The following is a 50,014-nucleotide window of genomic DNA, read 5'->3' as shown; positions in this document are numbered from 1 at the left end:
CTGTAGGTGGTTGAACCTGTTGTAATGTCTGCGCTATCGGTTGAAGTTGCGGTGTAGATCACTTGAGACGAACCGCTATTCTCATTGATGGTAGTAGCCGTGGTAGTGGAGGTAATCGTAGGGGCTACTTCATCGAGGTTACTAACGCTTACTACTACCGCTTGGGTAGTTGGGGTATTGACTCCATCATCGGCTACGACGTTAAAGCTGTAGCTACTCTTTGTCTCATAGTCTGCGGATGTGTTAAGTCTTACTTCTCCTGTAGCAGTGTTGATAGAGAGGAATGATGCATCTGCTCCGCTAAGGGAGTACGTAACTCCTGCGGAGATATCGGCACTGTCGGTAGAAGTAGCGCTATAGAGTACATACGAAGCGGAGGTGTTCTCATCGACGTTTGCACTCCCCCCTGAGGTAATCGTAGGGGCTACTTCATCGAGGTTAGCTATTGCCAATGTTACGGTTTGTTCGCTTGAATTGTTTGCGCTATCGGTCGCTATGAGTGTGAAGCTATACGTAGATTTAGCCTCATAGTCAGGATTACCGATAAGGCTCACTTCGCCTGTGCTGCTATTGATACTAAAGAGGTTTGAATCTGCTGTGGTTTTTAGGCTGTAGGTGGTTGAACCTGTTGTAATGTCTGCGCTATCGGTTGAAGTTGCGGTGTAGATCACTTGAGACGAACCGCTATTCTCATTGATGGTAGTAGCCGTGGTAGTGGAGGTAATCGTAGGGGCTATAGTGTCGATTGCCTTTATGTTACCGCTACCGCTATCACCTTTACCTCCTCCAGAACCTGCAGCAGCAATAATACCACTTAATAATGCAGCGCCTCCAGCAACATAAGCTAAAGTGCTGATACCACCTATAATATCAGATATACCAAGTGCAGATTCATAATTAACATTATTATCAGTCAATTCATTTAGGTGCATTAACTTATCGTTTGATGTAGTAACATACGAATACATGTTTCCATCTTCTGCAAGTCCTATAATATCAACATTTTGTTGAGTATAATAATCTTTAATAATAACATCGAAATCTCCACTGAGATCGCCATCAATATTAATTTCTAAATCATTATTTACTTTTTTAATAATTATCTTTTTAGGTGATACATTATTTGTTAAATTTTTTAATTCATAGCTCATTCCACTTTTTGCATCTATAGTAATTACTTTACTACTAGTTGTTATGGTCTGTTGCTCTATTATATTTGATTTTGCACGGCTGATAAGAGTAATTACTTGTGACATTATTTTTCCTTTATTTTATATATTTTTTATTTCAACACGACGATCAGAAGCCAAGCAATTGATTAATACACGACCACTACATTCCACACTTACCGGATCTGATGATCCTTTACCAACTACACTCATTGGAATACTAATCCCTTGCGATTTTAAATAATCAGCTATATGTTGAGCACGTTTTTGAGAAAGCCTTTGATTAAAAGCTTTCTCTCCTAATCGATCCGTATAACCATGAATAGTAAGCATTTTAATTTCATTATTTCTATTTTTGAGTTCATTTGTAAAATGCAGAAGTTCGGCTTTACCAACTGTAGTAAGTTGAGCACTTCCAAATGGAAATAAATAAACTGAATTTAAGGTGATTGTTTGCTTAGAGACCTGTTTTTCTTCGATAATAGGTTCTACATTAATCGGTAATGGTTTTGCATTTTCAATAGCTTCAATTATAATAGGGATTGGTTTTTCTTTAATCATAGGTTCTGGTCTAGGGATGTAATATCCTTTGACACTTTGAGAACATCCATCTAACATTATTAAAGATGCTAATACTAATGTTGCCTTTGTGATTATTTTTATGTTTTCTTGATAAAGCATGATAGTAAACCTTTTAAGAGAATAGTTTTTGATATTGCTATTCTAAAGTCTATCTGTCATCGATTTGTCATCAAGTTATAATTGAATTAAACATTTACAATTTCAATAATACACACAAAGGAGAGACCATGAAAAGTCATACTATGCCTATTTCACAACCCATTACGGATAACCGTATCGCGAGCTTCTCTCTTCTCCTGCTGAACCTGCTGTAATTTTCTTTTTTTCCTTTTCTTTTTTTAATTTTTAGTTTTGCTATATCGGGCGCAGTGCGTCCGTATGTCAGCATTTTTTCATTGTTAACTATATGAGGATATCGCTATGCACACGCATACAAAATATACACTGTATCCAACGGTAAAATTGGATAAACGAGAGTGGGCGGATAAATCTGCCACAGTTGCCCCGCGTTGGGTCAGTACCGATTTACGTGATGGAAATCAAGCGTTTTTCGGACACACTCTCCTGCTCTGCTTTTAAGCACAAAAATACTACGATATTTCATACGAAAAACAATGTCAGAATGATTGAAAATACGGAAATATTAAAATAAGGTTTTTTTACATGCGTACTTGAACCTAAACGCATCAGAAATAAGGTATTTAAATATGGCACTTTTCTAAGTGTGACAGTGGTGTGACAAGATTTGCAGTTTTTGTGTATATGAGAGAGTTTTTAGCGTGAAGAAACTCCCTATTTTATGTATTTTTAGAAAATTAGAGCATATACGGTATCTTCATAATACACGCGTATAGTCATTAAAGCCCTATTTATCAATGTTTGATTATATTATAACTGTTTTTTGTGGAGAAATTCGAGTACTCACTCATAAAATAGATCACAAAAAAGAGTATTTTTAATGTCCTTTTTACACAAGCATTACTTATTTAACTTATACTACCATAGTGGCTCAAAATTAATCCTTTAAAACAGGATTCTCCCATTCTTTCTTCAATATGAAGCGATTGGATACTCCTATCGTGCCTACTCTCAAAAGAAGAGATAACTAAACTGATGGTGGAGTGATCCCATTTAGTGTTAATTATTTTGATCTAATAATTTCTGGATTTGCTTCTTCAACCATTGCATCAAGTAATACAAAAAGTTCTTTACTTGATTGCTCCATACTAGACATGTTTTTAACAATCATATTTTGATTTTTTTCTATTAGACAATCTTGATGAGTAGCACATGAGACGGTTTTTAATGCCATTTCATGTACAGTAGCATGTGGTTCTTCCATTTTTTTGTATGAAGGAGTATGAGAAAAAAGTTCTTTACCATCTCCCTCATAATACCATTTACCCATTCTGCAACCATGGTGATCAGTAAATTTACTAGCTCTTTCAGCATTTCCTTTTTATTTTAAATCTTTCAAAAATATCAATTCATTACTAGTCATCGTAGGAATAAATTCGGTGATTTCGTACTCTGCCACATGATGACGATAAAATGGATCAAGGGCAATAATCGTTTCAATCTCTTCACGAGATACCCCACGTGCCAAAATAATCCCACCAGTACGGGGAACTTTACGCCCTGAAGCGAGGAAACTACCCAGTGTATACTGTTCTTTGAGATAGGCGACGTGCTCTTCTAAGAGAGCATCAACCTCTTCGAGCGGTTTGATGTAAGTGAGTGAGATGATAAACATTGTTGCTCCTAATATTTCTCTTATATTCTACCGTTTTATACTCAACATATACCCTCCATGCTTTTTGCACTTTTACTTCGAATCTGACCATGGATACATGAACCCTATTCATAATTATCAAGTGGAACTAAATTTAAATACGATTTTATCCATTGATTCAAAAAATATACTCTCTTATATTCAGCTAAACAGTGCTGTAAACTCTTTTTCACTGTACAATACTTTATTAAGATACTATATAGAACAATATAGTCATAGGAGAGTAAGATATGAAAGTTGTTTTATCATTAATAGCACTCGTTTTTTTGACCGTTATAGTTTCAGCAAAGCCTTTGATTTTTGGTGTAGTTCCCCAACAAAGCCCTATGGAGTTAGCACAAACATGGAAACCGATCATTTCCTATCTAGAAAATGCTACGGGTGAAAAAATTAATTTAAAAATAGAACGTTCCATTCCCGATTTTGAACATGCTTTGTATAATGGGCAATACGACATAGCGTATATGAATCCTTATCATTATGTAGTGGCTCATAAACGTAAAGGGTATATGGCACTGATACGAGATCAAAAAAATATTGTCGGTATTATCGTCGTTCGGAAAGATAGTGCTCTTAATGACATAAAAATGCTCAAAGGTAAGAGAATATTATTTCCGGCACCCGATTCGTTTGCAGCAACATTATTGCCAAAATATGAATTATACAAAAAATACGGTATTGATATTGAAAAAGAGAAAAACTTTTTATATGTCAATTCGCACGATTCTGTCTACAAAGGTGTCTCACGTGGTATTGGTGATGCAGGAGGCGGTATAGAGCGGACATACAATTCAATGGATGATGCAGAAACCAAAACAGCCCTTACTATTCTTTATAAAACAGATGCCTATCCAAGTCATCCGATTGCACTACTCCCATCTGTCTCAAGCAAAGTAAGTGAAAAAATGCAATCTGCTTTGTTGCATTTACCAGAGGGGTTAATTGAACCATTAAAAATAAAAAAGCTTATTCCGACAGAAGATTCAGAATATAACAGTGTACGGGGTATCGCAGAAGCTTTACCATCCATGGAAGATTATTAAATGTTTTTTCAATCTTCTTTACGCTACAAATTTATATTTTCATTCCTCTCTATCGAAATTTTATTTATCAGCTTAATTATATTTTTCAATTTTTCTTCCCTTACCAAACTCTCACAATCACTAATAGATGAAAAAATAGCAACGTCTACGATGTTGTTTGAAGAGATGATAAAAACACCTATGGCGGTTTATGACTTGGCTACACTCGATGACAATGCCAAAAGTTTTACCAAGATGCACAACATTATTTCTGTTAAAATTTTTGATAATAATAAAAAATTAATCAGCAAAAGTACCTCATCAGCTACAGAAGATTTTCATAGCTTGATAACCAATGGGGCATTAGTAAAAAGAGACAACAACACCTATCAAATCATAAGAGTTCCTGTTGAATTCAATAAAGAGGTATTAGGTAGCGTTCAAATTGTTTATGAAATCACAGAAAGTCTTCATACCATCGAAAAGAATAAAAAATTGTCTTATATTCTTATATCAATTGAACTATTCATCAGTAGTTTCATAGCAGTTTTTTTCGGATGGAGGCTAACATACGATTTAAACTATCTTACTGAAACTGCGAAAAAAATTGCCGAGAATGAAGAAGTAAAGCTTCAAAAACACCAAAGTAATACCAAAGAGATCAATATTCTTTTTGATACTTTGCATTTAATGCAAAATAAAATTATTGAAAGAAAAAATACATTATTGCAAACGCTTGAAACCTTACAAAGTGATATTGAAGAGCGTAATGCATTAGAGTTTAAATTAACCAATGAAAAAAATTTCGTATCCACTATCATCAACAATGCCAATGCGATTATCGCTGTTATCGACGCAGAAGGGAGAATGATCCGTCTTAACCAATACGGAGAATCTTTTATAGGATATACACAAGATGAAGTCTCTTCAGTACCTTATTTTTGGTCACGCTTTTTAGACATAGATATGCAAGACAAAGTGATCAGTATTCTTACAAGAGCCAAACAAGGCGAAATCGTCAAAACATTTCAGAACAACTGGACTTCACGCAATGGTGAAACACGAATATTTGAATGGTCAAATGCTTTAGTGACGAACCCAAGTGGAGAATTAGATTATATTTTTACTATCGGAATCGATATTACAGAGTCCGAACGACAAAAGCAAGAATTTAAAACCGTTTTTGATACAACAAAAGATGGCTTGGCAATCCTCGATTTAGAGAGTAATTTTATTTCCTTCAATGATTCATATATGGCTATGACAGGGTACACACGGGAGGAACTTCTCCAAAAATCATGTATAGAGATGAGTGTACCTGAAGATGTAGAAAGAGCAAAAGAAGCTTTAAACGAAGTTTTTTTGAATGGATCAATAACAAATTTTGAAAAATCGTGCTTCCAAAAAGATGGCTCAATCATCACTATCAACATGTCAGTTGCTATGATGCCCGATAAAGAGCATGTTTTGATCAGTACCAAAGATGTAACAGAGAGTAGACAATTGCGTAATGATCTTTTGTCAGCTAAAGAACATGCAGAGCAAGCAGATAAAGCCAAAAGCGAATTTCTTGCGAATATGAGCCATGAGATCCGTACACCGTTAAATGGAGTTATCGGATTGAATACTTTGCTCCTAAAAACTCATCTTAGCGATCAGCAAAGCGACTATGTTAACAAATCACTCAAATCGTCTAAAGCACTCTTAGGTGTCATCAATGATATTCTCGATTATTCTAAGATAGAATCGGGTAAATTGGAACTCTCTTCCCATCCATTTTCACTTGAAGAGCTACTACACGGGACATCTGATCTCTTTGAATATTCTATCTTGGAAAAATCGCTGGAAATCCATATTGATTACGATATTACTATCCCGTATATGGTTGAAGGAGATTCGCTACGTCTGTCTCAAATTTTTAATAATCTCGTCGGAAATGCCATCAAATTCACTGATAAGGGAGATATTATCATCCGTGCCAATGTAGCAGAAAAAGGAGATGATACTATCATAATAGCCTTTAGTGTGAGCGATACCGGTATTGGAATGGATGAAAATGAAATTACGAAACTGTTCCACTCTTTTACACAAACGGATGCCTCAAACACCCGTAAATATGGAGGGACAGGTCTTGGGTTGGTAATTACTAAAAAGCTGATCGAGATGATGGGTGGTGAGATTAAAGTTGAAAGTACAAAAGGGAAAGGATCCACATTTCATTTTACTGTACAACTTCAACACAATGATTCCATACAGCCTAAAGTGCATGTGGAGCAGCTCGTACAAAAAAGTTTTATGGTCGTAGATGACAATGAAATCGAGCGGATCATGATCGGTCATATACTTGAATCGTGGGATATTCACCCTATTCTTTGCTCCAGTGGTGAAGAGGCACTCGCTATTGCTACGACTACACATATTGATTATCTCCTCGTTGACTGGAGAATGCCTGGGTTGGATGGACTTGATGTCATTGATAACCTCAAAGAGCACCATTCAGGATTGTTTCCAAAAATCATTATGATCAGTGCATTAATGAAAGAAGAACTTTCTCAAAAAGCGAATGCACGGAATCTTCATCCTGATGCAATCTTACATAAACCGATCACGCCATCAATACTGCTCGAAGCACTTATGGACAAAGATCAGATCCAAGCCATTACTGCAACAAATACAGATGATATACGCCTCTTTAGCGGAAAGATACTTATGGCGGAAGACCATGAGATCAATCAACTTGTAGGTAAAGAGTTATTAGAGCTCTTAGGTGTTGAAGTCGATATCGCTTCTAACGGTGCCGAAGCGATACAAATGTGTTTAACTAACACTTATGATCTTGTTTTTATGGATATACAAATGCCGGTTGTTGATGGATTTGAAGCGGCTAAATCAATCCGAAACTTTAATCAGGATATTCCAATCATTGCCCTCAGTGCAGCTGTTATGCAGAACGATAAAGAACTAAGTATACAAGCAGGGATGAATGGTCATATTGCTAAACCGATTGAAATGCAAGAGCTAAAAGATGTACTCTCACACTATTTACCATTAAAAGAATCACTCATCCCTACAATCGTTAGTATCCAATCCGATAAAATCGCTATTAAAGGGATAAATATTGCTAATCTAGAAAGTCTCTTTCTAAGCCAAGAAAAAATCGCTCATATTCTTAGACTATTTGCCGATACGCAACGGGATTTTTGTACGAGAATCGAAGCCGTTGAAATCGGAAGTGAAGAATTCAAAAAATTTAACCATTCACTCAAAGGGGTGAGCGGAAGCATCGCTGCAGAAAAACTGTACGCACTGTGTGTTGATCTTGAAAATACTCAAGAGCCTGTAGAAATAAGAAAAAAACTTAATACGCTATGCGTTGAATTAAAACGACTTATTCAGGAAATCGATCTTCACATCCAAGAAGAAGTGAATGATATAGGTGATCATCCAGTTCTATTAGATGAAATACACGAGATAATCGATACCATTTTATCAACACTTGAAAAAAATGGGATGATTGAAGAAAAAGATTTAAAAAATTTCATCAATGCCATTAAACCATATACGAATTTTGATACAATAAAAGAGCTCAAAAGCTCAATACAATCGTTTGATTTTGCATCAGCAATACACCTGGTCAAAGTACTCAAGGAAAAAATAGATGAGTAAAGCATCCATACTGATCGTTGACGACGAACCGATCAATCTGCAAAAAGCTGATGCGTGTTTAAGATTTGATTATGAGCTTCACTTTGCCCGTAACGGGTTAGATGCACTAAAATTTCTAAGTAACCATCTTGTCGATATTATTCTTCTCGATATTATCATGCCGGATATGGATGGATTTACCCTTGCAAAAGAGCTTCGAAAATCTCCTACAATCTCACAGATTCCTATCATATATTTGACAGCAGACAATGCAGAAGCGACTATAGCTAAAGCTTTTGACAATGGTGCTTACGATTATATCATCAAACCATTTCGACCAATAGAGTTATTAGCACGTGTTAATAATCGCATTGAAACACAACTCCTTAAAAAACGGAATGACCATCTTTTGACAATTATCAAAAATCATATTGCCTACCTTAAAAGTGATACCAACGGAATCATCACAGAAGTGAGTCAAAGTTTTTACGAATTGTTTCAATGTAAAGAAGAATTAATAGGTCTTAATGTCAATATTTTAAAATCTGGTTATACACCTAAAGATATTTATACACAAATATGGAAGACAATTAAAAAGGGTGAGACATTTAATTATGAGATTGAGGATCGCAATTTCGATGGAGGTACGAACTGGTATAAAGTTACTATTACATCAGATATCACGCAAGAGGGTGAGATAGCGGGATATATTGCTTTTTACCACAATATCGATGAAAAAATTCGATTTGAGCACGATTCATATACCGATTTTTTGACCGGTCTTAATAATCGTTCTAAATTTGAAGAAAAAATAAATGAAGAAATTAAACGCTCACTACGATACAACCACCCCTTATCACTTATCATGATCGACATTGACCATTTTAAAGAGGTCAATGATATCTATGGGCATGTTTGTGGTGACACTATTTTAAAAGAGTTTTCCACATTACTCTCAGAAAACATTCGCCAAACTGATCTACTTGCACGATGGGGTGGAGAGGAGTTTGTCATTTTATGCCCCCATACTGATCTTGAGGGGGCTGTAAATTTGGCGGAGTCTTTACGAGGGAAAATAGAAGAACATACATTCTGTGAGGTAGGATTAAAAACAGCAAGTTTTGGAGTTGCTCAGTTTCAATGCGATACCGATGCAATACTATTATTTCAAAGAGTTGATCATGCACTCTATCAAGCAAAAGAACAAGGGCGTAATAAAGTCATTCGCAATAACGAAAAATGTGAGTAAAAGGCTATCCAAACTATACGCCAAATTTAAAACCAATCGCCAAAAATCATCTACGAATTTTTTTCCAGTGATGTAATAATCTCTCTATATTTTTAGTGGAGAGCATTATGGAAAACCAATCCCCATTACAAACGCTTGTTTGGATTATTCCACCGTCTGTACTTCTTGATACATTTTTATATTATATTTGGAACGGTTCAATAGGATGAGCCATGTTATTTCCAACCTCTCACTAAGCAGTCGATAATGCGAGAATATGCAGTTATAGGGGGAGGTATCGGTGGATGTTGTGCGGCATCACTCCTCAATGCCAAAGGACACGACGTTATATTATTTGAAAAAGAACCAATACTGGGTGGTTGTGCTTCCACATTTAAACACGCCGGCTATCACTATAATGTCGGTGCTACAACCTTATCAGGTTACCATCAAGGTGGGATTGTACGCAATCTTTTTGAACAAATAGGTGTTAAACCAAAACTGATTGCAACCAATCCAGCTATTGTTGTACACCAAAATAGCAAGAAGATCAGACGCTTCATGAATATAGAAGAATTCGTGGCAGATCTCCAACTCAGTCATCCTCACCCAAAACATACCGAATTTTGGCATTTGGTCTATGAGATCGGACAATCATTTTATGCTCTGGATGGGCATTATTACTCCAATGAATCACTCCAAAAAAAGTTACTATCCTTATTTAGTTTTTCACCCATGCTCAAAAAAATTTGGCCCTATCTTTGGAAAAATGCCCGTAGTTTTATTCACAGTTTTTATGGTGGAATAACAGCTGAATATCTTGATTTTTTAGATGCACAAATTTTGATTGTTGCTCAAGCCAAAAGTGATAGCGTCAATTTTTTTACTGCTGCTGTCTCTTTGGGCTATACATTTAATGAAACTCATTATGTCTTAGGAGGTATGGGACAATTGTGCAATACCCTCACCTCTCGCCTCCAAGACATTCGTAAAAATACCAGTGTTTGTTCAATCCGAAGAGAAAAAGATCGTTATCTACTCTCTACCAAAAATGAGATAATTGAAGCAAAAAATATCATTATGGGAACATCCCATTATGAAAGTTCACGATGGTTTAGTGATAGTAAAATACAGAACTATTACAACCGTTATGAAAAACTTAACAATTACCAAAGCGCTTATGTTCTCTATCTCACTATTCAATCAAAAAAATCGTTTCATCACCATTATCAGATTATTTCTAAAGATATCATCCCTTATACTCTCTCCAATTCCTTATTCGTATCTTTCAGTGATGCAAGTGACACTAAGATTGTACCTCAAGGCTATTACAGTATAACAGCTTCCATACATACCGATTCACGTTGGTGGACGAGCTTAGGTGCAACATACTATAACCAATGGAAAAATGAGCTGGCAAAATTGATTCAAGCTATGATTTGTGATACACTTCATATTAGTACGGATGAGGTTGTTGAATCTTTTGCCGCAACCCCAAAAACATTTGGCGAGTACATCAACCGAACTCAATTAGGAGGAAACGCATTGAGCATGAAAAATCTCCTTCCCCGCATACCCTCCAACGATACACCTATACAAGGGATGTACCACGTAGGCGATACTTCTTATGTTGCTCAAGGCTGGCCCGGTATTGCTATGGGAGCTATGAATCTGATGAGACTACTTCATGTATAAAGGAGAACTTCATATTACACCTCACGATTGGTTTGGTGTACTCCTTATCGGCGTAGTATTTTCAGCCTTTTTATCGGTTTTAGGGTATTACATCCTCAATATTTCTATCATTCACGGTGCACTTTTCGGGATAATACTCGGCTTTTTCATCACCCTCTACTCTCTAGTTTTTATCTCTGCAATGAATCGTTATCTACTTCCTCATATCCATAAAAGATGGTGGAATGTCATCGCCGCATTATTCTCTTTTTTATCCGGATTTTTAGGGACACTTAGTACTTATGTGAGTGTTAGCATAAGCTCACTGATTGTCATTGATTTGTTACATCTTCACCCTTTTAAAACTGCTTCTATTATTGGAGTTCTCTCGTATCTAATCGGTGCAATGATCTACAGTTTTGTTAAAACGCGGAACGAAAAAGAGTATATCGATACACTATTCGTCCAAAGCCGTGTACGATCTCTCGAAACACAGCTCAATCCCCATTTTTTGTATAACGCTCTCAACTCACTTGCTGAACTTATCCATCAAGACCCAAATAAAGCCGAAGCCGCCGTTCTCAAAATATCCACCTTTTTACGTAATACGATGGGGGAAAAGCCACTCATTCCTCTCAGAGATGAACTCCGCAATGTTGCAGATTATATTGACCTCGAAAATATCCGTTTTGGAGGACGAATTTCTTTGAGTATACTAGGAGAAGAGATCGCTATGTCGATTTTAATCCCTAAATTTTCGATTCAACTTTTGTGCGAAAATGGGATCAAACATGGCTTTGACACCTCATCATCCGATTTTCAGATAAAGATTGAAATCACAAATACGGATCATCTGCATATAGATGTTAGCAATAATGGTCGCCCTATCCGCCATAGTCAGTTTGGTATCGGACTCTCAAATTTACAAGAGCGTCTATCCTATCTGTGTAATGGCACACTCACCATAGAATCACTTGATCCTGCCACATATTCCATAAAGTTGAAGGTTTGTCATGAAAATATTGATTGTTGATGATGAGCCTTTGGCTCTTTCTCGCTTGCACCGTTTATTAAATTCGCTTGGTCATACCTCTATCACTATGGCTTCTAGCGGACTTGAGGCACTTAATCTCGCTACTCACGATAACTTTGACATTGCCTTTTTGGATATTTCAATGTCGGATATGGATAAGATTGAACTGGGATATGCTCTACGATACGCGCATGAGGATATGTCAATTATCTACCAAAGTGCCCATGAGAACTATGCCCTTAAAGCCTTTGATGTTGGTGCTGTTGATTATCTATTGAAACCCTATACTATCGAATCACTTCAGCGCTCTATTGAACGTGTGAGTATCAAAAAAACTCCCAAAGAGCTACGATTGATTTCTAAATCAGGCGATACACATTGTTTACTTCGTCCTGAAGATATTGTTTATATCAAAGCCGATTTGACAGAGGTGATATTTCGTACAGCCGATGGGTTTTCGTATTATCCAAAAAAAATTTCTGATGTAGAAACACTTTTAGAATCGTATGGATTTTTACGAGTTCACCGCTCCTATTTGATCAATCTAAATCGTATCAAAGAGATGGAGACAATCGATCAAAGCAGAATCAGCTTTACATTTGAAGGGATTAAAGAGTCCATTGAGAGTTCTAAAGAGGGTGCTAAACATTTTCGGCATCTTTTTAAATAATTATTATACCAATGAAACGTATCTTGTGGTTTCGGCGTGATTTGCGTGTCGAGGACAATCCTCTCCTCTCACACGAGGGGGAAGTGTTTCCCATTTTTATTTTCGATACCAATATTCTCGACAAACTAAAAAGCAATGATCGAAGAGTCACCTTCATTTTTAAAACACTTCTCCATCTAAAGCAAAGTCTACGTCTGCATGGGCTTGATTTGGCTATTTTTTACGGCAAACCTGTTGACGTGTTTAAATGGCTACTAAACAATGAGAGTTATCAAGAGGTATCTGCTTCAGGTGACTATGATGAGTATGCCTTAAAGCGAGATCGTGATATCTCGCTTATGCTCCCCTTTAATCTTCATCATGATACGTATATTTTTAGACCAGACGAAGTACTCAAACAAGACGGCACACCCTACCTAGTTTTCACCCCGTTTTATAATCGAATCAAAACACACTTTAGTCCTGAGCATATAGGCGAATTGCTTCGAGTGAAACAAACACTAATCGATTTTGATTACTCGCTTATTCACTGCATTGATGGAGACAAACATACTATTGATCCCATCACACTTGAAACTATCGGATTTATCCCACAACCGTTGAGTAAACATCAAATTCTCTTGCCAGAGGAAAAACTCGCACTATTTGAACATAAACTGGAAAATTATTCAAAAAATCGCGATTTTATGGCGTTAGATGTGACATCATCTTTGGGTGTTGATCTCCGTTTTGGAACAATATCCATTCGTGCCTTATTGCGTTGGCTTGTAGTACAAAAACAAAAAGGATGTGATACCGAACCCTTTTTTCGTCAGCTTATTTTTCGCGATTTTTATGCAATGCTACTGTACCACTTTCCCCATCTGGCTTGGAAAAATTACCGCTACCCGTTTAAAGGGATCAAAAATGACCAAAATTATGAAGCATTTTGCAGTGGAAATACAGGTGTTCCTATCGTCGATGCAGGAATACAGCAGTTGCTAGAGAGCGGAAAGATGCATAACCGTGTGCGTATGATATGTGCCTCTTTTTTTACTAAGAATCTTCTATTGCCTTGGCAATGGGGGGAACGTTTTTTTGCAGAGCATCTTATTGATTACGATGCTGCCAGCAATATTCTATCATGGCAATGGAGCGCGGGAACAGGCGTTGATCCACAACCATATTTTCGTATTTTTAATCCCTATACTCAAACTGCTAAATTTGACAAAGAGGGAATTTATATTAAACAATATCTACCCATAGTTCAGAATGTCCCTTCCAAATTCCTCGCTAATGAATCGTACTTAAGACAATATACGATTTCAAACTATCCAAAACCGATTGTCGATCATAAAATAAGTGCTCAACGGGCATTAGAATATTTTCACTTATCTTTTTAAGATTTCTTAACAATTGATTTAGCCATATTAGTAAATATTAAATAGTGCAAAGGAATCAATGCATACCAATAAAGCCTGCCCAAAAGCCCATAGGGATAGAAATAAGCACTCTGTATCAGTTTCCCCTGATGGATTTTAAACTCCAGCCACGCTTTTCCGGGGAGCTTCATTTGTGCGTAGAGAAGTAGCCTCTCGTCTTCAACGATGTCCACAACTTTCCAAAAATCTAGGCTATCGCCGAGTCTCAATACTTTGGGGTCTCTGCGTCCGCGGTTAACCCCTGCTCCTTTAAAAAGTTTATCGATGATTCCGCGTACTTTCCATAACCAATCGTAACCGAACCATCCATTGTTACCGCCTATAGAACAAAAACTTTCAAACACTTTTTTGGGCTCAATTGCACCGATATCGACAACTCTTCGGTCCATAAAGAGTGCATCCGCAGGGTCATGAGCATGATCGATTTCCCATGTGCCAGTACCGCTATCGCTCCATCGGCTCAAAACCTGATTGGATTCTATCTCATGTACCGCTTGGTGCACCGCTTCTTCGAGCGAATGGGATTTTATATGAAACCATACATGGCGCAGATCGTTCGTGACTGTCACTTCACTCCTTAGCCCTTCGATCAAAGAACTGGCAACACTGTAAGGGACAGGTGTAAAAAGAGTAAGCCAATACGATGAGAGTTTAGGCGTCAATACGTTCACAGGAAAAAGATAGCGCTTCAAACCCATCGCTGAGGCTACCCGAAGCATTAGCTCACCATAGCTCATCTCTTCCTCTCCAATATCGATCATAAGATTTGATTCTGTTTCCAGTTCTAGGGCAGATATAAGATAAGTGAGGACATCTTCTACGCCTATAGGGGTTATCATCGTACTGACCCATTTTGGGGTAATCATTATTGGAAGTTTTTGTACTAGATTACGAATGATCTCGAAACTCGCACTCCCTGAACCTATAATGACTCCTGCACGAAACCAGATGCATTGTACTGCATCAGGGCGGGAGCTAAGGATTTCTCCTGTCTCAATACGGCTCAGCAAATGTTCACTACCCGTCTTTTTATCTCCTAACCCGCCTAAATAGATGATGTTTTTCACCTTTTGACGGATGCAGGCATCCAGAAAGTTTTGTGCGCTTTGGCGATCTAACTCTTTAAAATTAGTCTCATTCAATCCATGTATCAGATAATAAGCAACATCTACATCTTTAAGTGCCGCATCAAGTGTCTGAGTCTGAAGTACATCAGCCTGAATAAGTTCGCACCGTTCTTTGGCTGATTCGGAAATACTGTTGATGTTTCGAACCATCAAACGCAACGTTATTTCTGATTTAGCGATCAGTTTGTGTTTAAGCCGACGGCCGATGTAGCCGTTTGCTCCGGTTAGTAGGATACGCATACTTTACCTCCGAGATAGTGTATTATAAGCTTTATTACTATCAATTAATACGCTCTTTTTGTCATATAATTATAAATAATAAATTTAACATATTGAAGAATCAATTTATTCTACAAAAGAGTGTAAGAATTCACCTCATTTTAAATTGATTAACCGGTTTATTGGTACACTTTCACACTTTATTGTAGTAGGATTATTTATGTCACAAATTTTAGTTGTCATTGTCGTTGCTATTCTATTTTATTGGCTTTCGCGCGGTTTTTCGAAAAATCAACATACCTATAGCCCTAACCAGTTTTCAGGGTTTAAGCTTACCAAAGATGCACTGGCACATAGTGAATTAGGATTATTCGTAGCCCTCGCAGCCAAAGTCGCCAAAGCTGATGGTCGGGTAGATGAACTGGAAGCAGAGCTAGTGAGTAATATGTTTACCGATATCAGTTCTCTATTCCCTGATCCTGAAGCGACCAGAAAACTTTTAAAAGAGATTTTTGATGAAGAGAAAGATGCACCGCATAACCTCGATTTAGTAGCCCAGGCATTGTATCAAACACTAAAAGATGATCTTCATAAACGACAAAAAATGGTTGAATTTCTTGTCAATCTTACCTATATTGACGGAACACTTTCTCAAAGTGAAGAGGATATGCTTCGTCGTATCACCTACTATCTTGGATTTAGTGATCAAGACCTGAACTCTATGATGGAGCGTTTCGGTTCCTATCATCGTAGCAGTGTCAAAGAGAGTTCAATCGATCAAGCTTACACATTGTTAGGCATCAATGCATCCTCCACCAATGATGAAGTAAAAAAAGCGTATCGTTCACTTGTACGTGAATATCATCCAGATATTATTAAATCTCAAGGTGCATCGGATGAGTATCTTAAAGAGGCAACAGAGAAAGTACAAGAATTTAACGCTGCCTATGAGATGATTAAAAAAGCTCGCGGGATTTAAATTTATCGAATTCGGACGCCAACAATATCACCGAAAAATAAAACGTCTTCAAGTACCGCTTTATTACATAAACCGTCACGTGAAAGATTAATAAGTAATTCTCCGTTTGCACTGCTAAATATACGGTCATTCAGAGCTACTTTAAGAAAATCACCATCCTCCGTTTCCAACTCTTTTTTCATCTCTTTTAATGCCTTAGGATTGGGGAATACTACATCTATTCTCCCATCTTTCCCACTACCACCAATAGCATACAGTACCTTATCCTGCCGTCCTTGTGTATATTGTGAAATATTAAAAAATAACGTCAAAATATCTTCATTGGCATAAAAATCATACTGCTCTTTTGAGTGATCGTTTCCTTCTATAGTTTCTTTCCATACCACTTTACGGGAGTGATCAAAGGTATAGATTTTAGTAACTTTAGTGGAATTTGTTTGACGTACTTTGCTGTAGGTATCAGGGATAAATTTTCCATTTTTAACCGTACCGCGACTCTCGTAGATTTCGATACGGTTTCCGGAGAGAGCTTTAGCTATCCCTGTTGTTTTGGCATCGATATGAATCGTGTAGGTCTGATCATCTTTAATCTCCATCCGCGCATCGGCAATACCCATCGTCTGAAAAATCCCAAAAGAGACTTCATACGTCGCAGTCAGTATTTTTGCGTTTACTATTTGAGACAACAGAAAGAGTAATAAAACTATTTTTTTCATCGTAACATCCTTTTGAGCAAGGATATGATTAAATCGTGAACTAATTGTATATATTACCCAATTATATCAAAAGAGATTAATAACTCCCCTCACCTACAGTAATGACATAGTTGTCATCCACTTCGACAACACCGAACGAATGTTGTCCGCAAAAACTCTCATTCATCTCCTGAGCCCATGCACGGGCTATACGCATTGCATCTTCTTTATCATTTAACGTTTTGATCTGCGGCATATTTTTACGAATCGCACATTTACATAATTTTTCTACGACAACATGATGTTCCATAGTATCTCCCTATTTACAGCCGCAGCCGCCACCGACCATACCGATAACAAAATTGTCATTCACTTCAACAACTTCAAAAGTGTGTTTTCCACAAAAGCTACCATTCATATAACTCATTTGTGTCTCAGCCGCCTCTAATGCTGCATCTTTTGCATCATATGTAGTAATTTGCGACAAACCCTCTTTTTTTGCACAACTGCACAGTTTTTCGATAACAACGTGATGTTCCATAATCTTCTCCTAAATAATATTTAGAAGAAGATTGCATAGGGTGTTCTAGGAGAGGGGTGTCGTCTGAACGACAAAATAGAGTTCATCTTTGAGGGTATTGAGGCTTTTGATGACATTGGTGCGGCGAACTTCATCGAGATCAAAATGTTGTTCTATCGAATCGTAAATACGGTCAATACTCGCATAGATTTCGACCATTAGTTCTGCTTTGAGTTTCTCTTGTATACTAGCCATAAATCATCCTTGAAGCCGTCATTCCCGCGAAGGTGGGCGAAGTGCCCTTTGGGTGAATCCAGCTCTTATTTTAAGATGGATCCCCAATCAAGTTGGGGATGACAAGAATTTTAATTCAACATTTAAATAAAATGCTCAATAAAAATCTCCCATAAGGGAGAAAATGACAAGAAACAATGAAATTAGTTTCCCCGTGAGGGGATTCAACCTTAGCGAACGAGGTCGAAGAAGTAGTCAGTGGTAGCGATTTGTTTTGTATCTTCATCCAATTGGTCAAGAACTTTGTTCGTGATCCAAGTAAGAAGATTCAACGCTCCATCGTAACCGCTGATAGAGTAACGGTGTAGGTGATGACGGTCGAAAATTGGGAATCCGATGTAGATCAACGGAGTACCAGTGTCGCGCATCAACTCTTTACCGTAGCTGTTACCGATCATGAAATCGACAGGTTCAGTGAAGAGAAGTGAACGCATGTGCCACAAGTCTTTACCAGCCCATACATTCAAACTGTCTTTTGCAGGAGATGTATCGAGCAATGCTCTCATCTCAGCTTCCCAACCGTTTGGTGCATTATGGCAAAGGACGTGAGTTGGCTCAGCACCCATCTCTAACAAGAATGAAACAAGACCTAAAAGGAAATCAGGATCACCCCAGATAGCGAATTTTTTACCGTGCATGTACGGATAGCTGTCTTGCATAGCATCTACTAAACGACCACGCTCAGTTTTAAGTTTTTGTGGAACTTCGGTTCCTGTTAATTCTGCAAGTTTCATAACAAACTCATCGGTACCTTTAAGACCGATTGGATTGCTGTGTCCACCAGCATGTTTCCAACGTTTTTCGACCATTTTCATCGTTTTAGACGTTGAGTATTTTTGCAAACTGATAGTTGCACTTGAATTGATACAATCTTTTGCATCATCCAATTTTGTTCCACCAGAGAACATTTCGTAGTTACCTGCTGGCATATCCCATTGATCAGAGTGGTCACCCAACATGATATAGTCTGTACCGAACGCTTCTACGATGCTTTTAACTGAACGGAGGCTTCCGATATACGTTTCAAAACCAGGAATGATGTTGATACGTTGTTTCGTTTCACCTTTGTTTCCTTCTGTAAGTTGAGACATGATACCGTGCATCATGTTGTCATATCCTGTGATATGGCTACCTACGAATGAAGGTGTGTGTGCAAAAGGGATTGGATATTCAGCAGGTAAAAATTCACCTTTATCCTCTTCTTTAGCCGCGATGATGAACGCCATCAAGTCATCCCCGATAACTTCTGCCATACAGGTAGTAGAAACCGCGATCATTTTAGGTTTATAAACTGCCGCACAGTTTTTAAGACCCTCTTTCATATTTACCAATCCACCGAATACCGCAGCATCTTCAGTCATAGAATCCGATACACATGGTGTCGGCTCTTTGAAGTGTTTGGTAAAATATGAACGGAAATAGGCAACACATCCATGAGAACCATGAACGTATGGCATAGTACCTTCAAACCCTAGAGCAACCATAACGGCACCTAGAGGTTGACATGCTTTTGCAGGGTTAACCGTGATTGATTCACGAGCGAGATTTTTCTCACGGTAATCCCAAGTTTTTGTCCACTCAGCGATCTCTTCTACTTTCGCAGGGTTGATTGCGAGCATAGAAGATTCAAATTGTTTTTTGTTTGCGAGTACATCTTGGTACTCTGGGCGTTTAAACAGGTCTTTCCCGTTTACGATTTTTTCTACTTCTTGCATAGTCTCAACCTTCCTTTTCCCATGGTGCTTTACTGTGAGCCCATACAGGTGAATTAATTGCTAAATCCATATCTTGTGCGAAAATCGCGAATCCGTCGTATCCATGGTATGGACCGCTGTAATCCCATGAGTGCATTTGGCGGTATGGGAGACCCATTTTTTGGAATACATACTTCTCTTTAATCCCAGAAGCTACTAGGTCAGGTTGAAGTTTTTTAACGAATGCTTCGAGCTCATACTCATTGACGTCATCGTAGATAACGGTTGAGCGGAAAATCTCTTCTTTGGTACGTTTGTAATCATCATCATGAGCGAACTCATAACCTGTTCCGATTACTTCCATACCCAAATCTTCATAGGCACCGATAACGTGACGAGGACGAAGACCGCCAACGAACAACATTACTTGTTTCCCTTCAAGACGTGGTTTGTATTTCGCGATAACCGCATCAATCATCGGTTGGTATTTAGCGATAACTTCTTCACATTTAGCTTGGATAGTCTCATCAAAGAACGACGCGATTTTGCGAAGTGATTTGATAGTTTGTGACGGTCCAAAGAAGTTATATTCAATCCAAGGAATCCCGAACTCTTTTTCCATATGACGGCTGATGTAGTTCATTGAACGGTAGCAGTGAAGCAAGTTCAATTTAACTTTAGGAGTCAATGCCATCTCTTTCATTGTCGCATCACCAGACCATTGTGCTACAACACGAAGACCCATCTCTTCGAGAAGGATACGGCTTGACCATGTGTCACCACCGATGTTATAGTCCCCGATGATTGCAACGTCATACTCAGTCGGTGTTACATCACTGATATCGATGTGACTGAGGTCACCTTCGAAAATATAGTCACGAACAGCGTCATTAGCGATGTGGTGACCAAGTGATTGAGAAACCCCACGGAAACCTTCACAGTTTACCGGAACGATTGTTTTACCAATCTCTTTTGCTTTGGTTTTAGCAACCGCATTGATATCATCCCCAATCAAACCGATTGGACATTCTGATTGAACAGTGATACCGTTATTCAATGGGAAAAGAGTTTCGATTTCATCGATACAAAGACCCAATTTTTTGTCTCCACCGAAAACGATGTTGTTTTCTTGGAAATCCGAACAGAAGTTCATTGTAACGAAAGTATCAACACCGGTTACCCCGATATAATAGTTACGACGACCTGCACGGCTGTATTGTCCGCATCCGATAGGACCGTGAGAAATATGGATCATGTCTTTAACTGGACCCCATACAACCCCTTTAGAACCTGCATAAGCACAACCACGTTGGCTCATTACACCCGGAACGGTTTTTTTGTTTGAGCGAACATCGCCACAAGTTTTTTGATTTTCGTCATTTGGAGAACCAACGCCCAAGTGTTTTTCACGGTTTTTCGCCGCTTTCTCAGGATACGCTTTTAAGATCTCTTCAATGGCCGCTTTTTGTTTAGCTTCTAGTGTTTCTGGACCCATAATACACCCCTTCCTTACGCGACTTCGATACGGAATTGTTCCATACTATCAAGGTTGTGACACAATTTCATTGTTTCATCATCTGCTGCATCTACACGTTTAGAGATTTCAGACATTTGGTAACGGTTCATGTAGATCATGTATTTTTGAGCTTTTTCTGGGTTCTCTTCTTTGAAGTAGTGAACCATAGCACGGAACAAAAATGTATCTTTGTTGGTATAGCTCAACCAAACTTTATCTTTATCTTTTGTACCCATCAACAATTTGATCTCTTTAACGTCACTGATATCAACACCGGCAATTTTTTCTGCAACCATTTCATCTGGAACTGTATTCCCCATTGAAGCTGGGAAGTGAAAACCTAATACAAACATCTAATCTCCTTTTTCTGTTGTTTTCTTTTCATTATTAACAAGATGTTATTTGTCATTCTCATGACGGCCATTGAAGATCCCTCCAAAGAGGAACCTCCGGGGTAACTAATTGGATTACGCTTCGTGAGCTGCTTTACCAACTTGGCTTTCGTCAACTTCATCTTCAAGACCGAACTCAAGAAGCAAGTCTTCGAGATCATCCATACTGATTGGAGTAGGGATAATTTTCATATCGTTATAAACGATTTTACGAGCAAGCTCTTTGTATTCGCGAGCTTGGTCAGAGTATGGGCTATACTCAACAACAGTCATACGACGTAGTTCAGCGTGTTGAACGATGTTGTTACGTGGTACGAAGTGAATCAATTGAGTCCCGATACGTGTTGCAAGTTCTTTTGCAAGATCGTATTCGCGGTCAGTCATACGAGCGTTACAGATAAGACCTGCAAGACGTACTCCACCAGTGTTTGCGTATTTCAAAATCCCTTTAGAGATGTTGTTAGCCGCGTACATCGCCATCATTTCACCTGACATAACGATGTAAATTTCTTGTGCTTTACCTTCACGAATCGGCATAGCGAATCCACCACAAACAACGTCACCAAGAACGTCATAAGAAACGAAATCTAAACCTTCTTCATCGTATGCACCCTCTTCTTCAAGAAAGTTAATCGCTGTAATAACACCACGACCTGCACAACCTACTCCTGGCTCTGGTCCGCCTGATTCTGTACAGTTAATCCAACCACCTGGAGTTTCACGATCAAAAAGACCTTTTCCCCAAAGACGAGCTTGTTCCATCTCTACATCTTCAATAGTTCCCATTTCTGCTGCAAGTGACAAAATTGTATCTTGCGCTTTCTCATGAAGAATCAAACGAGTTGAATCCGCTTTTGGATCACAACCAACGATCATAATATTTTTTTCGAAATAGTGTGACATTGCTGCCAATGTATTTTGAGATGTAGTTGATTTACCAATCCCACCTTTTCCGTAGAACGCGATTTGTCGCAAGCTAGCTGCTCCAGCCATGTTATCCCCTTATTTTTGAACTTCACCGAGATAGATGCAAAGGATGTTCTATAGATTTTTACGACATTTGAGCCTATAGAATGACAAAATGACGTTTTGCAGACAAATTTGTAGGAATACGTTTTGCAGAGGTGTAAATTATTGTTTTGCTGACAACATAGTGTAATGAATCTGATTTTTTTATTCTCTTATATAATGAAAATGGACAAAAAGGTCATTATCGTTATATTAATTTTGATATAATGATATATAGAGCATAATTGTGTTCAATTTTAAATTAGTTGCTTAAAAAATAAGCTATTTGAGTGATTAACTATTATATCCATCTGTTAAACTTTCAAAAAAGGGGATGCTATGACACCGAAAGAAAAATTTATTCATAACTTGCATCAAGCACGAACGGCTCATATCCGATGGGTCAATGCAATCAAACTCTTAGTATCAGGAATCGATGTTGATATTAAACAAATCAATTTAGATGCTATCGGATCCGATTTTGGAAAATGGTACTACAATGAAGCAATGCTCTTCTCCATGGGGACAAGTCGTATGGTAGTGGAAGAGATAGAGATAAAGTTCATTTCGTGTCATGATTTTTATACTAAAATATATTCCATTTTTAATAAGAGAAAAAATAATCTAATCGGTGAGCTTTTTGGTAAACAGCCCCGTGTGAGTTCTCATGAGATGGAACTGGCACACCGCTACTATGAAGAGATTGTGATCCTCTCTGATCAACTCAAAAACAAAATCCGTATTTTTGAAGCCCAATTAATGAGTATGGAGAATGATAAATTTTTGAGTTATGGCAGTGTAATGGATGAAAAATCATCTCAACCGGTGAACAATAGTATTCAAGAACCTACTAAAAATGATGATGAAGAGAAAGCTTATTTTTATGGAGCACGCGGAAGGGGCTAATGTTTATGCATCAACCCCATTCTGGCTCATCTCAATTCCAAAAGGTTTGTGTAACTGCGCTTTACGTATTTTAATACTATCTGCCACTTTTCATTCTCTCGAACATTTCACCGAGTTTATCGTGACGCAGCTGAATCAAACGTTCTATTTCATCGTAATCAAATTGCCCCGTATACGCCATATCAAATACACGGATTAACGCTGCACGGCAACAAGTCTTATCACATTCGGTTACCAGTTTTTTCGCTTTTTTATAAGGGAGGGAGGTCTCTTGGAAGATTTTGATAGCATCGGCAACGTTTTTGCATCCACATTCACACACTTCCAATGCAAGGATTTCTTCTTTGGTTGCCATGATTCACCCTTTAGAGGGAGTGCTCTTCTTTATACGCATTGGCTTTTTCAACCGCATCGTACAATTTTGCAGCCAATTCGGGCATTTTGACGTGGTTAGTCCAAACGGTATCTTCAACAATATCGTGAATTTCAGAGGCAACTTCTACCGCCAAACGTTTGAGTTTTGCTAACTCTTTTTTGTGATCTGCTTCGCTCATTCCTGACATAGTACATCCTTTTTTAGTTTTAAATGCATATAGTATTCACAATGAAAATGCATAGATATTCTCAAACTTGATATTTCGTGGTTCACCGTAGCACATATGGATAAAAATACCTTTTTGTTGAAAATGGTATTTTTCAAACAATGCTACCGCATTTTTATTATCCATAGGGATATCGGCAAGCACTTTTTTGAGACCTCTGAAATACAATACCCCTTGCATCATCTTCTCTGATTCTTCTTCAAAACCCTCGCGGCATTGCCAAGGTCCTAAATAGACACCACGAGAATTAATAACACTGGAGTGTTGAAACCCATTGGGGAGGGCAAATTTGAGCGAGCTGTTTCTCTCCATCTCATCCATCATAAACTCCATACGATCTTCACCGAATGTCTCATAATCAATTTTACGGATGGTTGCATCAAAATTTCCACTGTCAAGCTCTTTGGCTTGAGCATTGGTAAAACTAAACGGCGGAACTTTACCGACGTTGAGATATCGTCCTACTTCCATGATGCTTGTAAATCCATATCCTTGGAAAAAAGATTCTAATGCCGGATTAGCATGGAGATAGAGGGAGGGATGTTCTTCTTTGAGTACACCAAATAACGTAGCAAAAAGACGTTTACCGATTCCTTGCTTTTGATGAGTAGGTTTCACCATAAAATATTTAATCATAGCCGATGTTTCGAACTCAGCCGCCATCACCGCACCTACTAATTCTCCATCCTCATACGCGCCATAACACAGATGGGGTGAGTGCATCATCATTAGTTTGACATGGTATCCATCAAGAAGCCAGCCGACATCTTCAGCTATTTTTGTTAAATCCGCTACATCACCGAACTTGAGCCACCCTATAAACATAATGCTTCCTGATAGAGAGATTTGAGTTCTATTGAGTCCAAAACCCGTTTACGGGAAGTGACGATTTCACGTATTTTTGGCAACAAATCCGACAAAATTGTATTATCAGCACTAATTCCCATACGGGAGAGATGGTACCGTATCGTCGCACTTCCTGAGTGTTTACCGATAGGGAATGAGCTCTCTAACCCCACTTCAGATGCTTCGTATGGCTCATAGGCATGAGAATCTTTCATCATTCCGCTCGCGTGTATGCCGCTCTCGTGGGCGAATATTCGCTCACCCACGACAGGGGCATTGGAGGAGAGGGACATATTTGCCGCACTCGCTACCGTATGAACCAAACTGCGGATAGTGAGAGGGTTGATGATACGTGGTTCACCATAGAGATGTTTTAGTGCCATCAATATCTGCTCAAACGACGCATTTCCAGCCCGTTCTCCCAATCCTATGACAGTGGTATTCATACTAATCGCCCCTGCATCGATTCCACTGAGTGCGTTAGCATTAGCAAGACCAAAATCATTATGGGTGTGCATTTCGATAGGGAGGAGATTAAGCTCATATAATGATTTGATTTCGTTGTAGGTTTGTGTCGGAGTCATAATACCGATTGTATCACAATAGCGAAACCGCCCTGCTCCACACTCACGGGCTAATGTCATCACATCACGGATAAACGCATGGCTTCCGCGTGAGCTGTCTTCCCCGCCGATACAGACAAATAGTCCCTCACGTGTTGCCGTAGAGACAACCTTTTCAAGTTCACTGAGTACTTTCGTTTTAGAGCCGCCGAATTTTACATCGATTAAAATATCAGAAATAGGTATAGAGAGATCGACCGCCTTTACCCCGCATGAGAGTGACGCATCGAGATCTTCCATCTTCATCCGATTCCACGTCATCATCCGTGCATTAAGACCTAAAGAGAGGAGCGTTTTAATATCGTCACGCTCTTTGACACCCATCGCGGCGATACCGATTTCGAGTTCATCCGCACCGCATGCATCGAGTAATGTAGCGATACGGATTTTTTCTTCAGTATTGAACGCAACGTAAGGAGCTTGTTCCCCGTCGCGCAAAGTTGTATCGTTGATGAGTGCCATAACTTTTTCCTTCTCTTGTCATTCGACAGTAGCAACGTATGTCATGCTGAACTTGATTCAGCATCTCGATTTAGATCCCGAATCGAGTTCGGGATGACAGAAAGAGCCACAGGATAACAATCCGTTAGTTAACTTCCGCGTTTTCATCCATGCCGAAATATTTACGTGACGCTTTGAGTACCGAAATCTCGATAGGCTCATACGCATAGCTTTGATCAGCTACGATACCCGCTGCTTTGAGATCATCTTGCGGACATCCACCGATTTTTGCGGTGAGTACCAACTGTACGTCTTTGAGCTTTTCCAGAATCGGAGCGAGAGGATTTGTCCCATCTGGCCCCGCACAATACTCAGTATCAACTTTACGGTGATGGATAAAACGGATACCTTTATCCCCTGCTTCGTAAATCAAGAACTCTTTAACACTACCGAAGTGCATGTTAATCATCCCCTCACCCGCTGTCGTCACCGCTACGAGGATTGTTACACCTGTAGAGCTAAGTTCTTCTTTCTCTTTGCGAACACGATCATTGGCACGATCTAAAAAGAAACGGAACTCTTCGATTTTCGCTTGCGCTGCTTGACGTGCTTCGAGATCGTATTTGATTTGTAGCTCTTCGAAACTTAGCCCTGCAAAAGTATCTTTCGTAAACTCTGCACCACGGTCTTCACCGATAAGTCCAACTGCATCCGCGCGGCATTGACGACAATGTTGCATGAGCTTCATATCCATTCCGCACGCTTCTTGTACTTCCATTTGTTGCTGATCTGTAGCACTCGGTACACCTGCAAGGGCAAAAGCAGTTCCAAATTCAGGTTCAGAAAGTATCGGCATGATATTGTGCAAAAATACACCAATTTCTTTAAGTTTTTTGGAAACTTCTTGAAGATGTTTATCGTTGATACCTGGGATTAAAACAGAATTTGCTTTGATTAAAATCCCTTTTTCAACACATTTCTTCATCCCTTCGAGTTGGTTTTCGAGGAGGATTTGTGCCGCTTCTTTCCCATAAATACGTTTGTTATTATGGAAAATCCATGGATATATTTGACTTCCAATTTCTCCCGTTTCATCAACACTGTTAATAGTTACGGTGATATGATCGATGTTGTATTCCACCATCTCATCGATAAAGTTTGGCAATTCCAAACCGTTGGTTGAGAGACACAGTTTTAAATCGGGTGCGAACTCGCGCACCATTCCGAATGTCTCAAATGTCTTTTTAGGATTCGCCAACGCATCTCCCGGACCTGCGATACCGAGTACACTCATACGTTGTACTTCACCACCGACGAGAAGCACTTTTTTCGCCGCTTCTTCAGGGCTAAGACGCTCAGACGTAACCCCCGGACGGCTTTCGTTTGAACAGTCGTATTTGCGGTTACAGTAGTTACATTGGATATTACACGCTGGGGCAACCGCTACGTGAATACGTGCATAATGGTGATGTGCACCCTCTGAATAACATGGATGATTGTGTATCTTCGCTTGAATATCTTCGGGCATAAAAGATTCATTTCCGCTTGAGGAACAACTCATAAGATTCTCCTAATATGTGTATTCAAATGATCTTGCCTCATCCGGTGCCAATCATTTCTCTACAGGGAGTTATGCAATGTGTGTTCTAAGGGTTTGAAAAGGAGAGTTCAACAAAGTGTGACGTTTTTGTAGGAGTTACAACCGAAGAGTAGAATGATTACCCTTCGATTGTCGGTTGCGGTGTCGCAAATAGAAACCCTTGTGAGAAATCAACACCGAGGCTTACGAGGGTTAAATATATCTCTTTATTTTCGACAAATTCGGCAATCGTTTGTATCTTTTTTCTTTGAGAATAAAATAATATACTCTCTACAGTGAGGAGATGATCGTCATCTTTTGTAATGTTTTTGATTAAAGAGCCGTCTATTTTTATGTAATCGATATCCAGTTTACTCAAATAGCTAAAATTTGAATACCCTGTACCAAAATCATCAATAGCGATTTTGCATCCATACGCTTTGACCGCTTTGATAAATTCAGCTACCTCTTCAAAATTCTCAATCCCCTCAGATTCAACGATTTCAAAGACGGCACGGTTTGATGCCGATGAGTGCTCCAACGTTTCATACAAGAAACTTCGTGTCTCATCATTGGTTATATCTTGCAAAGTAAGATTGAGTGAAAATTCATACCCATTATTTTCAAAAGCAGCAAACGTTTTTTTGATCATAATTTGGGTGAGTTTGTTATAGAGTTTTGATTTTTTGGCATGCTCCAAAAACCAAAACGGGTTTAATACCGTACCGTCTTTTTCTATCAAACGGATAAGTGCTTCAAATTTAGTTATTGTGTGGGTGTTGTGATCTAAAATTCCTTGAAAATAGGGAATGATACGATCCTCTTCGATTGCCGATTTTATTTTTGAAATCATCCATATATTATTACGATTTTTTTCACTTAATTCGGTATTATCATTAAAAAAAATCAATTTAGAGCGTTGTTCTTTTGCCTCTTTGAGTGCCATATGGGCGAGATTATAGACATCAGAATAGATAGCATGTGCTACACCGCAGGTGACATTAAGGGTGTGCTCATAACCTGACACAAAATATTTGAAATTTTCAAGTTTATCGAGGTGTTCGATAACGTGATCTCGAAGTTCGTCGTTAAAAATACGATCTTTGCAAATAATCGCAAATTCATCTCCGCTGATACGATAAACATACTCATGCAGTACCGTATCACGCAAGCGGTTCGCAAACGATTTTAGAAGCAAATCGCCTACCTCGTAACCAAAATAGTCATTAATATTTGAAAAACGGTCAATATTAATTAATACTAAAGAGACATCGTTACCCTCGTACTCTTCTAAATCATTTAACAAAGCGGTCCGATTTTTTAGCCCACTCAAGGTATCTTGAAGTTGACGTTGAATAATTTGCTCTTTTGTGACTAATTCAGTAACATTGACACGCGCGGCAATATACTCAACAATCATCCCCTCATCATCAAAGATAGGCGCTATAACCGTTTTAACATGGTAGGTCTCCCCTCTTTTAGAGAGATTTTTAAACGTTTCCTTCCAAATTTTCCCACTTTGTATCGTCCCCCAAAGGTCTTTAAAAAGTTCAGGTGAAGTATCAGGATGACGTACCATATTATGATTTTTACCGATAAGTTCTTCTCTTGAAAAACCGGAAACTTCGCAAAACGCATCATTCACATAAGTTATCACTCCTTGAGCATCTGTTTTGGAGACAACCGAACTCTCATCCAACACCATTTTGTATTGATCCAAAAATCGGATATTGTCATCCAATTCGTGTTGCGTTACATTGACCAAATGGGTCAAAGATTTTAACATTGTATTACGATGCTCGATTAGGTCTCGTTGTTTGGAATCTTCAGTAGCTAAAACAGAATTTTCACTCAAAGAGAGGGTTGTGGTGGTAATATTGAGGAGTTGATTACCCAATGGAGAGTGAAAAAACTCTCCAAACGTAAAAAATCCTGCCGTTGGGGCTAAATCATTGATAAGACCGAATTCGTAATTGAGCTGTTCTTTAAAAAAAAGTTTTCGTACCGAACAAGAGTAGATATAGGTAGCTTCTACGGGAGCAGAAGCTATCTTATCACGGACATCTACCGCATGATCTAATATCTCATCGACATTACCGATAGCAAAACGGACTTTTTCACCGAGACTAAAATGACCTGCATAGATAAACGCATCATCGTCAGTTTTGGCAATAACATCTCGTGCAATACGGATACCGTCTTTTATTTTAATGAGTGGGAATTCAATCGTATTAGTCGTCCCCCGCTTAAATACTTCAGACCCTAGATAATGTTTATACACTTCTAAAACAGGACGATTATCTATCTCGTATACAATATTTTTATCTGCTTTGGTCACCGTCATCTCTTTACCGACTGATGTCCAGTTGAGCGAATAGGCGTTATGAACTTTAAGGACATCGCTCTCTAAAACAACGACAACAACCCCCTCATCATAGATAATATTATCCTTCATAATATAGGTATGACTAAATTTTAGGTCATCCCCCGCATTTCCCCCGGCAATCATTACATCATTGCGTACCGATGTAAAGCCATTTAAAAATGATTCGGAATCGCTTTTAAGCCCTTCACTCAGTACAATACATGCCTTTGTACGCTCATTCACTATCTCTTTGGCGACACGGAGACCGCACTCATAATTAGAATGATTAAAATAATAACTCGAAACATCGGTCGCATCAAACAGTGAAAATGCAATCACAATTTCATTAGAACTCATGATACCATCCATAATCTCACCCGCAGTGGTTGCACCGATAATGACAGCCTGAGGAAGTTTGGTGTGCAATAAATCAAGTACCGACTGTATGATCAATAGATCCATGGTTCCACTAAAAATCTGAATAAAAATAGTTTTGTCGGAGTGGATATCGGTTTCGATAAATGAAGATAAATGTTCGTGATCACTATAACAATGATTAATTAATCGCATAATGACCCCCTTGAAACATTATAAAACATCCTATATTATATTGAAACATAACTGAATATTTATTTTATAATCAAATTATACCTTACATCATTGGCTCAGAATAAAAATTGCATTTAAATCGAAATTATACGAGGAGTTTAGATGATCATTGCCATACCGATGAATGGGCGCGAACGTGTCTTTCACCAAAATCCATGTTCATGTACCCTCTTTGCGCTCTATGAAGTAACCGGAGATCGCAGTAACGTCCAATACCGATTTCTGGAGAATCGTCTCAATCCATGGCAAAAACATGATGGTGAAATGGTTAATAATACTGAGATGATTGAATGCAGTTGTGATATTCAAAAGTCAAAAGATCCTCAGCATATTAGCCAACACTATATTATCCTCGAAGTAATCGGTAAAGTTGATTATGTCATTGTCGACCAATATTGTCTTAATACACTCTATACTTTCAAAAATGTTGGGATAAAGATTCATAAAATACCTCCATTTATCAAAACCGCCAAAGAGGCACTCAACCATTTTATAATAGGAGCTGACATTGCAGATAAAATTCAACACATCCACGCTGTCTCTTGAAGATATACCGCTCGATATCGGTTATGCTTCGGAAAAAATCAATCTTAAAAATCACGCCGGAGAAGTTTTCAAAATTGGTGGGCAAAATGGTGCTACTCAGTTCCTCATTAGTACACCCTCTGTTGATGATTCATTATTAGAACAGATTTCTGAACTTGATACCCTCCTCTCTCTCAATGCACTTGGTGGAATTACCAAAGCGATTATTGTTGCAAACGTTCACCATACGATGCCTCATTTGGAGGAGTGGTTAGTAGGATATGATTACGACGAAGCATATGGAGATTATTACGGTGTAAGGTTGAATAACAAAGAACTTGCCAAAACCCTTTTTATCATCTCTAAAGACGGAGCGGTGTTTTATCATGAAATTTTAGATGATTTTAACGCGCCGTTTAACCTCGATAAAGCTCTAGGTAAGATAGTCGCTGCCAATAGCTGTTATACCGGTAAAGGGTGCCACGGGTAACTCTTAAACAAATACTTATCTACAAAATACAACTATATTTATGGTATATTTGCTCTTTATAAAAATCTTGTAGATTTTTCAAGGAGATTAATGCGTCGTATATGGCTTGCTATCGGATTTATAACCCTATTTGCTACTGTTATTATTGCCGTTGGTCTCAACAGTACTTACAATTTGAAACCCTACAAATATGCAGGAACAGAACTTACTGTAGACTTATCGTATCCCGATGGTTATATTCAAACTCAAAGTTTGGCTACACTCCCCTCGGATTTATTACGTATCCCCATAGTGCATGACGTTTTTACCGAAGATTTAGCATTTTATTACAATAATCACGAAGATCGAATGGGATTTGGCGGTGCCATTAAGCGGATTGCCTATGAGCATGATTTGGATTGGAGTGACAAAGTTTTAGCCAGTGCATTGAATGAACCGGCAGAAATTGCCTTCTGGCGTGACGGGCATGGGGGATTACGCCATTATGCACTCATTTTAAAACGTAATATTTGGTCAAAAATCATTCAAGAAGCTGCTACTGTTTCAGCAGATGACACTCAACTCACCAAAGCAGGTGAAATTAAAACAAAAAATGGAAAAGTAACTGTTTTTTCTTTAGAAATTAACCCTCGTCGTACTTTTCTCATTGTTAGTAATAAAGAAAATTTAGTCGTTCTATCCGACCCCGGACTCCTTATGAATAATGACGGAAATATTTCGGATGATGCGAGTAATGTCATTGAAGGGTGGTTAGATAATACAACCCAGTTATCCAAAACCTTTCAACTCACCACCTCATCGGAATCAATGAAACACACCCTTATCCTTAGATCTTCAGCATTAGCATTAGGATATGACCCTTTTATTCCCGGACTTGAGGGGATACGGTTTGATTTTGGAGAGAGTTGGTCTACCTCAATGTGGGTCAATAAAAAAGAACTCCAAAATTCAACCTTAGGAGATGCACAATTATGGAAAAACGCACCTGCCAACCCAAGTGCTTGTGTTGTTTTACCACTCGATTGGGGGGTGTTACATCACCTTATGAATAAAGCCGAAACTGAAGATAATCTCCCTCCATCCGAAGAACTAAAGCATCTTAAGGGATCTCTTTTAGCGTGTTGGTACAACGAATCAAATCTCTACTCGCCACTCTTTATTCTCAAATCGGATACAACACTTCAAAATCGAAATGCATCATTACATACACTGGCTAAATGGGCTATTGCGGATAAAAAAGTGGTTGTAAAAACTTTTCCGAAGAACTCTGATGCTCTCCTTTGGAGTGGTACTACAAACCAAGTAACCATAGGGGCGAAGGATAATTACATCCTCTTTTCACCCGATCGAAAATTGATTGAAAAAGCTTTTGATACAATGATACACCTCTACCCTAATATTACAGATCATGTAAAGACATCCGATTTAACAATGGCACTTATTACCCCAAAACCACTCTCTGCAATGATTGAGAGAGAAGTTATTGCCGCCGTTGATGCTTCAGGAGATGCTAATTTATTGGCTGTTACCCAAAATCATCTCCCTCCACGAATGAAAGCCTTATCACTCTATCCTTCCTATCGACTCGAATTAATAGACAAACCCAATACCGATAAATCGTGGTATCAACTCCAATGGCAAAATGGGGAAATACACTAATGAAGCGACGAAATTTTCTTTTAACGGTTATAGGAATATTTCCTATCTTCACTCTTTGGGGTGAAGATTCAACACAGTACTTAATCCTGACACCTTCTCAATCGCGTATTTTTCGAGCTTGGATGGTTAGAATAATTTCTGCTCAACTTCGTTCCGGTCCTACACCACGGTGGGAGCAACGTGATTGTGTCGGTTTAGTCCGCTTCGCTGTAGCTGAAGCATTACAAACCCATAATTCTAAGTGGAAACACGCCAACAGTCTCGCATGGTCGCCACTCCCTCCGGAACTTGTTTTGAGTAACGAACAAAAAAAATTTCGACATCAATGGAAACTCGCAAATGGATCGTATTCTGTGTATGTTAGTGCTCTCGAACTGATTCAAGAAAATACTTCCTATCGAGGAAAAGAGATTAATCAGGTTCAAAGAGGAGATTTACTCTTTTTTGATCAAGGAGACGCTCAACACATTATGGTATGGATGGGAAACTTTATCGCCTATCATACGGGGACAGTAACACCTGATGATAACGGACTTCGATCCGTCACCTATAGAGATTTAATGCTCTGGCATGATACGCGGTGGCACCCTTCCCAAAATAATCCAAATTTTGCAGGCTTTTACCGCCTCAATTTTTTATCTGCATAAACCAAAACATGAGATTAACAATGAATATTTTTACATTTATTACCAAATTGGCCATCCTTTTTCTCTTCGCAGTTATACCTGCTGTTGCCGATGAGACTCAGGGAACCCCTTTCTTTTTACTCAGTGACGCAACCTATGGCTCTAATGAAAACCCCTTGGTTCGTTTGGAAGTTGAAGATATCAGTACTGTTGATGAATACGGCGGAGTTGATGTGTATGTCTACAAAGTAAAAGATCCTTTAGCTTTTTTAAAAGGGCAAAAGAATCTGCATCGTATTACAGTAGAGCCAAACTACGCCGGTAGCGGTTTAGCCAATGCATTATCGCTAGCATGGGATAAATTATGGAGAGAGGCACGTGAACTGTGGCGTTCTCTCTTTAGCGAAGAGGCTCGTCATACATTCACAGAAAACGTCCCTCAAGTGAGAAGTCACCCTCTGGAAAACCGTACTACCCCTAAAACATTAAACCCGCAATACAGACCACTCAAAAGCCACATTTTAGTCAACAGTTTTCGCTATCCACTCCATCGAGCAAAACCGATCCAGCCACCAAAAGGGGTTGAACTTGCCGGTAGTAGTAGTGAATTTACGAATGTTTCTGAGGGGAATGTTATGATTCCGCTGGGAAAAAAAGCTCCTGGACTTTATCTCGTCGAGGCGATGGTGGGCGACTATCGTGCAACCACACTTGTATTTGTATCCGATTCGGTCGCAGTGACCAAAGTCTCTTCCAATCAAATGCTCGTTTGGGTCGCAGATCGTCGAACGTCTCAGCCAATCAAAAATGCAAAAAATATTTGGAGTGACGGTGTCGGAGTGTTAGATCAAAAAGAAACTGACCAATCAGGTTTAACCATTTTTGAGCGAAAAGCACCTGAAAAAAGTTACATTTATGGTGAAGACCCTAATGGTGGAGTGTATGTCTCTGAAAATTATTACTATGACAGTGAGATTTACAATACAAAACTTTACGCTACAACAGACCGCCCTTTGTATCGTCCCGGAGAGTCTGTTTATGTCAAATTTAGTGGACGTCAGTTTACTTCAGCACGTGATTCGCTCCCCCTGAAAAATGGAATTCTTCAATTACAAGTGTTTGATCCTAACGGCTTTCCGGTAGCTGGAAAAAGTGTCCAAATACTCTCTGAAAGCGGTGGTAATACCTCATTTAGGCTACCTCAAAATGCATCAGCCGGTGGATATGAGTTACGTTTCAATTATCTTGGTAACAGCTATGGTGCGAGTTTTAGAGTCTCAGAATACCAAAAACCCCATTTTGAAATTTCTATTTTACCGGATAAAACTGCTTACAAAACAAAAGAGCCGATTACCGGTAAACTGCAATTAACCTATCCAGATGGGAAGCCGGTTAAAAATGCTATCGTTGATATGAGTGTTAGGTCTCAAACATTGAGTATGATTGAGGGGAATTTAGGATACAGTGGCGAGTTTCCTCTTAAAATTACCGATTCCGTTATCTCCACTGATACCAAAGGGATAGCAAAATTTTCTCTCCCTGCATCTGATACACCGAGTCGCTATGTTTTAAGTGCATTAGCAACCGATGGTGCAGCTTATCGTGTCCGTGCTACTAAAGAGTTGCTCATCGAACGTGGTGTAAACATGTACCAATTATCAGGGCAAAAATCTTTCTCCTCGATTAATGAAAATATCATCTTTCACTACACTCCGATTGGTATAAACAATCTTACCAAAAACACCGTTCCGACAAAATGGAGTTGGATACGATTAGAAGACCGCAAAGAAGAGAGTGGTACATTAGAAAATAATGGGGATTTCACCCTCTCATTTAACACATCGGGAACTTATAGTCTCTCGATTCGTGATAACCAAAATAATATTCTCGGTGCTACTACTCATTATGTAAGCGGAGGTAGTATTCGTGCACCACAGGGGTCTATTAACATGGTATTTGACCAAAACAGTTATCGTCCAAATGAAATAGCAAAAGCACTGATAACCTTTTCAGAACCTGTTGATCAAGTACTCTTTACACTCGAACGTGACCGAGTAGAGCAAACGGCATTAATGACACAAAGCAGTAATTGGATCCGTTCGAAAAAAATTTCACCGACTCAGTACGAAATTGAACTACCAATCAAAGATACATACGGACCAAATATCACTTTTTCAGTTGTGTATGTCAAAGGTAACGAATATGTTTTCCAAAATTTAGGACTCAAAGTAGAACAACCAAAAATCAATATATCGGTTCAATCCGATAAACCCACCTATGAGCCTGGGGAAAAAGTGACGTTAGATCTCACGGCACTTATTGGTGATAAAGCTTCCGCTAACACTCAACTCTCCATCAGTGTCGTTGACGAGATGGTTTATGTTCTCCAAAGTGAAATTGCCCCCGATATTTTTGATTTCTTTTATCATCCGCGACGTAATAATGTCCGTACTACCGCCAGTTTGAGTTTTATCGGATACGATTTGGCCAAAACACCGTCCAAAATAACACTCCCTTCCCATACCCAAACACCGCAACGTGCTATCAAAATTCAAGAACGCCCTCGTCGTGATGACAAAGATACGGCTTTATGGGAACCTAATGTAGTGACTGATAAAAATGGTCATGCTCGTGTCACATTTATCATGCCGGATTCATTAACACGATGGCGCATCACGGTACGCGGTATGAATCAATCCGGAGTAGTCGGTCAAAATAGAGCGTATGTCCGCTCTGAAAAACCGTTTTATATTAAATGGACAACCCCTACATGGATGCGTAATGGAGACACACCTAATGCATCCATAGCCCTTTTCAACCAAACACGTCAAGATACGACCGTTGATATTAATGTCTCCGGTATCGGTACGAGCTATTCAAAATCCCTTTTGCTCAAATCAGGGATTAACTTTATGCCGCTAGCTCTTGGTACGATTCCTTATGATTCACCCCTTAAACTCACCCTCTCGGTAAAAGGAAAGGAGGTAGATAATCTATCGGTGCCGCTACGCATACTTTCTCCATTATGGCAAAACAAACATTCACTCAATCTATCGCTCACCTCAAAAGAGAGCATATTACAACTACCATCAGACGCTAAAAATATAAAATTTCAGTTTACCGATGGGGTTAATGAACATTTTCGACGTATGATGGATGATTTAATCGATTATCCTCACGGTTGTGTCGAACAAACATCGAGTAGAATTATCCCCTATACCCTTGCATTACAATCGCTTTTATCAGATGAAGATGAGTTTTCTGAATTGCTAACTCAACGACTGTACACTTTCCGTTTTAGACTTGCTCAAATGGCGGGACCTAATGCAACCTTTGGATGGTGGAGTGTTCCGGCAAAAGAGGGAGATCCTTTTTTAACAACCTATGCCTATTATGCCGATTGGCATGCAAGCCAAGCCCTTAAACTGAAACTTCCATCGGATCATTTTAATTCATTATTAGAAATTTATCGACTAAACGGTGCTAAACAAACCCCATGGAAACGCGCTTTAATGCTCGATTGGATGCAGCAAATGGGTCTTCCGGTTCGCTCATTAAGTGAAGAATTGCTCAAAGAGCTATCTAAAAATGCAAAAAATATCATTGCTGCAAATTCACTACCTCTCGCATCGGAAAGTTCACTCATAATGACAACTGATACTCTATCGATACACAATACTATGGCTTTAGTATTAAGTGCCTACACGCTTACTCAAGCACAAGGAAAAGTTGATCCAGCTATTAAACCTTATCTTGCATCAGCTGCACAACGAATTCATCAATCCACCTCCCCACTCGGAGAATCTCTCTTGTTATTGAGCGGTAATATACCTCTTAGCAATGCTCCGATTATTTTAGAAAAAGTTGGAGCACAAACACCGACAATCGACAGAGCTGTAACATTATTATGGGTCTACCGTGCACTTAAAAATGAGAGCAAAAACAATCCTCTTCTAACACGTTCAAAACAGACAATTGCACCGGATTCATTATGGAAAAATTTTCGTACGATATCTGGTCAAAATGCCTATTATTGGGGTAAAACAAATGTACCGACTTCGATTAACCTCTCTAATACCCCGAAAGCTCCACTATCGGCAGTTATCGGATATGAGAGTTCAGAACTGGGAAAAAGCACCCTTCCAATTCAGATTGAACGCCGTTTTTATCGTTTAATTCGACAAACTGATGCTAATCTCTCTGCCATAACCGATGGTGGTCAATCGACAGAATACGACTTGGTTTTGGTTCCGGCAAACAGTGAATTAAGTACCAATGAGCTCTATTTAGATCAAATCACCCTAACATCCAATGCATCATCCCCTTTGAATTTCGGTATCGTAGAGGCGGCACTTCCTCCGGGGATGTCTGCTGATTCAGCCACATGGGGTGTAAATGTACGATTTCCAAAAGGGAAAAAATATCATCCGTTGGAGAAAAGTCGTTTTGATTTATCTCCACAAGGATATACTGTCCCAGTTGATAAACTCAAAGGGACAATGGTGATAAATCACCTGATTCGACCAGCACAAACCGGTACTTTTGTCCTACCGCCGGTACGTTATTTTAAAATGTATCAGCCAGATCAAAAAGCGTTTGAGGGAACTTCGCGTGCAATTATTAAAATTCATTAAGAACATTGCTATTGTGTTAGTGTTCAGTTTGAATTTTGCACATGGAGAAGATAATGCCAATGTTGCATGGTTAGAGCATAATGAAATCACAATCAAATCACTCTCAACACCTAAAGCACACTCTTTCCTCACACCAGAGGAGAAAGTTCCCTTAGGAAGCCTGTGGAAACTTTTTGTCTACCTCTATTTAGCCGATACCCATGCGAAAGAGGCTGAATACGTCTGTAGTACCACTCCATCTGAAGAAGATCGTTATTGTTGTCCTCCAGGTTCAAGCGTCAATAGAGACAGGGCATTAGCCCACTCTTGCGCCCCTTATTTTGATCCGAATAGACTCCATATAAGTCCTAAAAAATGGAAAAAATATTGGGAAGAAAAAACTACAATTGAATGGGTAAACGATATCCGTCACCTTACCCCAGAAACTGAAGTCTCTCTACATGACCTCCTTTTTGTATTATCTGCTATTCCAACTCAAGCACGTAATGAAGCCAGAGATGCCCTTCTCGAAACTTCTTTAGAACTTTACGGTAAAAATGCATGGAGTGAGTTAGGAAGTGCAATCCGATATAAAACCTATTCATGGCATACACATGATGGTAAAGCATTCGGTGGGGCGGCTGGCTGGCTCGCCGATGGAACGCCGTTTTGGTTTGGTGCTAACGGATCGAGTTTCACTTCTCTCACAAAATGGAGTAAAGCCCTCTCGCTCACATTACCTACCCCCTCTCTCCTTTCAACTTCCACCGATAATAGTTGTGTCGATGTCTCATTTTTTGAACGCTATCCGCTAAAAGCGATTTATAAAGAAAAAACCCCTATAAAAGTAGAATCAGGCATCCTCAAAGGAAACTTTCGACTAGAGTTTGAAAATGGAAATTGGCTTACGATTACAACCCAAGGAGAAATGCGATTACGTAAAAATTCTGACCAACACTACACAATATATGGACGTTTTGGACTTAACAATTATGTTGCTCGCGTCATTGATCGAGAAGGTAATACCACCCAAACTCATGCAGCACGCGCACTAGCTGTTGCCGCACGAACCTATTTGGTACAAAACGGTAATTACCAAGGCGGTTGTTGGAGTATATCAGACTCAAGCCATACACAACGTGTCAGTGCAACAATTCCATCTCAAAAAGGACTCGAAGCAGCCTACTTTACCGATGATTTGATTTTACGCGGTGCACCGATACACTATCACATGTCAACTCCAGCGCTTAATCAGTTATCATGGAGAGATGCCTATGCCCAAGCCGTCTCAGGATGGAGTTTTGAAAAGATATTAAAACACAGCTATCCCAACGCCGCTATCGCTACCATGAATGGACGGATGGAGTGCGTACCGCTGAAAGCGGCTGAATCATGGTTAGCAGAAAATAGCCAAAAATGGCAATCAACACTCAACCGTGAAGGTGGATATGAACCCCTAGAGTCAATACCAACGATTTGTCAACTGAGTGATGGAAATCCCTACTCCGACCAAAAACGGCTTCGGATATACGTACGCGGATGGCAGAGTTTAAACGATCGACTCACATTAGTGCACGAATATCTCCATCTCGTCTTTCGTTATCACCCTAACGGTGTCAATGAAACCTATATCGAAAATTTAGCCCGTAAACTCACTGGAGTAACACCATGAAAAAAAGTACATTCGTATTAGCATCCTTATTATGCGGATATTTTTCCGCTTATGCCGACTCTATAGAGATTGAAAGCCCCCTCGGTGGATGGAGACACAGTTTAGGTGATTCTACGGGGTTTATACAAAAGGTCAACTATCCTGCATCATCCGTCAATACTGAAGGTCAGGATAAATCGTCACTAATCAAAGGGCATATTTCCAAACATATCAAAGGCAAACCCGCAAAACTTATCGTCAACGGTATAGCTATCCCACAACGAGTAGAAGATTCGGGAGATTTTGAACGCCCATATTCATTTGGCTCAGGCTCCAACAGTATCGAAATACGTAGTAATGATGGAAAAACACGAAAACAAGTCCAATTTTATGACGGATACAATGCCAAAACACAATCACGTCTTCGTATCGTTTTATCATGGGACAGCGACGGTACCGATTTGGATTTGCATGTTATTTCACCTGATGGACAACACGTCTACTATGGAGATCGTGTCGCACCCAATGGAGGGGTATTGGATGTGGATGTCACCACAGGGTATGGACCTGAAATATACGCTAACCCTACCCCGCCTAATGGTGTATACCACGTCTATGTCAACTATTATGGCGATGGTAATAACCAAGAAGACCTTACCACTGTACAAGTTGCTATCATTACCCAAGAAGGTACTTTATCTGAGAAACAGCAAATTTTCCGAATCCCAATGCGTAAAGCGGGAGAATTAACCCATGTCAGCTCTTTTAGTTATCCATGAATGTTCAGTTGTCAACTCTATAAAATCATTTATATTTCATGACCGTTCCATGACCGCAATAATGTTATTATTTGAATAAATAAATATTAGGCAATAAAATGGAAAAAACATCTAAAGAAATTTATGTTGACCGTAAAAGAGTCATTGTCACTCGTACTGATCTTAAAGGAATTATTGAATTTGCAAACCAAGATTTTATGGACATTTCAGGGTATTCATTAGATGAATTAGTGAATCATCCACATAATATCGTCCGTCATCCAGATATGCCGGCAGTTATTTTTAAACTCATGTGGAAGCGTATCCAGTTGAGTCAGGATATTTTTGCAGTAGTAAAAAACAGAGCAAAAAATGGAGATTATTACTGGGTAACGACAAAATTTGAGGTAAGAAGAGATCCTTTAACGAACAAAGTCAATGGATACATAGCCTATCGAAAAGCTGCTGATAAAAAGTTGGTTGATAAAATCACGAAATTATATAATGAATTATTTTTAATCGAAAGTGCCAGCGGAATAGATGCATCTGAAAAGTACCTGATCGGTTTTTTAGACTCCCAAAATAAAACTTATGATCAATTTATCGATGATATTGTCGATAAAGGTTGGTTGTCTAAATTATTTTTTATGTGATACTAACTGATGTTACGCACTTTACGGGCAGAGCCCGAAAAGTGGCAGGGACAAATGTCCCTACAACCCCCTAAAGCTAGCCATATCTTTCGGATATGGCAGAAAACTGCCCTTTTCGCCCTTGATTTCATCAAGTGCGTAAGGTCAGTAAACATTTTTGTCCCTTTTTACCCTCTCTTTCTTCAAAAATACTACAAATAAGACAAAAATTATCCTATTTAAAACAAGAACGCAAAATGCAATAGTTTGACCAAAGCTCCAAAAGGGATTACGATGGACACACTATTTGAGACAATAAAGAAAGAGTTACGCAATCAAACCACTATCCCCTATTTCGGTTTAGGGGTATTTGAGGGGATTATGACCAAAGAGGGGGAAGCTGTTCCTCACGATAGTGATTCGCTTATTTTAGCGATGAACGGCGGTCGAGCAATGTCTGCACGGCTAATGTTCGAATACTCCCGCGCTGCAATGCATTTGGAACAACGTCGCGGTGTTGAGTATATGACACAACTTATCAACCACATTTATACAAAACCCTTTGAACCCACCCCTTTGCACAAAACAATAGTTGATATGTCACCACGTTATATCATTGATACCAATCGGGATACAAAATTACAAGAGTTATTAGCCTATACCCCCCATTGTCTTATTGTCGGTAAATCACGCATTATGGGGGATTTAAACCGCTATGAAATATACGAATACGATGTAGAGAATCAAAAATACTTTCTTGTCGATGATGAGGTTTTGGAAACAGCTGAAAAAATACTCTTTAAACCGATGGGCTCACCGCTTCCAAATCCCACTTTTGTTATCTCTGATGCCGATTATGTAGACTGGCTCACCGAGGCAATGGCAGGTTTTGCTGTTCCAAAAGTGCTCAAAACCTATAGAAAAGCAAAAAAATACCTCTTTTTAGGGACATCATTCGATCACGATACCGATCGTATGGTAGCCAATGAACTCTCTCTCGATTTAGAGGGTGGATACGTTATCACCGATAAAGAATTGAATAAAAAAGAGCAAAAGTTTGTCGAAAAGCATAACCTTGAAGTGATCCCTATGTCACTTCCTGAATTCATAAAAGCATTTGTTTAAGGAGCTTACTATGCCGTATATTCCAACCGTAAAAGATGTTTCACCGCGTGGAGAGCGATATTTTGATCTCTTCTCAAAACTCCTCGGAGACCGTGTTATCGTGATTACCGAAGCGATTGATGATCATATGATGGGAATTATCGTCTCCCAACTGCTCTATCTCGAAGCGATGGATTCCGAAGAGCCGATTCATATGTATATCAGCTCTCCGGGGGGATCGGTGATGTCAGGATTAGCCATATTAGATACTATGAATCTCATTAATGCCCCAGTTCATACCTACGCTATGGGGTTGGTTGCCTCAATGGCGGCAGTTTTATTTACCTGCGGGGAAAAAGGTCATCGCTATATGCTCCCCAATGCCGAAGTGATGATCCATCAACCTCTCGGTGGCTATTCTGGCCAAGCGAGCGACATCGAGATTCATACCAAACATATCCTCAATCTCAAACGACGACTGTATGTGATTCTCTCTGAAGCGACAGGGAAAAGTGTCAAAATTATCGAAAAAGAGTCCGATCGTGATAACTACATGGAAGCTAAAGAAGCGATAGAGTTTGGTTTAGCGGATGAGATTCTTACTAAATTTACTCCAAAGGATGTCTGATGAGTACGCCGGAAAAAACCTGTTCCTTTTGTGGTCGAAAACAAAGTGAAGTAAAAAAAATGTTCTCCTCGGAGACCACCCATATTTGTAATGAATGTATCACTACCTGCTCTAGCATTTTGCAAAAAGAGGTACGATATGAACAACGCTCCGCGATGCAGCAACAACTCCCTGTCCCTGAAAAAATTGTCGAGTTTTTAGACAAATACATTATCGGTCAATATGACGCAAAAAAAGTGCTTGCCGTTGCCCTTTACAACCACTACAAACGGATTGAAAACCCCGTTTATAACAACGTCGAACTCGAAAAATCCAACATCATGCTTGTAGGACCGACAGGAAGCGGTAAAACACTCCTCGCTAAATCGCTCTCCAAAATCATGCAAGTGCCGTTCGCCGTCGCCGACGCTACAGCCCTCACTGAAGCAGGATACGTGGGTGAGGACGTCGAAAGCATCCTCAGCCGCCTCCTCGCTGCTGCGAACTACGATATCGACCTCGCACAGCGCGGTATCATCTACATCGACGAAGTGGATAAAATTGCCCGCAAAGGGGAAAGCTCGACGATGGGACGTGACGTATCGGGTGAAGGGGTACAACAAGGGCTACTCAAAATCCTAGAGGGTGCCGAAGTTTATGTCCCTATCAAAGGGAGCCGTAAAAATTCCACCACCGAAACGGTACTCTTCAACACCTCGCACGTACTTTTCGTCTGTGGAGGGGCTTTTGTCGGACTCGTACCCGATGTCCATACGAAAAAAACAAATAAAGTAGGATTTACCAAATCCACAACCGATAAAACCGCTAAACCTAAAAAAATCGACGCTAAAGCCCTCGTCCATTACGGAATGATTCCTGAATTTATCGGGCGTATCCCCGTCGTCGCACAACTCACTGAACTTACCAAAGATCAGATGATCCAAATTCTTACCGAACCGGACAACGCCCTTATCAAACAATTCCAAGCATTTTTTGATATGGACGGGATAGAGCTCAATTTTGAGACAAAAGCGCTTGAAGCAGTTGCGCAAAAAGCGATTGATCGTGGTGTGGGCGCTCGCGGACTACGAGGAATTATCGAGGAAGCAATGTTGCCGCTCCAATACAGCTGTCCGTCGAAAAAGAATCTTCAAAGCGTCACGATTACGGAAGCGATTATTGATGATTCAGAAAAAGAACCTATCTACACGTTCAAAACTGAAAAAGAGCAAGAATAGCCTACTCCCCGTCATTCCCGACTTGATCGGGAATCCAGTTTCTATTGTAACTTCTGCGCTACTAGATCATTGACGACCTGAGGATTTGCTTTTCCTCCCGTCGCTTTAAGTACCTGTCCGACGAAAAAGCCGAACAGTTTTGTATTGCCTGCTCTGTATTTTTCAACATTATCAGGATTTTTTGCCATCACGTCATCGATTATCGGCAAAATCACGGACGGATCACTGATCTGTACCAATCCCTGCGCTTCGACGATTTTGGATGGATTCTCACCGCTTTGCACCATCTCTTCGAAGACCTGTTTGGCGATTTTGTTCGAGATGATCTCATCATCGATCATTTTGACGAGTTCTGCGATTTGTGCGGTAGTGAATTTCAGCTCACTTGCGTCTTTTTCTTTTAGCTCTCTGGCGACCTCATTAGCCACAATGTTGGCAATGGTTATCGGGCTGTTATGGACTGAAAGAGCCGCTTCGAAGAATACGGCGAGTTTCTCATCACGCGCAAGGATATTCGACACTTCGCTGTTAAGTTTGAACTCGTTTGTATACTTCGTATATCGCACTTGTTCAGCTTCACTCATCGGTGCCACTTCACCATCGATCTGTACTTTTTTCTCAGGAGCTTTGCGCTCTGGTTTCACTGCGCCCTCGTCAGCTTTGTTCTTTTTGTTCCACGAGTCTTTCAGCCCTACGATTCTGTTAAATACTGGTGCTTCGTCAGTATAGTCGATCGGATCGGCATAAAAATACCCCTGACGCTCGAACTGAAAGCGGACATCGGGTTTTTCGGTGATGAGAGCGGGTTCGACCAGAGCGTTTTTGATGATTTTGAGCGAATCAGGATTGAGATCTTCGACCCCCTCCGGTGCTTCGCAGGTGTAGAGACGATCATAGAGTCGCACCTCGACCGTTTTTGCGGTATTGGCTTCGACCCATTGGATCGCACTTTTGACCTTGATACCGCTCGTATCGGAACCGCTTTTGGAGTCGGGATGGTACGTTGCGATGATCTCCGTGATGTTCCCTGAGCCATCTTTGATCACCTCTTTGCAGGTAATGATGTAGGCGTGTTTGAGGCGCACGGGTTGCTCAGGCGTTAGACGGTAAAAGCCTGCAGGGGGATTCTCGCTGAAATCCTCACGCTCGATGTATATCTCACGGGAAAACGGCAGTTTTCGGCTCCCCTCTTTCGGTACATCCTCAGGGTAATACGAGGCATCAAGCTCTTCGCTCCCCTCATAGTTCTCGATCGTCACTTTGAGCGGGTCGAGTACACACATCACGCGCGGTACTTTAGTATTGAGATCATCACGAATACAGAACTCGAGCTGTGCCACATCGACCATCGAGTTGGCTTTGGCGATACCGATCAGATGACAAAAGTTCAAAATCGACTCAGGGGTATACCCGCGACGACGAAGTCCTGCGATGGTCGACATGCGCGGATCGTCCCAACCGTTCACGTACCCTTCGTTTACCAGCTCTAAGAGCTTTCGTTTGCTCATAACAGTGTAGTTGATCCCCAGACGTGCAAACTCATGCTGATAAGGGCGCGGTGATGTCAGCCCCAGCGTATTAAGTACCCAGTCATAGATGTCACGGTTATTTTCAAACTCCAGTGTACAGATAGAGTGGGTAACCCCCTCAATGTAGTCTGAAAGACAATGACCGTAATCGTACATCGGGTAGATATTCCACGCATCGCCCGTGCGGTAGTGGTGGGCGTGTCGGATACGGTAGAGGAGCGGATCGCGCATCTTCATATTCGCCGCACTCATGTCGATCTTGGCACGGAGGACGTGTTCACCGTCTTTGAATTCGCCCTCTTTCATCCGCTCTAAGAGATCGAGGTTCTCTTCTACGCTGCGCTCGGCATAGACGCTACGGCGTCCCGCTTCCATCACCGTTCCGCGATACTCACGAATCTCATCTTCGCTAAGGCTATCGACGTAGGCTTTACCCATTTTGATAAGCTGTTTAGCGTATTCGTAGAGTTCAGGGAAGTAATCCGACGTATAGCGAACATTCCCCTCCCACTGAAATCCGAGCCACTCTACGGCATCTTTGAGCGCTTCGACGTAGCGGGTGTCTTCAGTCGTCGGGTTGGTATCGTCCATCCGAAGATTACAATGCCCTTTATAGTCCCGCGCGATTCCGAAATTGATCGCGATCGATTTGGCGTGTCCGATGTGTGGAAAGCCGTTTGGCTCAGGGGGAAAACGGGTTACAACTTCGCTGTATTTGCCCGCGTGTAAATCCTCTTCGACGATGGTACGTAAAAAATCTTTGCTCTCGATCATTGCTCTAAAACCTTCTCAATTGTAATACTTGTACTTTAAAATCCGTATTTTATCAAATAAGTCCAATTATAACGATATATTGGGGAAAAATCCCACCCTACGATGTTTAAAAACTCATCAAGACCTTACTTCCCTAATAATTTTAGTGAAAGTGAATCTCTCGAACAAATCTTGCATAAGAACTCATAATAACGACATTATGAGGACAAAATATGAAACGTGTTTATCTCGATAACAACGCAACCACCAAACTCGACCCAATCGTCAAAGTAAAAATGCAGCCATTCTTCGAGGATCTCTATGGAAATCCGAATTCGTTGCACCAGTATGGTATCGAGGTACGTCCGTATCTTAACGAAGCGATGGGGTATATGTACGATGCCCTTAATGCTCCCGATGCCGATGATATCCTTATCACTTCATGTGCGACAGAGAGTAACAATACGGTACTTAAGGGTGTCTTTTTCAAACATATTCTCCGTGACCCTTCTAAAAACCATATCATCGCCTCTGCAGTGGAACATCCATCGGTTCTTGAAACCCTCCATTTTCTCGAAGAGAACGGTGCTGAGATCACTTTTGTTGATGTGGATGCTTACGGTTATGTAAGTGCTGAACGTGTTGCAGCGGCAATTACTGATAAAACAATATTAATTAGTATGATGTGGGCAAACAACGAGACGGGGATGATTTTTCCCGTTGATGAAGTTGCTGCTATCGCAAAAGAAAAAGGGATTTTATTTCACACGGATGCAGTCCAAGCTATCGGAAAAGTAAAAGTTGATTTGACCAAAACTCCGATAGATTACCTCACCTTCTCCGCTCACAAATTCCACGGGCCAAAAGGTATCGGCGGTTTGTATGTTAAAAAAGGGAAAGAGCTCCCAAACCTCCTCCACGGTGGGGAACAAATGGGTGGTTATCGTGCAGGTACTCTCAATGTTGCCTATATCATCGGTATGGGTCTGGCGATGAAACAATCGGTAGGGCATTTGGAAAAAATGAACAGCGATGTGCGAGCATTGCGTGATCGATTGGAAGATGCTATTTCACAGCTCCCTGATACTATCGTGGTGGGTGATCGTGCGCGTCGTACCCCTAACACTATCCTCATCTCACTGCGCGGTATCGAGGGAGAATCGATGTTATGGGATCTCAACCGTGCCGGTATCGCGGCATCTACGGGGAGTGCATGTGCATCTGAAAGCTTAGAGGCCAATCCGGTTATGACCGCTATCGGAGAAGACCCTGAACTCGCCCACACCGCCATCCGTCTCAGCCTTAGCCGCTTTACGACTGCGGATGAAGTGGACTATACCATCGAGGTATTTACCAAAGCAGCTGAACGACTCCGCTCTATCTCCTCAACATACGCCTATACAAACGAAGTGGGATGAGACTTCACCCACTGAACCGTGATGAATATCTCCTCTCTGTTTCCACCATCACCGATACAGAGAGTAAACGTTTTGCCATTCAAGCATTAGCATGGTGGGATCGCCATTTTAGCTGGAAAGCCCAAGGGTGCAACGTCCTCATCGATAATGAGGGGAAACATGTTTGCTATATCTTCTCTAAAATAGATCGTTACAGCGAATATTTGACGGTCTATAACCTCTTTACTCCACTCATCGATAGACGACAGGGGTTTGCAGAAGAATTACTCGATTCTACTATTAATCACGCCCTCTCAAAACATGTACGACGAATCCATTTTACCTCCGTTTCCGATTCACTCGATTTTTATACGTCACTTGGATTTATATTTTGGGGAATTAATGATATCGGTCATTATTACTGTGATCTTCCTATCCCTAAAAACGGTCTGATAGGGTTTGAAGAGATGATTAAATTCTCAACTAATACAACACTTTTGGGTTCAAAGATGGAAAAAATATACTCAAAAGTGGTTGATAATGAAGGAAAACTCACCCTAAAACAAAATCAGAAACATACCGCCAATTGCCTAAAATTAGGGGATAAATGGATTTATAATCCTTTATCTGTGCTCCATTATGAAGCACGACTCTCATCATAAGTAGGAATACTTATTTAATATCACTTTGTCATTCCCGCGAAGGCGGGAATCCAGCTAGACTCCCGCCTTCGCGGGAGTGACGGAATTTGAAATTATATTTGGCTCATTACTTAAAATATAAGAACTATATATGCATATCTAAAATCAAAAAAGATTTGGAGATTTAATGCGCCCTTACCGCAATATTAGCGATTCAGAATTGGAAAGTTTTGATGCACTTCGAGAATGGGATTCTCAAAAAGCATCTTCTCTTATAGCCGGTTCTTCGGTATTATGGGTACACTCTACGCGGGAGAAATTTCATCGCCTCGATTCCATGGATTCGTGTCTTATCAAAACAATCACGATCGAGAGGGTTCAAGGGGATGTTATCAAAACCAATTTCGGAAGCTATTCGATTGTAACGGGGAAAAATATCTATTATTCATGCGGATGTAAAAAGTTTTGTGATTGCTATGGACAACTCTATTTATTAAAGCTACCCCTTTAACCCTTTTAACAATGCCTCTATACTGTATTCATAAATTACTTCTATGTTATCACTCATCATCAAATGTCCATCGATTAACAACGACGCAAGACCGTGGATTGATGCCCACGCCATAGCCGCTTGTACCATAGGGTTGACCGCTGCGATACTCCCCTCTTCCTGACCCTCTACCAAAAGTCCGATCAGGGCATAGAGCCCCGTTGCTTGTGACTCGTCTCGATAATCACATAACTCTTCACGCTCTTGATGATATTTATCACCAAACAACAATCGATAGAGGTTTGGATGTTCTATCGCAAAATCGAGATACTCTCGTGCCATTGCGTTAAATCGCTGGGCAACGCTTTGGGTACGATCTTCAAATATGGGGGTAAACATCTTATCAAGTTGTTCATATCCCTTCTCGATTACACCGAGTATCAATGCCTCTTTGCTCGCAAAATGGCGATACACTGCCGTTCGTGACGTCCCTAACCTCTGGGTAAGGTCACGTAGGGTAATCGAATCAATCCCCTCTTTATCAATCATTTCTGTAGCGGTCTGCAACAGCTCTTCTTTAAGATTACCGTGATGATAGGGGGATATTTTTTTTACGGGCTCATTATTCATGGTAGTATTGTAACATGCTA

At 39.9% G+C, this 50,014-nt stretch carries 44 protein-coding genes and 1 pseudogene; 24 read left to right on the top strand and 21 right to left on the bottom strand.

All coding sequences use genetic code 11. The features are described 5' to 3' along the window. Both PHC76_RS12540 and PHC76_RS12535 read right to left on the bottom strand, forming a co-directional pair. On the bottom strand, positions 1–1,256 hold a 1,256-nt coding region (locus PHC76_RS12540), incomplete at its 3' end, for a cadherin repeat domain-containing protein (RefSeq protein WP_300210301.1). 15 nt (positions 1,257–1,271) lie between these two features. After that, entirely contained in the window at positions 1,272–1,850 is a 579-nt protein-coding gene (locus tag PHC76_RS12535) for an OmpA family protein (protein ID WP_300210299.1), read from the bottom strand. Between the two features lie 321 nt (positions 1,851–2,171). Between PHC76_RS12535 and PHC76_RS12530 the strand changes: the two genes are divergently transcribed. Further along, positions 2,172–2,330 (top strand): hypothetical protein, encoded by a 159-nt coding sequence (locus tag PHC76_RS12530; protein WP_300210297.1) that lies wholly within the window; start codon positions 2,172–2,174, stop codon positions 2,328–2,330. 562 nt (positions 2,331–2,892) lie between these two features. On the opposite strand, the pseudogene PHC76_RS12525 reads toward PHC76_RS12530, so the two are convergent. Both PHC76_RS12525 and PHC76_RS12520 read right to left on the bottom strand, forming a co-directional pair. Then, positions 2,893–3,168 (bottom strand): annotated as a pseudogene (locus tag PHC76_RS12525) (CZB domain-containing protein); the annotation flags it as partial. 42 nt (positions 3,169–3,210) lie between these two features. Further along, positions 3,211–3,504, bottom strand: a complete 294-nt coding sequence (locus tag PHC76_RS12520) for a YciI family protein (protein ID WP_300210294.1) — start codon at positions 3,502–3,504, stop codon at positions 3,211–3,213. A 269-nt stretch (positions 3,505–3,773) separates the two neighbouring features. Here PHC76_RS12520 and PHC76_RS12515 point away from each other — a divergent pair, with 269 nt between their 5' ends. The 7 genes from PHC76_RS12515 (at position 3,774) to PHC76_RS12485 (ending at position 14,197) form a co-directional block, all read left to right on the top strand. After that, complete coding sequence (locus PHC76_RS12515; RefSeq protein WP_300210292.1) at positions 3,774–4,586, top strand: phosphate/phosphite/phosphonate ABC transporter substrate-binding protein; 813 nt, start codon at positions 3,774–3,776, stop codon at positions 4,584–4,586. Next, positions 4,587–8,231 (top strand): PAS domain-containing hybrid sensor histidine kinase/response regulator, encoded by a 3,645-nt coding sequence (locus PHC76_RS12510; protein ID WP_300210290.1) that lies wholly within the window; start codon positions 4,587–4,589, stop codon positions 8,229–8,231. It begins immediately after the preceding gene. After that, the gene (locus PHC76_RS12505) at positions 8,224–9,459 is read left to right on the top strand and encodes a diguanylate cyclase (RefSeq protein ID WP_300210288.1); all 1,236 of its coding nucleotides are present in this window, start codon (positions 8,224–8,226) and stop codon (positions 9,457–9,459) included. Before PHC76_RS12510 ends, PHC76_RS12505 begins: the two co-directional genes overlap by 8 nt. 246 nt (positions 9,460–9,705) lie before the next feature. Next, positions 9,706–11,133 carry an FAD-dependent oxidoreductase gene (locus tag PHC76_RS12500; RefSeq protein ID WP_300210285.1) on the top strand — a complete coding sequence of 476 codons (1,428 nt, stop codon included), beginning with the start codon at positions 9,706–9,708 and terminating at the stop codon, positions 11,131–11,133. After that, on the top strand, positions 11,126–12,145 hold the full coding sequence (locus tag PHC76_RS12495) for a histidine kinase (protein ID WP_300210282.1): 1,020 nt from the start codon (positions 11,126–11,128) through the stop codon (positions 12,143–12,145). Before PHC76_RS12500 ends, PHC76_RS12495 begins: the two co-directional genes overlap by 8 nt. Next, complete coding sequence (locus PHC76_RS12490; RefSeq protein ID WP_300210280.1) at positions 12,126–12,815, top strand: LytTR family DNA-binding domain-containing protein; 690 nt, start codon at positions 12,126–12,128, stop codon at positions 12,813–12,815. Before PHC76_RS12495 ends, PHC76_RS12490 begins: the two co-directional genes overlap by 20 nt. Positions 12,816–12,826: 11 nt before the next feature. After that, positions 12,827–14,197 (top strand): deoxyribodipyrimidine photo-lyase, encoded by a 1,371-nt coding sequence (locus PHC76_RS12485; RefSeq protein ID WP_300210277.1) that lies wholly within the window; start codon positions 12,827–12,829, stop codon positions 14,195–14,197. Here PHC76_RS12485 and PHC76_RS12480 read toward each other — a convergent pair. Beyond that, a complete protein-coding gene (locus PHC76_RS12480; protein WP_300210274.1) occupies positions 14,194–15,603 on the bottom strand; it encodes an SDR family oxidoreductase in 1,410 nt (469 codons plus the stop codon). The two genes, PHC76_RS12485 and PHC76_RS12480, sit on opposite strands and share 4 nt — an antisense overlap. 199 nt (positions 15,604–15,802) lie before the next feature. Here PHC76_RS12480 and PHC76_RS12475 point away from each other — a divergent pair, with 199 nt between their 5' ends. Beyond that, on the top strand, positions 15,803–16,561 hold the full coding sequence (locus tag PHC76_RS12475; RefSeq protein WP_300210271.1) for a TerB family tellurite resistance protein: 759 nt from the start codon (positions 15,803–15,805) through the stop codon (positions 16,559–16,561). Between the two features lie 2 nt (positions 16,562–16,563). Here the strand turns inward: PHC76_RS12475 and PHC76_RS12470 are convergent, their stop codons facing one another. The 8 genes from PHC76_RS12470 to nifH all read right to left on the bottom strand — a co-directional run bounded on the left by PHC76_RS12470 (position 16,564) and on the right by nifH (position 22,665). Further along, positions 16,564–17,277: a DUF3108 domain-containing protein gene (locus PHC76_RS12470; protein WP_300210268.1), complete on the bottom strand. Its 714-nt coding sequence runs from the start codon at positions 17,275–17,277 to the stop codon at positions 16,564–16,566. 76 nt (positions 17,278–17,353) lie between these two features. Then, on the bottom strand, positions 17,354–17,566 hold the full coding sequence (locus tag PHC76_RS12465) for a hypothetical protein (protein ID WP_300210265.1): 213 nt from the start codon (positions 17,564–17,566) through the stop codon (positions 17,354–17,356). Positions 17,567–17,575: 9 nt separating this feature from the next. After that, positions 17,576–17,797, bottom strand: a complete 222-nt coding sequence (locus PHC76_RS12460) for a hypothetical protein (protein WP_300210262.1) — start codon at positions 17,795–17,797, stop codon at positions 17,576–17,578. Between the two features lie 45 nt (positions 17,798–17,842). After that, positions 17,843–18,031 carry a hypothetical protein gene (locus PHC76_RS12455; protein WP_300210260.1) on the bottom strand — a complete coding sequence of 63 codons (189 nt, stop codon included), beginning with the start codon at positions 18,029–18,031 and terminating at the stop codon, positions 17,843–17,845. Positions 18,032–18,240: 209 nt separating this feature from the next. Then, positions 18,241–19,785 carry a nitrogenase molybdenum-iron protein subunit beta gene (nifK, locus tag PHC76_RS12450; protein WP_300210258.1) on the bottom strand — a complete coding sequence of 515 codons (1,545 nt, stop codon included), beginning with the start codon at positions 19,783–19,785 and terminating at the stop codon, positions 18,241–18,243. Positions 19,786–19,789: 4 nt separating this feature from the next. Beyond that, complete coding sequence (gene nifD / locus PHC76_RS12445) at positions 19,790–21,259, bottom strand: nitrogenase molybdenum-iron protein alpha chain (protein WP_299974803.1); 1,470 nt, start codon at positions 21,257–21,259, stop codon at positions 19,790–19,792. 14 nt (positions 21,260–21,273) lie between these two features. Further along, entirely contained in the window at positions 21,274–21,633 is a 360-nt protein-coding gene (locus PHC76_RS12440) for a hypothetical protein (protein WP_299974800.1), read from the bottom strand. A 114-nt stretch (positions 21,634–21,747) separates the two neighbouring features. Next, positions 21,748–22,665 (bottom strand): nitrogenase iron protein, encoded by a 918-nt coding sequence (gene nifH / locus PHC76_RS12435; protein ID WP_299974797.1) that lies wholly within the window; start codon positions 22,663–22,665, stop codon positions 21,748–21,750. Positions 22,666–23,019: 354 nt separating this feature from the next. On the opposite strand from nifH, the gene PHC76_RS12430 reads away from it, so the two are divergent. Then, positions 23,020–23,586 (top strand): hypothetical protein, encoded by a 567-nt coding sequence (locus PHC76_RS12430; RefSeq protein ID WP_299974795.1) that lies wholly within the window; start codon positions 23,020–23,022, stop codon positions 23,584–23,586. A 76-nt stretch (positions 23,587–23,662) separates the two neighbouring features. Here PHC76_RS12430 and PHC76_RS12425 read toward each other — a convergent pair whose 3' ends face one another. The 6 genes from PHC76_RS12425 to PHC76_RS12400 all read right to left on the bottom strand — a co-directional run bounded on the left by PHC76_RS12425 (position 23,663) and on the right by PHC76_RS12400 (position 30,612). Further along, positions 23,663–23,941 (bottom strand): hypothetical protein, encoded by a 279-nt coding sequence (locus PHC76_RS12425; RefSeq protein ID WP_299974792.1) that lies wholly within the window; start codon positions 23,939–23,941, stop codon positions 23,663–23,665. Between the two features lie 10 nt (positions 23,942–23,951). Then, positions 23,952–24,149, bottom strand: coding sequence for a CCE_0567 family metalloprotein (locus PHC76_RS12420; protein ID WP_299974789.1), 198 nt, complete (start codon positions 24,147–24,149; stop codon positions 23,952–23,954). Between the two features lie 36 nt (positions 24,150–24,185). Further along, positions 24,186–25,013, bottom strand: a complete 828-nt coding sequence (locus tag PHC76_RS12415) for a GNAT family N-acetyltransferase (RefSeq protein WP_299974786.1) — start codon at positions 25,011–25,013, stop codon at positions 24,186–24,188. Continuing rightward, entirely contained in the window at positions 25,004–26,119 is a 1,116-nt protein-coding gene (locus tag PHC76_RS12410; RefSeq protein ID WP_299974783.1) for a homocitrate synthase, read from the bottom strand. The genes PHC76_RS12415 and PHC76_RS12410 overlap by 10 nt, the downstream gene beginning before the upstream one ends. A gap of 124 nt (positions 26,120–26,243) precedes the next feature. Continuing rightward, entirely contained in the window at positions 26,244–27,659 is a 1,416-nt protein-coding gene (gene nifB / locus PHC76_RS12405) for a nitrogenase cofactor biosynthesis protein NifB (RefSeq protein WP_299974781.1), read from the bottom strand. Between the two features lie 157 nt (positions 27,660–27,816). Next, entirely contained in the window at positions 27,817–30,612 is a 2,796-nt protein-coding gene (locus PHC76_RS12400) for an EAL domain-containing protein (RefSeq protein ID WP_299974778.1), read from the bottom strand. A 141-nt stretch (positions 30,613–30,753) separates the two neighbouring features. Here PHC76_RS12400 and PHC76_RS12395 point away from each other — a divergent pair, with 141 nt between their 5' ends. The 11 genes from PHC76_RS12395 to clpX all read left to right on the top strand — a co-directional run bounded on the left by PHC76_RS12395 (position 30,754) and on the right by clpX (position 44,554). Further along, positions 30,754–31,197, top strand: a complete 444-nt coding sequence (locus PHC76_RS12395; RefSeq protein ID WP_299974776.1) for a hypothetical protein — start codon at positions 30,754–30,756, stop codon at positions 31,195–31,197. Beyond that, positions 31,160–31,666: a hypothetical protein gene (locus tag PHC76_RS12390; protein WP_299974773.1), complete on the top strand. Its 507-nt coding sequence runs from the start codon at positions 31,160–31,162 to the stop codon at positions 31,664–31,666. The genes PHC76_RS12395 and PHC76_RS12390 overlap by 38 nt, the downstream gene beginning before the upstream one ends. Positions 31,667–31,756: 90 nt before the next feature. Then, positions 31,757–33,325, top strand: a complete 1,569-nt coding sequence (locus PHC76_RS12385; protein ID WP_299974770.1) for a DUF2138 family protein — start codon at positions 31,757–31,759, stop codon at positions 33,323–33,325. Next, a complete protein-coding gene (locus PHC76_RS12380; RefSeq protein WP_366519975.1) occupies positions 33,301–33,972 on the top strand; it encodes a DUF1175 family protein in 672 nt (223 codons plus the stop codon). The genes PHC76_RS12385 and PHC76_RS12380 overlap by 25 nt, the downstream gene beginning before the upstream one ends. A 20-nt stretch (positions 33,973–33,992) precedes the next feature. After that, positions 33,993–38,585 carry an alpha-2-macroglobulin family protein gene (locus tag PHC76_RS12375; protein WP_300210255.1) on the top strand — a complete coding sequence of 1,531 codons (4,593 nt, stop codon included), beginning with the start codon at positions 33,993–33,995 and terminating at the stop codon, positions 38,583–38,585. Further along, positions 38,563–40,236, top strand: a complete 1,674-nt coding sequence (locus tag PHC76_RS12370) for a DUF2300 domain-containing protein (RefSeq protein ID WP_300210252.1) — start codon at positions 38,563–38,565, stop codon at positions 40,234–40,236. Before PHC76_RS12375 ends, PHC76_RS12370 begins: the two co-directional genes overlap by 23 nt. Further along, positions 40,233–40,994, top strand: coding sequence for a DUF2135 domain-containing protein (locus PHC76_RS12365; protein ID WP_299975214.1), 762 nt, complete (start codon positions 40,233–40,235; stop codon positions 40,992–40,994). The genes PHC76_RS12370 and PHC76_RS12365 overlap by 4 nt, the downstream gene beginning before the upstream one ends. Positions 40,995–41,092: 98 nt before the next feature. Continuing rightward, positions 41,093–41,626 carry a PAS domain-containing protein gene (locus PHC76_RS12360; protein ID WP_300210250.1) on the top strand — a complete coding sequence of 178 codons (534 nt, stop codon included), beginning with the start codon at positions 41,093–41,095 and terminating at the stop codon, positions 41,624–41,626. Between the two features lie 273 nt (positions 41,627–41,899). Continuing rightward, positions 41,900–42,730: an SIR2 family protein gene (locus PHC76_RS12355; RefSeq protein WP_299974358.1), complete on the top strand. Its 831-nt coding sequence runs from the start codon at positions 41,900–41,902 to the stop codon at positions 42,728–42,730. Positions 42,731–42,740: 10 nt separating this feature from the next. Next, positions 42,741–43,337: an ATP-dependent Clp protease proteolytic subunit gene (locus PHC76_RS12350; protein ID WP_299974355.1), complete on the top strand. Its 597-nt coding sequence runs from the start codon at positions 42,741–42,743 to the stop codon at positions 43,335–43,337. Beyond that, a complete protein-coding gene (gene clpX, locus PHC76_RS12345; RefSeq protein WP_299974352.1) occupies positions 43,337–44,554 on the top strand; it encodes an ATP-dependent Clp protease ATP-binding subunit ClpX in 1,218 nt (405 codons plus the stop codon). Before PHC76_RS12350 ends, clpX begins: the two co-directional genes overlap by 1 nt. A 41-nt stretch (positions 44,555–44,595) precedes the next feature. Here the strand turns inward: clpX and PHC76_RS12340 are convergent, their stop codons facing one another. Then, complete coding sequence (locus tag PHC76_RS12340) at positions 44,596–46,857, bottom strand: glutamine--tRNA ligase/YqeY domain fusion protein (RefSeq protein WP_299974349.1); 2,262 nt, start codon at positions 46,855–46,857, stop codon at positions 44,596–44,598. A gap of 212 nt (positions 46,858–47,069) precedes the next feature. Between PHC76_RS12340 and PHC76_RS12335 the strand changes: the two genes are divergently transcribed. The 3 genes from PHC76_RS12335 to PHC76_RS12325 all read left to right on the top strand — a co-directional run bounded on the left by PHC76_RS12335 (position 47,070) and on the right by PHC76_RS12325 (position 49,385). Then, a complete protein-coding gene (locus tag PHC76_RS12335; protein ID WP_299974346.1) occupies positions 47,070–48,254 on the top strand; it encodes a NifS family cysteine desulfurase in 1,185 nt (394 codons plus the stop codon). After that, positions 48,251–48,895 carry a hypothetical protein gene (locus tag PHC76_RS12330; protein WP_299974343.1) on the top strand — a complete coding sequence of 215 codons (645 nt, stop codon included), beginning with the start codon at positions 48,251–48,253 and terminating at the stop codon, positions 48,893–48,895. Before PHC76_RS12335 ends, PHC76_RS12330 begins: the two co-directional genes overlap by 4 nt. A gap of 166 nt (positions 48,896–49,061) precedes the next feature. Continuing rightward, on the top strand, positions 49,062–49,385 hold the full coding sequence (locus PHC76_RS12325; protein WP_299974341.1) for a hypothetical protein: 324 nt from the start codon (positions 49,062–49,064) through the stop codon (positions 49,383–49,385). Here the strand turns inward: PHC76_RS12325 and PHC76_RS12320 are convergent. Next, positions 49,374–50,014: WHG domain-containing protein (locus PHC76_RS12320; protein WP_366943500.1), on the bottom strand; the 641-nt coding region annotated here is incomplete at its 5' end. The two genes, PHC76_RS12325 and PHC76_RS12320, sit on opposite strands and share 12 nt — an antisense overlap.

The organism is Sulfuricurvum sp., from assembly GCF_028710345.1.
Taxonomy (GTDB): Bacteria; Campylobacterota; Campylobacteria; order Campylobacterales; family Sulfurimonadaceae; genus Sulfuricurvum.
This window is presented reverse-complemented; position numbering and strand designations above follow the sequence as displayed.

Bases quoted from the DNA above. Each gene is read 5' to 3' on its own strand.
- PHC76_RS12535 (WP_300210299.1), bottom strand. From the start codon at position 1,850: ATGCTTTATCAAGAAAACATAAAAATAATCACAAAGGCAACATTAGTA.
- PHC76_RS12530 (WP_300210297.1), top strand. From the start codon at position 2,172: ATGCACACGCATACAAAATATACACTGTATCCAACGGTAAAATTGGAT.
- PHC76_RS12520 (WP_300210294.1), bottom strand. From the start codon at position 3,504: ATGTTTATCATCTCACTCACTTACATCAAACCGCTCGAAGAGGTTGAT.
- PHC76_RS12515 (WP_300210292.1), top strand. From the start codon at position 3,774: ATGAAAGTTGTTTTATCATTAATAGCACTCGTTTTTTTGACCGTTATA.
- PHC76_RS12510 (WP_300210290.1), top strand. From the start codon at position 4,587: ATGTTTTTTCAATCTTCTTTACGCTACAAATTTATATTTTCATTCCTC.
- PHC76_RS12505 (WP_300210288.1), top strand. From the start codon at position 8,224: ATGAGTAAAGCATCCATACTGATCGTTGACGACGAACCGATCAATCTG.
- PHC76_RS12500 (WP_300210285.1), top strand. From the start codon at position 9,706: ATGCGAGAATATGCAGTTATAGGGGGAGGTATCGGTGGATGTTGTGCG.
- PHC76_RS12495 (WP_300210282.1), top strand. From the start codon at position 11,126: ATGTATAAAGGAGAACTTCATATTACACCTCACGATTGGTTTGGTGTA.
- PHC76_RS12490 (WP_300210280.1), top strand. From the start codon at position 12,126: ATGAAAATATTGATTGTTGATGATGAGCCTTTGGCTCTTTCTCGCTTG.
- PHC76_RS12485 (WP_300210277.1), top strand. From the start codon at position 12,827: ATGAAACGTATCTTGTGGTTTCGGCGTGATTTGCGTGTCGAGGACAAT.
- PHC76_RS12480 (WP_300210274.1), bottom strand. From the start codon at position 15,603: ATGCGTATCCTACTAACCGGAGCAAACGGCTACATCGGCCGTCGGCTT.
- PHC76_RS12475 (WP_300210271.1), top strand. From the start codon at position 15,803: ATGTCACAAATTTTAGTTGTCATTGTCGTTGCTATTCTATTTTATTGG.
- PHC76_RS12470 (WP_300210268.1), bottom strand. From the start codon at position 17,277: ATGAAAAAAATAGTTTTATTACTCTTTCTGTTGTCTCAAATAGTAAAC.
- PHC76_RS12465 (WP_300210265.1), bottom strand. From the start codon at position 17,566: ATGGAACATCATGTTGTCGTAGAAAAATTATGTAAATGTGCGATTCGT.
- PHC76_RS12460 (WP_300210262.1), bottom strand. From the start codon at position 17,797: ATGGAACATCACGTTGTTATCGAAAAACTGTGCAGTTGTGCAAAAAAA.
- PHC76_RS12455 (WP_300210260.1), bottom strand. From the start codon at position 18,031: ATGGCTAGTATACAAGAGAAACTCAAAGCAGAACTAATGGTCGAAATC.
- nifK (WP_300210258.1), bottom strand. From the start codon at position 19,785: ATGCAAGAAGTAGAAAAAATCGTAAACGGGAAAGACCTGTTTAAACGC.
- nifD (WP_299974803.1), bottom strand. From the start codon at position 21,259: ATGGGTCCAGAAACACTAGAAGCTAAACAAAAAGCGGCCATTGAAGAG.
- PHC76_RS12440 (WP_299974800.1), bottom strand. From the start codon at position 21,633: ATGTTTGTATTAGGTTTTCACTTCCCAGCTTCAATGGGGAATACAGTT.
- nifH (WP_299974797.1), bottom strand. From the start codon at position 22,665: ATGGCTGGAGCAGCTAGCTTGCGACAAATCGCGTTCTACGGAAAAGGT.
- PHC76_RS12430 (WP_299974795.1), top strand. From the start codon at position 23,020: ATGACACCGAAAGAAAAATTTATTCATAACTTGCATCAAGCACGAACG.
- PHC76_RS12425 (WP_299974792.1), bottom strand. From the start codon at position 23,941: ATGGCAACCAAAGAAGAAATCCTTGCATTGGAAGTGTGTGAATGTGGA.
- PHC76_RS12420 (WP_299974789.1), bottom strand. From the start codon at position 24,149: ATGTCAGGAATGAGCGAAGCAGATCACAAAAAAGAGTTAGCAAAACTC.
- PHC76_RS12415 (WP_299974786.1), bottom strand. From the start codon at position 25,013: ATGTTTATAGGGTGGCTCAAGTTCGGTGATGTAGCGGATTTAACAAAA.
- PHC76_RS12410 (WP_299974783.1), bottom strand. From the start codon at position 26,119: ATGGCACTCATCAACGATACAACTTTGCGCGACGGGGAACAAGCTCCT.
- nifB (WP_299974781.1), bottom strand. From the start codon at position 27,659: ATGAGTTGTTCCTCAAGCGGAAATGAATCTTTTATGCCCGAAGATATT.
- PHC76_RS12400 (WP_299974778.1), bottom strand. From the start codon at position 30,612: ATGCGATTAATTAATCATTGTTATAGTGATCACGAACATTTATCTTCA.
- PHC76_RS12395 (WP_299974776.1), top strand. From the start codon at position 30,754: ATGATCATTGCCATACCGATGAATGGGCGCGAACGTGTCTTTCACCAA.
- PHC76_RS12385 (WP_299974770.1), top strand. From the start codon at position 31,757: ATGCGTCGTATATGGCTTGCTATCGGATTTATAACCCTATTTGCTACT.
- PHC76_RS12380 (WP_366519975.1), top strand. From the start codon at position 33,301: ATGGCAAAATGGGGAAATACACTAATGAAGCGACGAAATTTTCTTTTA.
- PHC76_RS12375 (WP_300210255.1), top strand. From the start codon at position 33,993: ATGAATATTTTTACATTTATTACCAAATTGGCCATCCTTTTTCTCTTC.
- PHC76_RS12365 (WP_299975214.1), top strand. From the start codon at position 40,233: ATGAAAAAAAGTACATTCGTATTAGCATCCTTATTATGCGGATATTTT.
- PHC76_RS12360 (WP_300210250.1), top strand. From the start codon at position 41,093: ATGGAAAAAACATCTAAAGAAATTTATGTTGACCGTAAAAGAGTCATT.
- PHC76_RS12355 (WP_299974358.1), top strand. From the start codon at position 41,900: ATGGACACACTATTTGAGACAATAAAGAAAGAGTTACGCAATCAAACC.
- PHC76_RS12350 (WP_299974355.1), top strand. From the start codon at position 42,741: ATGCCGTATATTCCAACCGTAAAAGATGTTTCACCGCGTGGAGAGCGA.
- clpX (WP_299974352.1), top strand. From the start codon at position 43,337: ATGAGTACGCCGGAAAAAACCTGTTCCTTTTGTGGTCGAAAACAAAGT.
- PHC76_RS12340 (WP_299974349.1), bottom strand. From the start codon at position 46,857: ATGATCGAGAGCAAAGATTTTTTACGTACCATCGTCGAAGAGGATTTA.
- PHC76_RS12335 (WP_299974346.1), top strand. From the start codon at position 47,070: ATGAAACGTGTTTATCTCGATAACAACGCAACCACCAAACTCGACCCA.
- PHC76_RS12330 (WP_299974343.1), top strand. From the start codon at position 48,251: ATGAGACTTCACCCACTGAACCGTGATGAATATCTCCTCTCTGTTTCC.
- PHC76_RS12325 (WP_299974341.1), top strand. From the start codon at position 49,062: ATGCGCCCTTACCGCAATATTAGCGATTCAGAATTGGAAAGTTTTGAT.